The organism is Pseudomonas sp. TCU-HL1 (genome assembly GCF_001708505.1).
Lineage (GTDB): Bacteria > Pseudomonadota > Gammaproteobacteria > Pseudomonadales > Pseudomonadaceae > Metapseudomonas.
Genome location: NZ_CP015992.1, coordinates 626,333 through 684,003 on the forward strand (window position 1 = coordinate 626,333; position 57,671 = coordinate 684,003).

Consider the following 57,671-nt stretch of genomic DNA (forward strand, 5'->3'; position numbering starts at 1 on the left):
GATCTTCGCCGAGCGTGCTGAGAACGCCACCGTGTGGGACGTCGAGGGCCGTGAGTACCTGGACTTCGCCGGTGGCATCGCCGTGCTGAACACCGGCCACCTGCACCCGAAGGTGATGGCCGCCGTCCAGGAACAGCTGGCCAAACTGACCCACACCTGCTTCCACGTGTTCGGCTACGAGCCCTACGTGACCCTGGCCGAGAAGATCAACCAACTGGTGCCGGGCAGCTTCGAGAAGAAGACCCTGCTGGTCACCACCGGTGCCGAAGCTGTTGAGAACGCCATCAAGATCGCCCGCGCCGCCACCGGCCGTAACGGCGTGATTGCCTTCACCGGCGCCTACCACGGCCGCACCCAGTACACCCTGTCGTTGACCGGCAAGGTGGTTCCGTATTCCGCTGGCATGGGCCTGATGCCGGGCGGTGTGTACCGCGCCGAATACCCGAACGCGATGCACGGCGTCTCGGTGGACGATGCGATGGCCAGCATCGAACGCATCTTCAAGAACGACGCCGCACCCAGCGACATCGCCGCGATCATCCTCGAGCCGGTGCAGGGCGAGGGTGGCTTCAATGTCGCGCCGAAGGACTTCATGGCCCGCCTGCGCGCCCTGTGCGACCAGCACGGCATCCTGCTGATCGCCGACGAAGTACAGACCGGCGCCGGCCGCACCGGCACTTTCTTCGCCATGGAACAGATGGGGGTAGCTGCCGACCTGACCACCTTCGCCAAGTCCATCGCCGGTGGTTTCCCGCTGGCGGGCGTATCCGGCCGTGCCAACGTCATGGATGCCGTTGCCCCGGGTGGACTGGGTGGCACCTACGCCGGCAGCCCGATCTCCTGTGCCGCGGCACTGGCGGTGATCGAAGCTTTCGAGAGCGAGAAGCTGCTGGATCGCGCCAAGTCCGTGGGTGAAATCCTCACCGCCGGCCTGCGCCAGATCGGTGAGCGCCACAACAGCCTGGTGGACGTGCGCAACCTCGGCGCCATGGTCGCCGTGGAGCTGTTCGAGGGCGGTGACCTGAGCAAGCCGGCCGCCGAACTCACCGGCAAGGTGGTCGCCAAGGCGCGCGAGAAGGGCCTGATCCTGCTTTCCTGCGGCACCTACTACAACGTCCTGCGCATCCTGGTCCCGCTGACGGTCAGCGATGCTGATCTGGAGCGCGGACTGGCCATTATCGGCGAGTGCTTCGACGAGCTGGCCTGAGGCCTTTGAGTCACCCCTGGTCCCTTGCTCACCCGTCCCTGCCCGGAAACCGTCTCGGGCAGGACGGGCTTTTTTGGGTTCGCGCCGGGCGTTCGCGCGGTGCAAACGTGCACGACAAGAACAAAGGTAATGCCATGCAGTCGCACAAGAAGAACAACCTGAGTCATGGGTTGAAGTCACGGCATGTCACCATGCTTTCCATTGCCGGCGTGATCGGCGCCGGACTCTTCGTTGGCTCCGGTCGGGCCATCGCCGAAGCCGGTCCGGCCACCATCCTGGCCTACATTTTCGCCGGTGGGCTGGTCGTACTGGTCATGCGCATGCTGGCCGAAATGGCCGTCGCCTCGCCGGATACCGGATCCTTCTCCACCTACGCCGACCGTGCCATCGGCAAATGGGCCGGCTACACCATCGGCTGGCTCTACTGGTGGTTCTGGGTCCTGGTGATTCCCATCGAGGCCAACATCGCCGCCACCATCCTCAACACCTGGATACCGCAACTGGATATCTGGGTGTTGTCGCTTGCGATCACCCTGCTGCTGACCGTGACCAACCTGTTCAGCGTGAAGAACTATGGCGAGTTCGAGTTCTGGCTGGCCTTGGTCAAGGTGGCGGCGATCGTCGGCTTCATCATCCTCGGGGCCTGCGCCATTCTTGGCCTGTTGCCCAGCACCGGCGTCAGTGGCGTTTCGCACCTGTGGGACACCGGCGGCTTCATGCCCAACGGCTTCGGCGCGGTGCTCAGCGCGATGCTGATCACCATGTTCTCCTTCCTCGGGGCTGAAGTGGTGACCATCGCGGCGGCCGAGTCCGACGCGGCGGAAAAGCAAATCTCCAAGGCCACCAACTCGGTGATCTGGCGGATCACGCTGTTCTACATCCTGTCGATCTTCATCGTCGTCGCCCTGGTGCCCTGGACCGACCCGCGCCTGGCCAGCGAAGGCTCCTACATCACCGTGCTGGATACGCTCGGCGTGCCTCACGCCAAGGCCATCATCGACGTCGTGGTGCTGACTTCGGTAACCAGCTGCCTCAACTCCTCGCTCTACATCGCATCGCGCATGCTCTATTCCCTGAGCCGTCGCGGCGATGCACCGGCCTGCGCATGCGTCACCACCAGCAGCGGCACCCCGATCTACGCCGTGCTGTTGTCCACCGCCGCCGCCTTCCTGACCGTAATCGCCAACTACCTGGTACCCGCCAAGGTGTTTGGTTTCCTTATGGCCAGTTCCGGCGCCATCGCACTGCTGGTGTACCTGGTCATCGCCATCTCGCAACTGCGCATGCGCAAGCAACTGATCGCCGAAGGCAAGCCGATCCAGTACCGCATGTGGCTGTTCCCCTGGCTGACCTGGGGCGTGATCGCTTTCATCATCAGCGTGCTGGTGGTGATGCTGTTCCGTCCGGACCACCGCATCGAAGTCCTCGCCACCGCCGTGCTGAGCATCCTCGTGGTCTGCTCCGGCCTGCTGGTGACGCGCCGCCGCGCGAAAGAGGAACTTGCCGTGGGTAACCTGCAGGTATCCGAAAGCTGATCCTGCAAACGTAGCCCGGACTTCAGTCCGGGGAGTGCCTGTACCAAGCCCCCGGATTTCAGTCCGGGCTACGTCTCTGATACGTCTTGAAGAGAATCCCCCCTACGAAGCTGTCGGCGCTTTCTCGGGGGCATGACGTCAGATCGCCATTATGGGTAGACGCCAGACTCCTATGGCCGATAAACGCCAGGCGGCTCATTACAGTCCTGGCGAAGCAGAGTCCAGATGCAGCCCTTGTATTCTATCAAGGTGCCGGAGAGCGCCAACGATGAGCGATTCGATGGTCTAGCGCGCCTGGCCAGATGCCATTTCGGCGTCATCGCCGCGCTGGTCACGACTGGCGCCGAGGAACGCCAGCAGGTCAAAGCCAGCGACGGCCTGGCTTTTGGCAAGGCGTCCTGGATCAGTCGCTTTGGGGAACCCCTGGGTTGCACCGACACCGTCCTCGTCGTCCCCGATGCCCATTGCGATGAGCGCTTCCGTAATCACGACCTGGTTGTAGCTGCCCCTAACGTGCGTTTTTTTGCAGGCTGCCCATTGCTGGCCGCAGACGTTGGCGTGCTCGGCATGTTGTGCCTGCTGCACGATCAACCCCGTGAACTGGACGAGGCGCAGCAGCACGTGCTTCGGGAGCTTGCGCTACTGGCTGCCAACCTGCTCGCGCGGGAAGCCGCAGATGCCCGTCTGGCGCGGGAGCTGGATGCGCTGCGCGCGAGCGAAAGGCATGGTCCTGGCCATCGCGGGCAGCGGTACCGGTATCTGGGACCGCAATGCAGTCACCGGCGAGATTCATTATTCCACCGGTTGGAAAGCGATGCTGGGGTATGCCGAGCACGAAGTCGGCAATCGCATCGAGGAGAGCTACAGGCGGGTCCATCCGGCGGACCTCGATTATGTGAAAGCGACAATCCAGGCTCACTTTGACCAGCGAACCGACGCTTACGAAGTGGAACATCGCCTCCGTTGCCGGGACGGGAGCTACAAATGGGTCTGCAGCCGCGGCAAGGTGGTCGAACGCGACGAGGCTGGCAACCCGTTGCGCATGATTGGCACCACCACCGACATCACTGCCATGCGCGCCATGTCCGAGCAGGTCAAGCAGACCGCAGAGCTGATGACCGACCTGACCAACGAGATTCCCGGCATGGTACTTCCAGTACCGCCGTAGTCCGGACGGTACCTCGTTTTTTTTCCTATGTCAGCGCCGGGGTTCGGGATATCTACGGGCTCACGCCGGAGCAACTGGCGGGAAGAGCGGAGGCGCTGCAAGCGATCATCCACCCGGACGACTTGCCGCGATACCTGGCTTCCTTCGAGGCCTCCGCGAAAGACCTGACACCCTGGCACCTCGAGTACCGGGTGCAGCTGCCGGGGCAGGGGATCCTCTGGCGCCAGGGCGATGCGCGCCCCAGGGGGCTGGAGGACGGTGGCGTGCTCTGGCACGGCTTCATCACCGATGTCACCGAACGCAAGCAGATCGAGGCCGAGCTGCAGGTGTTCGCCACCACGGACTTCCTTACCCAGCTGTCCAACAATCGACACTTCATTCAGCTGCTCGAAGCCGAACTGGCGCATGTACAGCGCTCCGCCGGCCACAGCGCGGCCATCTTGATGTTCGACCTGGACCATTTCAAGGCGATCAACGACCGCTGGGGCCACTCCGTGGGTGACCAGGCCCTGCGGCATTTCGCAGCGATCCTGTGGGCGCAGCTGCGCAAGACCGATGCTGCTGGTCGGATGGGGGGTGAAGAGTTTGCGGTGGTGCTGAGCAACGCGAATATCGACGAGGCCATGACCTTCGCCCAGCGCATCCAGCACGAACTCGCCGAGTCACCCGTACTGCATGGCGAGGAGCGAACACATGGCTGACCTGTGCCTGTATAGCTCAACGTAACAGGCATCGGTCCCCAGCGTTTTGTTATGGTAGGCGGGCATCCAAGCTAGGGATCTGAAGAAGACTTCCTGAATCTGGTGAAATACGCCAATCCCGTTGCATGAGTTGCCCGATGAAGCAGATGACCTTCGCCGGCGCTGAGGACGCCGGCAAGCGCAAGCAGACTCGCAAGGAGTTGTTCCTGATCGAGATGGAGCAGGTGGTGCCGTGGCAGGGCTTGCTTGCCCTGATCGAGCCGCACTACCCGAAGGGTGAAGGCGGTCGTCCGGCCTATTCGTTGCTGGCGATGCTGCGCGTGCACCTGCTGCAGAACTGGTTCGGCTACAGCGATCCGGCGATGGAGGAGGCGCTGTACGAAACCACTATCCTGCGCCAGTTTGCCGGGCTGAGCCTGGCGCGCATTCCCGACGACACCACCCTCCTCAACTTCCGCCGCCTGCTGGAGAAGCACGAGCTGGCGGCTGGGATTCTGGCGGTGATCAATGGCTACCTGGGCGACCGCGGCCTGCCGCTACGCCAGGGCACCATCGTCGATGCCACGCTGATCCAGGCGCCGAGTTCGACCAAGCACCAGGACGGCCAGTGCGACCCGGACATGCACCAGACCAAGCAGGGCAACCAGTGGTATTTCGGCGCGAAAGCGCACATTGGCGCCGACGATGAATCGGGACTGGTGCACAGTGTGGTGGTCACGGCGGCCAATGTCGCGGACGTCACCCAGGTCGACCAGCTGCTGCATGGCGAGAAGAACGTGGTGTGTGCCGATGCGGGCTACACCGGGGTCGAGAAGCGTGAAGAGCATTCGGGGCGCCAGGTCATCTGGCAAATTACGGCCTGGCGCAGCACCTACCAGCAGCTGGGCAAGCGCAGCGCCTTGTACAAGGCGATCCGCAAGATTGAGAAGGCCAAGGCCCAGATCCGCGCCAAGGTCGAACACCCCTTCCGCGTGATCAAACGGCAGTTTGGCTACACCAAGGTACGTTTCCGTGGGCTGATGAAGAACACCGCACAACTGGTGACGCTGTTCGCGCTGTCGAACCTGTGGATGGCGCGCCGGCATGTGCTGGCCACTACAGGCGAGGTGCGTCTGTAATGCGGAAACTGGCCGTCGCGAGATGCCCGCGGCGGCGAAAAAGATAGGGAAGCGCTGATGATCTGAGTGTTTTTGATCGATTGGCCGCTTTCAAAAATCGGCGGGCGCTGAAGTCAGCCAGGAATACGTGGCTATTTCAGACCATCCCTAACAATGCCAACCCTGCGTCGCTGCGCTCCGACTGCCTGTCCGAATGACCGTGGAACAGGTGTCCGGATCTGCGTGGACTGAGTGTCCGAATGGCGTGGAATCCGCACCCATAATCCGCTTCGGCGTTAAAACCCAAGGCAGGAGCCGTATGCGGTAATTCCGCACGTACGGATCTGTGTGGGGGGGGGGCAGGTGACTGCCATTCCTACCGCGACCTGAAAACGGGCGAGATAGATCTTTTTGAAAAGCCTTCTAGTGAGCGGAAGCCTTTAGAGAAGCTTGAGCTGGCATTAAACATTGTGCGGAAATGCGCGCACAAAAGCTTGTCAAGAACGAGTGCGAAGGGTGTATCTTGTGTCTGGCGGAAAGGGAGTGGGAGGTATTTTTTAATGGTATAAGGTATGACTAGTAAGGAAGTTGCATGTCATCTAAGATTTAGAAAGAGGGCTGTTGATATCCATTGGTCCCGTGTCATGGGAAGCTGGGCGCATCAACTTTTTCAGAGCTCATAAAAAATTGGATTGCCTTTGAGGTGGGAGGGGGATTTGAGGGCGGAGGGCTTACCATATTTATAGGTGTCTATGCCTGTTGAAGTTTTCTTGATTGTGAGTGCTCTAATGTGAGTTGTTATTATTTGTGATGTTAGTGTCTCTGTGGCTTATTGAGAAGGTAAAACTGACCTTGATGGTGGTTCTTTCTGATTTTTGCAAGGGGGTGTTGATGAGTCTTGTGGAAACCTTGCGGTCCATGGCCTTCAATTGTGAGTTGGCCTCTGAGCTTCTAGTTGAGCTTTCTGTTTCGGCTAGTGACAATGATCTATCGATACTTGCAATAAGCATGTCAGATCAACTGATTGAGAACGTCAGGGAGCTCGATGGATTGATTGATGAGTTAATTGAAGTGGTGCGGTAAATTCTCCATAAATTCCATGTTCAAATGAAGTAAGTGCATAGGAAGGTTTGAAGGCATCCATCTCTACCTTAAATTTCCGAAAGTCCATTGATGGCCTGGCGGCCCTAGTGGAGTTGGGCATCAAGGTGGCAGTGTTCGCCCCGGTTTTGTTTGTATTCCTCAACAACTCGGGATGAGCTACAACGCCGTCGTCATGAACCCGTTTGGGTTCAGGGCGGTGGCTCAATCGTGTGGTCAGCGGCTATTTCAACTACAACGCCGTGCCAGGGAATCTGGCATGTCTGAACGGCTTCAGAACAGCAATATGTCGATACTGGGTACGCGACGGCCTTAACGTGATCATCGGCGGCCCCACCGGCGTCGGCAAAACCTGGCTGGCCTGCGCCCTGGCTCACAAGGCCTCGGCTGTCCAGCGTTGCAGGGTGCGCAGGGATATACCCAGCTCTTCGCAGGCCACGGCTTTACGGGCCCCGGTCGCCACGGCTTCAGTCATCCAGTCAACGAATTGCTGCCGTCCTGGCAACGAGGTCAGCTGTCCTCGCTGTCGTCGCCCCAGTAGGCATTGAGCTTTTTTCGCAGCACCAGGATCGCGGCAGCCTCAGCCAGCGCCTTGTCCTTACGGCGCAGCTCGCGCTCCAGTTCACGGATGCGTTTCTTGTCGGCACGCGCCTGCTCGCGCTCGGCCTGCCGACGCAGCGGGCAAGTGAGATCGATCAACTGCTGCCGCATCAGTGGATACCTGCCTGAATCACGCAAGGTGAGTTCGGCGTACGCTTAGTGCGCCAGTTAAAGCTGGCGGAGGATAGTCGATGAAAGTTCGATACTGGTAAGAAATGGCGAATCAACCAGACCCCGAGTCATGCATGTTGCACCGTGAGGTGCAGGGTGAAGCGTTGACAGGGGAAACCGATGGGCCAGCCATTGAGCCGCGTAATCAGGAATCCGGGATGCCGATGCTGTTAAGCGAAGCAGAAGGCAACACGGAGCATGGCGCTATACGCCAGTCATGCTCTGATCCCGCGCGGTCGGAGACCCTGCGCACGTCGGGAAGTCCTTCGTACAGAAACTGGGAGATCTCAGCGGTGCCCGGTGCGCGAGCACCGGGCGGGGCAGGCAAGGCCAAAAGCCGTAACCCTGCCGTCCACGTCGCTGAGAAGTCGGATACGTCCGTAGTACCTGAGAAACCATCGAACAAAGGGCTTGCCCCGGCGGAGATGGTGGAGGAAAGGGACGTAGCCAAGGGAAACACCGACAGGCCCCCCGCGCCCCGGACACTGAGCCGGATCAGTTGCGCGTCGATGGGACTTGAAGGTGTACGTGAAGCAGCCCGAAGGAACAAGGGTATGCAGTTCACGGCATTGCTGCACCACATCACACCGCAGTTATTGGCGCAGAGCTTCTACGCGCTGCGCCGCAATGCGGCGGTGGGGGTGGGACGGCATCTCGTGGCGGGAATACGAAGGAAATCTTCACCAACGGGTGAGCACCTTGCACGCAAGGCTCCACAGTGGAGCCTATCGGGCAACGCCGTCACGGCGGGTCTATATCCCCAAAGCTGACGGTAGGCAGCGTCCGCTGGGCATTGCCTCTTTGGAGGACAAGATCGTACAGCAGGCAGTCGTTACTGTTCTGAATGCGATCTATGAAGAGGACTTTCTAGGTTTCTCGTATGGGTTTCGGCCGGGACGTAGCCAGCACGATGCGCTGGATGCGTTGACGGTCGCGCTCAAGGGCCAGAAGGTGAACTGGATATTAGAACGGATATCACGTCGTTCTTTGATGAGATCGACCATGAATGGATGCTGATGTTTCTAGGACACCGAATTGCAGACCGGCGCATGCTCGGACTCATCTGCAAATGGCTTCAAGCGGGAGTAATGGAGGATGGCCGTAGGTTGGCTGCGACCAAAGGGACTCCCCAAGGCGCAGTGATATCGCCGTTGCTGGCGAATATCTATCTTCACTACGTGCTGGATCTGTGGGCAAGGCAGTGGCGCCAGCGGCATGCCCGTGGCGATGTGATCGTTGTGCGCTACGCGGACGACAGCGTGGTGGGTTTCAGGACGCAATGGCAGGCTCAGCAGTTTCTGGTGCAATTGCAGGAACGCTTGGCCCGGTTCGGTTTATCCCTCAATGCCTCGAAGACACGGCTGATTGAGTTTGGTCGTTTCGCGGCTGAGAATCGCAGGCGGCGAGGGCTAGGTAAACCGGAGACGTTCGATTTCCTGGGATTCACGCACTGTTGTAGTACCAACAGAAGCGGTGGGTTTCAAATCCGGCGACTGACGGTAAAGAAGCGGATGCGTGCGACGCTGCTGGCTATTCGGGAAGAACTGAAGCGCCGACGTCACGAGTCTGTTCCAGTCGTAGGTCAGTGGCTTGCCCGGGTGGTCAGTGGATATTTTAACTACCACGCGGTGCCGGGAAATCTGATACGACTTGGCGGCTTTCGGTTGGCGGTATGTCGCCTTTGGCGGCAAGCCCTCAAGCGGCGCAGCCAGCGTAACCGACTCCAATGGTCGCGCTTTGGACGCCTTGCAGACCTTTATATTCCGAGTCCCAGAAATGCACATCCTTACCCAGAGGATCGCTTCGCGTCACGTACCTGAGGCAGGAGCCGTATGCGGTAGTTCCGCACGTACGGATCTGTGCGGGGGGTGGCAGGTAACTGCCATTCCTACCGCGACCGGTGTGATGCCCGGCTGCTTACTTAGAGACGGCCTGTCAGACACGTAGTCATAGCGCGCTGCTTGCCGAAGTTCAGGGCATCTTCTGGATCTACGCGGAGGACACCGAGCGCTTTACACAGATCGCTCTCGAAATACAGGTGCTCCGATTTGAGCCTGCCGTCAGTTAAATACACCCCTACAAACACAACCTCCACAACACCATAAAACAATCCCAGTATGACGGAGCAGGAACGATCGTTGCTAGCCTCGACGATATGTTCTTTGGCGTCCGGATACTTGCTGTTGAACTGCTGGTAGACGTAGCTGCGGTCCATTCGTTCCTCCTTCCAAGCTCCATACCGACTCAATTAATAGTCCATTTCACTCCATAGTTCAACCAGTCGTTCCTAGAGAAAATCAAGTCCAGCGCGAGGCCTATCCTGTTAAAGGAGGTGTTGGTGGTGATTGTACTGGTGTGGAGTTGGTGGTCGCGTGATCGATTTTTACTCTCTCAGGTCGCTTGGCGTAAATGGTTTACTCGTCATGATTTTTTTCCCATATGACCTTCTCGAGATGCTCGTTGATCGCGGATATGACATGTTCTTCTAGTTTGTTATCGGTCCATGGCTTGGAGATAAATCTATAGATGCCAAGTTCGTTGATGGCTTTTTCTAGCGTGTTGGTTTCTGCGTGTGCGCTCAAGAGAACTCTGGCAGCTAGGGGTTGACGCTGCTTGGTGTGTTTTAGGTAGGTTATGCCGTCCATTATTGGCATCTTGTAATCTGCAATTACTACCGCGTACTCATTGGTTTTTAGTGCCTGTAATGCTGTGTGAGGGTTCGTGAATGTTTGTACTTCGTACCATTTGTTTCTAAGGCGACGCTCGATTGCTAGTAGGGTGTTTTGGGAGTCATCAACTATTTGGATTTTTATCATTGCTTTGGCTCCTGATGTTCTGTTAATTGATCTTGAGTGTTAAGGTGATGGGCGTGCTGGTGAGTTTTTGTAATTGGGTGTCTATCAATTGATGTGATCCAGATATTTTCTAGGTCGAGCGATTATCGGTTTCGCTTAAGTTGGTTTAGGTTTCAGGTGATGGGATGGATTTAACCCGAAAGTAATCATCTCCTCATTCCTGGGGAGGCTCTTTAGAGGCTACCAGTTCATTATGGAAGAACGCCTCGGAAACTGTTGATCGTAGCTGATTGTCGTCCCATGGTTTGGTAAGGAATTTATAGATGGCGCCTTGGTTGATCGCATCAGTAACTGTCTTCAGATCTGTGTAGCCCGAAAGGACCATTCGGACAGTGTCAGGATAGAGATCTTTAACACGGCTTAGGAACTCGGTGCCGCTCATTTCAGGCATGCGCTGGTCGGACAGAATGACCTGAACCTCATACTTGGCTAATAGGCCGAAAGCATCTTGCGCCCTAGTGGCAGTCAGGATCTGGTACCCATCGCGGCGCAATACGCGAGTCATAGCGCGCAGGATGTTTTCTTCATCGTCCAGCAATAATAGGGTTTGTTTGGTTTTTTCTGCGGAAAGACTTTTCAGGTAACCTGCTGGCCGAGTCTGATGCTCTCGAAGAAACGCTTCCAGTTGCTCGAAAGGCATTGGTCGTGCAAAGTAGTAACCCTGATATTCATCGCAGCGGCTCTTATTCAGGAAAGCATACTGGGACTCCGTCTCAACGCCCTCGGCAATGACCTTGATTCGAAGAAGATGGGCCATCGAGATGATTCCTTGTGTGATGGCTGCATCGTGATGGTCACTGATAATCTCCTGAACGAAGGCCCGGTCTATCTTTACTTTGTCTATCGGCAGGTGTTTTAGGTAGTTCAAGCTGGAGAATCCCGTGCCGAAGTCATCAATTGAGAGACGTACCCCAAGGATCTTTAACTCTTGTAGTCTAGCAATAGCGCGCTCGGCGTCAGCCAACAGTACGGTTTCAGTAATCTCGAGCTCCAGCAGTTCGGCCGGCAAGCGTGCTTCTTGCAGTATGTGACGAATGCTGTCGACGAAGTTGTTGCGCTGGAAGTGTACGGCCGAGATGTTTACCGCTACTGCTGTTCCACTCAGACCGAGGTCGAGCAGGCGACGGCAGGTGCGACAGGCGGTAGCCAATACCCATTCGCTCAAGGGAATGATCTGTCCCGTTTGCTCGGCGATGGGTATGAACTGTGCCGGAGAAACATTTCCGAGCTGTGGATGCTTCCAACGTAAGAGTGCTTCATACCCGGTCACTTTACCGGTGCGTCCGTCAATCTGCGGCTGGTAATTGAGGGTGAAGTCATTAGTATCGATTGCTTTTTGCAGCGCGTTACGCAGCGTGACCCGTTCGTTGACCTTTTGCTCCAGATCGCTCGTGTACCATTGATAGCAGTTGCGGCCCTCATTCTTAGCCTTGTACATCGCTAGGTCTGCCTGTTGGATCAGTTGCAAAGGCTGCTCGAGCTCTCTTTCACTGATGGCGATCCCTAGGCTCGCGGTCACGTGAAGTTCATGTCCCTCAATATTATAGGGGCGGCTAACACTTTCGATGACCCGATCAGCCACATTGAGCACATCTTCGGCGTGAGCAAGGTCGGGCAAAACGAGGATGAATTCGTCTCCGCCAAGACGGGATACGGTATCGCCCGCCCTGACTTGCTGTGACAAGCGGCTCCCTACTTCAATCAGCATTAGATCACCAACGACATGCCCCATGGAGTCGTTGATTGGCTTGAAGCCATCCAGATCGATGAAGATGACAGCCAATTGGCGATCATATCGTCGGCTGATCTGCCAGCCTTGGCGCAGGCGGTCTTCCAGCAGAGAGCGATTGGGCAATCCGGTCAAAACGTCATGACTGGCGTTGTAGGCCAATTCCGATTCGAAACGTTTCCGCTCGGAGATGTCGCTCTGTACCCCAATAAAGTGGGTGATTTCGCCCTGCTCATTGGGCACTGGGGCAATGTAGACATCGTTCCAGAAGGGTGTGCCGTCCTTACGGAAGTTGCGCAGTACCACGTGCGTCTCGCGCTTTTCCATCAGGGCTTGACGAACTTCGCTTATGCCCTCCTGGTGCCGGTCTTGGCCCTGTAAGAAGCGGCAGTTTCGCCCCAGGACTTCCTCTGCGGCATAGCCAGTCATGCGCTCGAAAGCCGGGTTGGCATAAATGATCGGCAGATCTTCGCCTATTGCATCGCAGATCAGGATGCCATTGTGACTGGCTTCGATACTGCGCTTGAGCAAGCGCATGCGCTGTTCCGACTCTCGGGCCAGGGTGATGTCTCTAAATGCGACGACCCAGCCTTCGATCGTGTTGAATCGGAGCAGCGGTGCGCAATCGTAGGCGATGTGTTTTGCGTTGGAGAGACTCAGTTCGCCATGGTATTCACCGCGCTCGGTGGAGGTATCTGCAGAGAAGCCCAGATTAATGGGAAGGTGTGCGATCAGGGGCTGTCCCAACAATGTAGGAATGCTGAGCTCCAAGATGCTGGCAGCAGCCGGGTTCACGAAGTTCAGTCTGCCATCTCTATCAACCGCTAACAGGCCTTCGACTACGCTATTCGTGATGGCTGATGTGAAGTCCAATTGCTCTTGCAGTCTGCGCTCCCCAGCGAGTATGCGACGTAATAGTCGATTGTTTTCAATGGCCGCCACGGCCATTTGAGAAAATTGTTGAGCAATGGCCAGATCGTCTTGGTCGAAATCTCCCTCGAACTTGTCTGAGAGCTGAAAAAGCCCGAGGTTATTGCCGGACGGATCAATCAGTGGCGCGGCCAGCCAACCTCGCATTGGCGGGTGGTGATTCTGTTGATCACTAAATTGTTGCCAAGTCGGATGCGCCTCCAGTTCTGCCTGTGACATGACAACAGGAAGATTATGAGTGCAAACCAGGGTGTAGATGCTTTTGCCGGAGAGGGGGGCGTTGTAGTTGTCCCATGCCGCATACTTTTCAGAAAATGACACTGCATTGATCGCCTGGTCCCAATCGTCCACTTTGGTTATGCTGACCACACATTGGTGAGCTCCAATCAGAAGTCTCAGGCGCTCGGTCATGAACTTGAGAAGTTCTTGCTGGTCGAATATGGCCCCAATTTTCACTGCGGCTTCGCTCAGACCCCGCAGTAGATCGGCTTTACGCTGCGATTGCTTGAGAGTGTGCTCCAGAGTCCGTGTCATCTGATTGCGTTCGCCAATATCCTTGGCTATTCCGAATACCCCCACAATCTGCTCGTCGACTACGATCGGGAGGTTGATAACGTCTAATTCCAGCCTGCGCTTTCCAGATGATCTGCCGCTCAGCTCGAAGTGCCGGGCATCGCCGCCTAGTACTCCAAGGAATTGCTCTCTTACATGGTCTACTTGATCGGTATCGATGAGTTCGGAAAAAGATTTGCCGTATGCTTCCCTTTTCTCGATGCCCAGCAGGTCGCAACCAGCCTGGTTCAGGCTGAGGAGTCGTCCATTGCAATCAAATGAGAAGACTGGGTCGGGGTTGAAGGTGAAAAGAGAGCGATAACGTTGCTCGCTCTCTTCTAGGCGACGGCGATCAACTTGTCGCTCAATGGCAATCGATGCTAGTTGCGCCGCAGTTTCGATCAATTGCTGCGCCTGAAAATCTGGTTCTCCCGGGTGACGAAGGTAAATGGCGAAAGTGCCTAGTATTTCACCGCCATGGGCCAGGAGCGGCATCGACCAGCAGGCTTTCAGTCCGTGCGCAATTGCTACCTCTCGGTATTCATCCCACAAGGGATCGAGGGTTATGTCAGCAGAGATTATGGTTTCCTTGCGGAATGCTGCAGTTCCGCATGCCCCCTTGTGGGGGCCGATAGAAAGACCGTCAATTGCGCTGTTGTAGCTGTCGGGCAAGCTTGGCGCTGCTCCCAGTCGAAGACAATTCCTCTCATGGTCCAACTGAAGTATCGAGCAGAGTGACCCAGGCAGCTGTGCTTCGCTCATCAGGCAGATGGAGTCGAACGTATCAGCTATGGGTTGATCAGCGGAGATCATTCCTAATATGTCTCGCTGATCGTTGACGTAGGCTTCATGAAGCATCAGGGCGGTTACATCGTGAGCCACCGCGAAAAGTGTCTGCTCGGTTTCCAGCCAGCTCATCGACCACCTCAGGTAAACAATACGCCCATCCTTGCGGCGATAGCGATTAAGTATCGGTTCTCTGGTCTGGCCGGTCATAATGGCCCTGAGTTCGACAAGGGTGCGGGCGTGGTCTTCAGCTACGACGTAGTCGAGGTGGTGTTGGCCAATGAGCTCATCCGGTGTGTACCCAAGGACCGTCAAGCTGGAGGGACTGATCTGAATGAAGCGCTGGTGCTGGTCGATGGAGCAAAGTACGTCCATGGAGTGATCCATGATGCGCTGTTTCTGTTCTTGTAGCCTTGCTTGATGCTCCAGGCTTTTTTCAAGTTTTAGGTTGCTTTGGCGGAGGCGTTCATTATGTTCAGCTGTCAGTCGCACCAGACTTTGGCTGATGATTATGAAAATACTGCAACCGATGCCGAATAACAGCACGAGGGGGGGCAGGTAGTAAATATCCGGGTCACTCCGGCTCAAATCAAACGCACTGACCAGTCGCCAATTCTCATGATTGGGCAGCGTTGCTGATTGCTTACTCCAGGCTGTCAGAAGTTTCTTTTCTGCACTGGCTGCCGAGCGATAGATAGGTTTTTCGCCCTCGAAGACTTGAAGTATGAAGCTATCCAGGTTCGCGCCAAGTCGCTCTTGTATGGTCGCGCCAATATTCAGGCTGGCGACCAGGACATGCGATGGATCATGAGCTAGGCTCAGTGGCGTCGCGATCAGGGCGATGGGTCTGCTTCTGCTGTCCATATAGACACGGCTCATTCGCGCTGATTGGCCGCGCTGAACGTCTTGCAGCCATTGACGAGACTCGGTCTGCCCGATGAGCTGCTTAAACCATGCCTCGTCGATGGCATCTCGCCCCTTTTGATGTTCAGGCTGCAACTCGGGTCCAAGCACAGCAATGAAATTTAGATTGGGGAAGTCTCGCAAGTAGCTCGATGTTTCTTGTCGTAACAATTGATCGGGTGGCAGTTCGTCAAGCGCCTGCCATCGCTCCGCCATGCGCTGCATCAGGGTCATGCTAGAGTCCACGCTGTCAGCAATGGATTCGGTGGCTTGATGAAGCATCGCGTGACCCTGACGGGAAATCAGATTGAGCCCGTGCAGTGTTAGCAGGTACCAACTGATGCAGGTGAGCAGTATGCAGCTAAAGCCCAGGGTTAGAGGTCGATAGTCCAGCTCCCTCGTCCGTTTTCTGGCGTGGGCGCGAAGCAGAAGTGACGAGATACCCAGCAGGACGCTGAGCAGGCTGGCCATCCCGGTGGTTTCTTCCCGAAATGCGATACGCATCACGGGTAGTTCGGGAACAATGAATGATACTTGCGACCAGAGACCCAGGCCGATCATCGCTATACCCGATGCGATGCCCATCCACTGCAAGCCTTGAGTACGCCTCCATAAAAGACTTGCTCCTAGCAGTAGCCCCAGCATTGCCGCTTCGCTTCGAATTCTAGGGGCTTTGCTAAGGACTGAAAGCCCTTGGTCTTGTCCCCCGGCAAGGTAGTTGTGGGCAAGGCTATAGAGAGAAAAGGCGAGCAGCATGATGCTCAGGACGATGAGACTGCTTCGCCATTGTCGGATGGCTGCGAGCAAGGAGCAACCCAGCAATGCTATAAGTAGCGCGCCGTCTGGAAGTATCACCATGTTGTTCGGTGATGCATCTTCTTGTAACCGCACGCCGATCTGCGCAATGCCTCCCAATGCAATCAGAGCAAATGCAAGCGTATGCAGGAAGGAGTCAGAAATCAGATATCTGGTTGAGTGTCTCATCATGTCCAGTGAGATGTTGGATAGCGTTGGGCTGGATCACGATCCACGAGTGCTGCCCGTGATCAGCTCGTCGAGCAATACCGCGCCCTGCTCATCGCGGGGCACATAGGTAAGTCCGGGAGACTCTGCTTCCAGGCGAAGATATTCTTGCTGCTGAGAGTCGTACTGGGATCTCTGGACGCGGGCCTGCTCTATCAGGCGATGGTGCTCCGCCTGCAGTAAATAGCGCTCAACGGCGCCTCGCAGCGTGTTTTCCACTTCCTCGGCTTGCCAGGGCTTTTCAATGAAGCGGTAGATCTCCGCCTGGTTGATTGCTTGTTTGAGTGTTTCGCGATCTCCGTAGGCGCTCAACATGACGCGCAGTGCGTCGGGTTGTTTCTGGCGAGCGAAATTGAGATAGGTAATGCCATTGCACCAAGGCATCTTCAAATCAGCGACGATGACCGCGTAATCGTGCTCGGCGAGCGCAGTCAATGCGTCTTCCACCTTTTCGAATGTATGTGTCTCCCAGTGAAGGGGCCGAAGAATTCGTTGGATGGCTGCAAGGACATGCGGCTCGTCATCTACCAGTTGGATCTTGATCATCTCAGCACTTCCTCGGTGCAGTCCGGTGTCGTTGAAGGGGGCTGGACGTAAAGGACATACCGAGCATCCTCGCTGGCTTCGAAGGCGATCAATTTGTCTATCAGGGCTGCACTCAGTTGCTTGCCCTCATTCAGCAACAGTAGCCCACTCTTTGCGTTTAGGTTGCGGGCCAGAATCATGCCGGGTTCCAGTCGGCGGGTATCAACTGCCACTATCCCAGGTTCCTGAATGCCTACATCCGGCGCCTGATCGATGCACAGTTCCCTGAATGTCTTGCACAGATTCGGGTCGTAAAGACGGCCCGTGTATCTATCCAGTAATTGCAGGGCCTCATTCCGGCTCAAGCAGCGCTCCAGGACCAGTCCGCATTGGAGTTCGATAAAATCGACAGCAAGCTTCAGCATGCGTGATCCTTCAGGAATCGCTTCGCCCTTCAGGTGTTCTGGGAAGCCTGTGCCGTTCCAGCGCTCTTGGTGATGACGGATTAGGCGTGCAGCACCCTGAAGCGGCTCCAGGGTCATGAGCAAGCTTTCACTGAGTTCAGGGTATTGGCGGTATCGCCGCAGTTCTTCTTTGTATAGAAGGTCCGCAGGACGGTTCAGCAACGTGTCACTCCAACCCAGCTTTCCAAGGTTGTAGAGGGCCGCTGCCATTGTCAGGTCGAGGGTTTGCGCTTCACTCAGGTGCAGCCTCTCGGAGAAAGCACGCACGAGGGCAATCACTCGCGTATTGCTTTGTTTGTCGGCTGGCAGCCTCTGATTCAGCAGGGCAGAGAACACCTCTGTGGCAGTGACGTAGCTGCGTCGGAGCTCGGCGTAGGCGAGGTCGAGCATATCGGCCGTCTGCTGGAGCTCTGTGGTCCGATCACGTACACGCTGTTCAAGAGTCGCATTCAGTGCTTGCAGATGGCGATTCTGCTGTTGGGTGACGTGCAGCAGTCGCTGGCGCTCTCGCTCGGCGTACTGATGGGCCAGTGCCTGGCGCAGGATGGCGCGAAGCTCATTATCGTTCCAGGGCTTGCTGATGTAGCGATAGACCTGTCCTTGATTAATTGCGCGGATGGTGGTCGCTTGGTCAGCGAATCCGGTCAGCATCAGGCGTAGGCATTCTGGCCAGCGCCTGTGTACTTCGGCCAGGAGAGCGGCACCGTCCATGCCAGGCATGCGTACATCGGATAGCACTAGATCTATCGACGCGCCCTCAAGTGTGCTGAGCGCTGAGGTGGCGTCCTGAGCCGTGAGCAGCCGATAGGGCTCGTCGCGCAGCACTCGGGAAAGGCTTCGCAGGATGTTCGGCTCGTCATCCACTAACAAAAGCGTAGCCTGACGCGGTGTTGGCGGGGCGTTGGTCATTGTGCCGTCGCGTCAGATGCGGGGGCGGTGGGCTGTTGCACAGGCAGCCAAACGCGGAATCGGCTGCCTTTACCAGGACTGCTGGTGACTTCGATACGACCGTTGTGCTTCTGCACGATGTTGTATGACAGAGCGAGTCCCAGTCCTGTGCCTTGCCCTATCGGTTTGGTGGTGAAAAAGGGCTCGAAGATTCTGTTTTGGATGGACGGGTCGATACCTCGGCCATTGTCTTCCACCTCCAGCCACACCCAGTCGCCTTCACGCCCGGTTCGCAGGGTAATTCGTCCGTATGCCTCAATAGCATGTGCAGCGTTTACTAGGAGATTGATGGCAACCTGGTTGATCTGGGATTGAATGCACTCTACTTCTGGTAGATTGCTGTATTCCTTGGTCACTTCCGCCTTGTACTTGAGTTCGTTATTGACAAGATTCAGGGTGGTGTTCAATCCCCGGTGCAGGTCAGCGGGGCGAAACTCCTCGTCTTCAATATGGGAGAAGTCCTTCAGAGCGGTAATAATTTTTTTGACTCGCTCGATACCGTCCCCGGACTCCTGGATCAGAGCCTCAATGTCGCTACGAATGAAGTCGTAGTCGAGACTGCGCTTAAGCGAGTGCACGTCATCCGGGCTTGTGGAACCATCTAGCGAATCGATGATCTTCAGCAGAACTCCCACGTAGCCTGAGAGAGTATTCAGGTTTGAAAAGACGTAGCCGATCGGGTTGTTGATCTCATGGGCGACGCCCGCTGCAAGTTGACCAATAGCCGCTAGTTTCTCTGATTGCAGGAGCTGGGCGTTGGCCTTTTCCAGCTTGCGAATTAGCTGATCCTGTTCGGACTGTTTATTGCCCAGCGCGTTTAGCACGGAGTCGAGGTGCTCATTGGAGTGTGCATGATTAGTGGCGTCGTACAGCAGCAGGCCGAAGCGTGGCTCGCCGTTTGCGTCGCTGAAGGGCAAGAACAGCGTGCTTTGCAGCATCGGCGGGGGAGTGCTATCGCCGGGATCGTAGAGGAGCTGAATCAGGTAGGGATCATCGCGCCAGAAGTTGTAGACATGTATCCCATTTTCACTGGCCTGTTCATGCATTTGATGCAGGCGTGGTGTGTCAGACTCTGGAAAAACCTGGGTCAGCGGCTTGTGGCGGGCCACGTCCAGCGACTTTCCACTGTAGCGGCTGACGAAAGGGTTCCAGTAGAGGATGCACAACTCCTTGTCGAGGATGATTACGCCGACATCAAGCTGTTCGATCAGGGCCAGAGCTGATCGCGCACTGCTCTCTATGTCCATCACCCCATTTCCAGTTGAAAAGGTCCAGGTCATCTTTGTTCGTGGCTCAGTGCCTATCAATTTGCAGGATGCGAGACAGCTTACTGGCGTCTAAAGTATGGCGCCATCCCGCTGCATCGGCCAGATGAGTTTTCTGCTGTCCCGCAGCCAATTTTTCCGATCAGGGGAGCTTCCCATGAATGAGTCAGTCATTAGCTATGAGTTTCGCTTTGCTGACGGTCGAATCTGGTGTCATGGAGTGATGCCTAGTGGTATTGGCAGCAATACAGCTGGCAATGAAGAGCATACTGCCTGGACCCGACTGGGTTTCGAGACGTGTGCTAACTGTCCGTTGCCGCAACGGGAGTCGAGTCACTGCCCTATGGCTTTGGCTCTGGTGGAGCCCATGAAGGGGCTGGTTCACACTACGTCGCATGATGAGGTTGAGGTACGCGTTAAGTGGCGAGGTCGAGACATCCGCCAGCGAACAACCTTACAGAGAGGTCTCGGGTCCCTGCTTGGTTCGATCAGCGCTTCGTGCGGCTGCCCTCACACACGGATATTACGGCCGATGGCGTGGTTTCATTGGCCTTTCTGTACGTCGGCGGAAACGCTCTATCGCAGTTTGGGGACTTATCTGCTCGGGCAATATTTGCGGCAAATGCGGGGATTGTCCGCTGATTTTTCGCTGGGCGTGTTACGCGAAACCTACCAAAACCTCCGCCAGGTGAACCTGGGAATGGCCAACAGGCTCCGCGCTGCAGTGCAAGAAGACTCCAGTGTCAACGGCTTGGTCCTGCTTGACCTACTGGCGGCCGACACTCTGTACTCCCTTGAGAATTACGAGGGTGAGCTGGATGCTTACTTCAAGGATTTCCTGGAGCAGGATTAGCGGAGGTGGGCATCCGGATCGAGATTTCCTATCGCGCTGGCGACCTGTCCGCACAGTGACTAAAAGAGGTCGCCGTGGAGCGTTTATCCATGCGTAAAATCCGCGAGGTGCTGCGCCTCAAGTTCGACTGCGGCTTGTCCGTCCGCCAGATCGACCGCAGCCTGGGCATTGGCCACAGCAGTGCCGGTGATTACCTCTGTCGCTTTGCCGCCAGCTGCCTCACCTGGCTGAACGAGCCCCTTGAAACACAGGACACCGTTTCCCCCTTACCATAAGGGATAGGCAAACGACTGTGTTTATGACTACCAGCAAAGACAAAACCATCGAAGTGCTCGGCCAGGAGCGGCGTCGCCGCTGGAGCGTCGAGGAGAAACTGGCCATGGTGCGCGAGAGTCTCGAGCCCGGGCAAAGCGTCTCGGTGGTGGCCCGGCGCAACGGCATCAACCCCAACCAACTGTTCCACTGGCGCAAGCTCTACCAGGACGGCAGCCTCTCGGCGGTCAGTGCCGGTGAAGCGGTGGTGCCCGCCTCCGAGTTGGCCGATGCCCTCAAGCAGATCCGCGAACTGCAACGGATGCTGGGCAAGAAGACCATGGAGGCCGAGATCCTCAAGGAAGCGGTGGAGATCGCCCGCTCGCGAAAATGGATTGCGCACTCACCCTTGTTGCCGGGGGACGACCAGTGAAGGCGGTCAGTGAGAGTCTCGGTGTGGCGCGCTCGCAATTGACGGCTCGACTCAAACAACCCGCTCCAGGGCCGCGGCCTCGTCGGCGCCGAGCGTTCAACGATGTGACCTTGGTCGAGCAGATCCAGCAGGCAGTCGGCGCCCTGCCCAGCTATGGCTATCGTCGGATCTGGGGTCTGTTGCGTCGGCAGCATGAGCAACAGGCCCTGCCACCGGTCAACGTGAAGCGGGTTTACCGCGTCATGCGTGATCACGATCTGTTGCTGGAACGCCGTCGCAAGCAGCCGGGTGTGGCGCGGCGTCACGAAGGTCGTGTCGCCGTGGATACAAGCAACACCCGCTGGTGTTCGGATGGCTTCGAGTTCCGCTGCGAGGATGGTGACAAACTGCGCGTGACCTTCGCTCTGGACTGCTGCGACCGCGAAGCCATCAGTTGGGTGGCCAGCCCAAACGGCTACAGTGGCGACGATGTCCGCGACGTGATGCTGGAAGCCGTCGAGCAACGCTTCGGTAGCGAGCTGCCTGCGTCGCCGGTGCAATGGCTGAGCGATAACGGCTCGGCCTATACCGCCGAACAGACCCGGGTCTTTGCCCGGCAGATCGGCCTGCTACCGCTGACAACACCGGTGTGCAGCCCACAGAGCAACGGGATGGCGGAGAGCTTCGTGAAGACCATGAAGCGCGACTATATCCGCCACATGCCCAAGCCCGATCGAGCGACGGCCCTGCGCAACCTGGCCATCGCCTTCGAGCATTACAACGAGGAACATCCGCACAGCGCCCTGAACTACCGCTCACCTCGGGAGTTCAGACGCTTGGCTGAGGCATCAACTTAACGGGGTGCCGGTGTCCGGTTTGATAGGGGCAAGTCCACTGGCCCACCGCGTTGTCCGATACCGAGCTGGAACGCCGGCTGTTTCCACCGCCCCCGGTGGTGCCCAGCGAGCAGCGGCCACTGCCCGACTGGGCCTGGGTGCATGCCGAGTTGCGCCGGCCCGGCGTGACCCTGGCGCTGCTCTGGCAGGGGTATCGGCTGAGCCAGCCGCAGGGCTTCCAGTACAGCTGGTTCTGCGAGCATTACCGAGCCTGGGCCGGCAAGGTGGACGTGGTGATGCGCCAAGAGCATCGCGTCGGCTAGAAGCTGTTCGTCGACTACGCCGGCCAGACGGTGCCGGTGATCGACCGCCACAGCGGCGAGATCCGCCAGGCACAAGTGTTCGTCGCGGTGCTCGGGGCCTCCAGCTACACCTTCGCTGAAGCCACCTGGTCGCAGCAGTTGGCGGACTGGCTGGGTTCCCATGCCCGGTGCTTTGCCTTTCTTGGCGGGGTGCTGCGGATTTCGGTGAACGTGACCGAGCGTTTCGCTAATACGTGACCGGTGCTTCCGCTCCGGTTGCGCGGGTTCTGGGTTGTAATCGCATCGGTCACCATGCGGCGTCTTCCTCTACTTTTTTCCGGCGCAGTGATTCGCCCTTCATCGTCAGTCGGTAAGCGTTGTGCACCAGGCGGTCGAGGATGGCATCGGCCAGGGTCGGGTCGTTGATCCAGCCATGCCAGTGTTCGATGGGCAGTTGGCTGGTCAGGAGGGTGGAGCGGTTGCCGGCACGGTCGTCGATTACTTCCAGCAGGTCATGCCGAGCCCCTTCCGCCAGCGGGGCCAGCGCCCAATCGTCCAGCACCAGGACATCGACTTTGGCCAGCTGTTGCAGGGTGCGGCCGAAGCTACCGTCGCCATGGGCGATGCGCAGTTGCTCCAGCAGGCGCGGGGTGCGCAGATACAGGGTGCTGTAGCCCTGGCGGCAGGCTTGGTTACCCAGAGCGCAGGCCAGCCAGGTCTTGCCGGCGCCGGTCGGGCCGGTCAGCAGCAGGTTGTGCTGCTGGCGGATCCAGTCGCCGCTGGCCAGGCTGGCGATCAGGCGCTCATCCAGGGCGCGGCCGGGGCGGCGGTCGAGATCTTCCAGGCAGGCATTGGCGTACTTGAGCTTGGCTTTCTTGCGCAGCCGTACCAGGCGCTGGTTGTCACGCCAGGCCAGTTCACGGTCGAGCAGCAGGCCGAGGCGTTCATCGAAGCTCAGGCTGTGACTGGCCGGCAGCGTCCATTGCTCCTCCAGCGCGCGAGCCATGCCGTCCAGACGTAGCTGGTGCAGTTGATTCAGGGTGTGGTGGGGCATCATCGAACAGCTCCTGTTGCGGGGGTTGGTAGTAGTCGGCACCACGGACGTTTTCGTGGTGGCCAGGGAGGGGCGTCTCGGCTGCACGCTTGGGCAGCGGCTGTTGATCCAGGCCTTGCTGGAGCAGGTTGCGCACACTGCGCCCGGTGAAGGCGCGCAGCTGGACGGCCCGCTCGGCGGCGGCTTCCAGGCGCGCATTGCCGTAGCGGCGGGCCAGCGAGAGCAGACCGAGACAGGCGCGATAGCCCATCTCCGGGTGCGGCTTGTGGGTCAGCTGGTGATCGATCAGTTGGCGCGTGTAGGGGCCGATTCGGGCGCCCCAGTCGAGCAGGCGTTGCGGCGTCCATTCGCGATGCGCCTGGTGCGCGGCGGGCATGTGCTCGCGCTGCGTGCTGTAGGCGCCACGGCGGCCCAGCAGCACATGGCTGGCCACCCGCCGGTTACCATGCAGCACTTCCAGGGTGTGCGCCGTCAGCCGCACCTCGACGCTATGCCGGGCCAGGGCGGCGGGCACGCTGTAGAAACTGCCATTCACCTCGACGTGGTAATCGATGCTTTCTGTGGCTGACCACAGAACATATCTTGTGTGGCCTTGCGATTTCTGTGGCCTTCAGTCCGCGGCACGGCCTCGGCTGCGGGGTGGCGCGATCTGTAGGCCACAGAACTGTCCGCTACAGCGAGCGCAGGAACTGCATCAGGTCTGATCCCATCGGCCGCCGCGGCGCCTTGCCCGCAGGCTCCAGTTGTGCCAGAGCACGCGACTTCATCTCGAGATCGATTTGCGCATACACATTTGTGGTGTTGAGCGAGACGTGACCAAGCCAAGCTCGAATGGTGTTTATGTCGACCCCGGCGCGCACCAGGTAGGTTGCCGTGGTGTGCCGAATCGTGTGCGGGCTTACGCGCTTGGCCTTGAGCGCCGGGAATTGATTGGTGATCTGCCTGGCATAGCGCTTCACCAGGGCGTGAACTCCGAAGCGCGTTATCGGCCGACCACAACGGTTGAGAAAGACGTGCTGCTCCGGGGGGCGTCCTGAAATCAGTGATGAGAGCTCATCGGCGGTACGCATCCATAACGGGCAAAGCCGTGCCTTTCCACCCTTGCCTTGCAGCTTGACGAACGCGTTGCGGGCGCCGCCCGCCACCTGCAGCTGCAAATCTGCGCGGCCTCAGCGGCGCGGGATCCGGTGTTGTACAAGAACAGCAACAGCGCATGGTCACGGATTCCCTGCGCCGTCTGCATATCCGTTGCAGCCAAGAGTGCTTCCATCTCTGGCTTCTCCAGGTAAGGAATCTGAGGGCGGGCAAACTTCCTGAAAGGAATCGAGAGAATGCGCCCAGACCATTCCAGGTGTTCCGGGTCGTACTCGCCGACGAAGCGCGCAAACGTGTGCAGCGCTGCCAGACGCTGGTTGATGGTCCTCGCTGTGAGGCCTTTGTTGCTCGCCGTTGACGGGAGGAACTGGGTGATCAGCTCCCGACTGAGATCGTCCACATTGAGCAGGTCAGGTCGTTTGCCCACTGCGTACGCAGCATACCGAATGACCTTGGCGAGCGTGTCGCGGTAGCTGAGCTGGGTGCTTCTTGCCATGCATCTCACGGTGACCAGATACTCCACCAGAAATCGCTTGTGGAGGTGCGGTCTGGCCGAATACGACGACCTAGACGGCATCGCCTGACGCTGGCAGAGCATCGACGGGGCCTGGTCAAAGCCCCGCTGGCACAGGAAACCGTGGGGGCCCAACCCAACGGATCGGGGAAAAAACGGCAGCAAGCGCCATCTTCTGGTGGGTGGGCGTGGAATCCCATTGTCGCTGGTGGGCACCGCCGCCAACGTCAACGATGTCAGTCGAGTTGACGCCGTGCTGGCGAGCATCGCCCTCAAGCGTCCGAATCCGCCCAAGCGCCGCTCCAAGCACCGGTGTGCGCATGCCGGCTATCGCGGCAAAGCCGCCCTGGCAATGATCCTCGCCCATGGTTAAATCCCGCATGTGGTCTACCGCCGGCAGGCGGCCGCGCAACTACGACGCGATCCGCGCAAGCAGGCGCGCGGCCGGGGGGCGAAGCCTGTCACGGCTGGTTCAATCGCTTTCGCAAACTCCTGGTGCGGTACGAGAAACTGGCCCACAGCTACCTCGCCCTCAACCAGGTGGCCGCGGCGATCATCGCGCTACGTAAGATCAGGCTGCCGATCAATATTATTTACGGATAGACACTAAGGGGTACGACATCATTCACAGCTAATGACCCCTCTTCTGGACGGAGCACCGCATTGAGCTACCTTTTATTGCTAGAGCTTCGGGCAGCAGGACGCCGCTATGGATAGATACTTCGTATTGCCATTCTGGCTAGCCGGGCAGCACGTGGCGGTGAGCCTGGACTCGGTGGTCCGCGTACTCCCCGCCTTGCTGTGGACCCCGCTCCCCGGTGCTCCCGATACGGTGTTCGGGCTGGTCAACGTTCGCGGGCAGGTCTTGCCGGTGGTGGACTTGGCCCGGCGTTTTGCTTGGCCCGCCGCCGCACCGGCTCTCTGGCAGCCCTTCCTCTGGTTGAAGACGCGGCAGCGCGAACTGCTGGTGCCGGTCGAAGCGGTGGAGGCTGCCGCCAGCTGCGCCGCCGAAGACTTTTCCCCCGCCCCCCATCCGCAGGTGCCCTCGGCGTTTCTCAAGGGTGTGGTCCGCACGGCCGAAGGGCTGTTGCTGATCCAAGATGTGGAGCAGGTGCTCTCCGATGCGGACGAGGAGCGCCTGGCCGAAGCCCTAGTGCTCGCAAGGGGCGCCCATGGAAGTGATTGAGCCCATCTGCTCGGCACGGGTATTCGAGGTGCTGCTACACAAGGTCCACCAGCATCTGGGGCTGGACTTCTCCGGGGTACGCAGCAACGAACTGCTGCACCGCTTCAAGCTGCTGGCGCTGGAACAGGGCCAGACCGACCTGCCGGGCTGGCTGGAGACGCTGGCCTTTGCCGAGTGGGACGAGGCCCAGGTGCAGGCGCTGACACCCATATTCACCGTGGGCGAGACCTATTTCCGCCGCGATGCCGAGGCCTTCGACTGGCTGGCCCGCCAGCACCTGGCGCCCTTGATCGCGCGGCGCCGCGAGCAGGGCCACAGGCACCTGCGCATCTGGAGCGCGGCTTGCTGTACGGGCGAGGAGGCCTACAGTCTGCTGTTTCTGCTCGACGACCTGCTGGGCACGGATCGCGCCAACTGGTCGTTCGAGCTTTTTGCCAGTGACCTGAACCAGGCCTTCCTAGAGTGCGCGGAGCAGGGCCGCTACGGCCAGAATGCTTTCCGCTGCAACGAGGACGATTTCCGCCGCCGCTATTTCCAGGCCGAAGGCCGGCACTGGCGGGTGAGGCCGCAATGGCGCGGGCGCATCCGCTTCTTCCAGCACAACCTGGTGCAAGGCCGCCTGCCCAACGCCGGCCGGGGCCTGAAGGAGCTGGACCTGATCCTTTGCCGCAATGTGCTGATGTACTTCTCACCGGAGCAGTCCGCCGGCGCCCTGCGCCGCCTGCTGAGTTGCCTCGACGGCGAAGGCCTGCTGCTGCTGAGCGCGGTGGAAGCGGGTCTGGCCACCCAGGCCGGTTTCGCGGGCTTCTGGGCTGGCAGCAACTACGCCTTGCGTCCCGGAGGTCCACTGCCGCCCCAGTCCGCCGTGGCGCTGTTACCGCCGCTGCGGGTGGAGCAGTCGTTCCGGTGGCAGCCGCCAGCCGCGCCGCAGGCAAAGAGGCCAGAGCCAGCGCCGACCCCGAGTGTGTCTGAGAATCCCGCCGAATGTCCCAGCCAGTTGCTTTGGCAGCAGGCCCGGCAGGCGCTGGAACAGGTCAGCCATCCACAAGGCCGCCAGGTCCCGTTGGACTACTTGGCAAGCCTCGGCCTGTCCCAGGTGGACAAGCACCAGTTCTGCCTGCTGATGGTGCGCATCTGGGCGGACCAAGAGCGAGGCGACGAGGCCGAATCTTGGCTGCAGCGCGCCCTGGCGCTGGCCCCCACCTCGGCCACTGCTCACTGGCTGGCGGCCATGCTGGCGCAACAGGCCGGTGATGAGCCGGCCACGTTGGTGGCCCTGCAGAAGGTGCTCTACCTGGACCCCCAATTCATCCTCGCCCACTTCCACCTGGCCCGGCTGCTGCGCACGCGCGGACAGCGGCCAGCCAGTGACAAGGCACTGAGCAACTGCCGGGAGCTGCTTGGCCGGCTGCCACCTGAGGCCCCGGTGCCCGAGGGCGATGGGCTGAGCTGTATGCAGTTGCTTCGGCTCTGTGAACAACTGATGGAGGCGCACTCCTGATGGGCGAGACCGGGGAAGGTGACTGGGCACAAATCCACGAACGTCTGGCGGAGTTCGAGCGGCGCATCGGCAGTGGCTTTGCCATCAGCCCCGAGGCTCGCGAGGAGCGGCTGGCGGCGCGTAGCCGCGAATGGGCGCGCAGCGCCGAGCAGGAGCAACCGGACGCCTGGCTTGAAGTGCTCTGCTTCGATCTCGGCCAGGAGGTCTACGCGGTAGAGGCGCAGTATGTCTCGGCAGTGCTGCCGCTGCCGCAGTTCACCCCGCTGCCGGGCACGCCGCCCTTCGTACTGGGGATAGTCAACGTGCGCGGGCACATTGTCTCGGTGCTGGATCTGCGGGGGTTTTTCGAGCTGCCCATGGAGGGCATTTCCGACAAAAACTTCCTGGCGGTATTGCGCGGGCCGGAGATGGAGTTCGGCTTGCTGGTCGACCGGGTGCAAGGCATCACGCGCATCCAGCGCGACAGCCTGCAGAGCAGCCTGGCGAACCTGACTGGGATCAGGGCGAACTACTTGCTGGGGGTCACCCCGGATCAATGGACGGTGTTGGACGGTGCGCGCCTGCTGGGGGACTCCAGCCTGCGCATCGATGCAGCCGATTAGGCACAAGGAGAAAGAACCATGCTGGGCAATGTCATGAACCTGCGGATCGGCAACAAGCTGATGCTGGCCTTCGCGGCCCTGATCCTAGCGTTCGGTTTCCTGCTGTTCATCACGCTGGAAAGCTTTTCCAGCTTGCAGGCGCAGGAGGCGGCGCAGTTCAAGCGGCGCTACGTGCGGATCGCCGACGTGAAGGAGCTGCTGCTCAACCTTACTCTGCAACGGGTGGAGCTGCTGCAGGCGCTGAACGAAGGCTCGGTGCAGGACCGGGACGATAGCCTGCGGCGCAATACCGAGGCCAACGACAAGCTGCTGGATCGCCTGCGTGAGGCGGTGGTGGATGATCAGCAGACCCTGGAACTGCTGGACCGGATTAAGGCCCTGCGGGCTGACTACCTGCGCGTTCGCGACGAGGAGGTGCTGCCGCTGATTGCCAGCGGCAGCCAGGAAGAGGCGCGCAACCTGATTGGTGGGCCGCAGCGCCAGCGAGTGGAGAAGATCTACGACCTCGGCCAGGAGCTGGTGACCATCACCGACAAGCGCATCACCGCCGGTATGGAGCAGTCGGTTCTCACCCTGGAGGCACTGCGTGAACGGACCTTCTACTACAGCCTGATCCTGGTGCTGGTCACCGGGCTGCTGGCCTGGCTGCTCAGCCGCCATATCGCCCAGCCCCTGGCGCGCCTGACCGGCTGGGCCGAGCAGATCGGGCGTGGCGAAATCCCCCGGGAGATTCCCAACACCACCCGCCAGGACGAGGTGGGCCGGCTGGCCCTGGCCTTCGTCAACATGAGCCGCTATCTGCGCGAATTGGTGCAGGAGCTGAACGAAAGCATCTCGGTGCTGGCCACCGCCAGCGAAGAAATTCTCGCCGTAACGACCCAGGTAGCCTCGGGTACCCAGGAAACCGCCACCGCCATCAGCGAGATCGCCACCACGGTGGAAGAGGTGAAACAGACCGCCGTACTCTCCGGCAACAAGTCCCAGGCGGTCACCGAAAGCGCCGAACGTACCCGGCAGGTGGCCCAGGCCGGGCGCCAGTCGGTGGAGGAAACCCTCAAGGGTATGAGCCAGATCCGCGCGCAGATGCAGGCGGTGGCCGAGAGCGTGATGCGTCTCGGCGAGCAGAGCCAGACCATTGGCGAAATCGTCGCCTCAGTTAACGACCTGGCCGAGCAATCCAACTTGCTTGGGGTCAACGCTTCCATCGAGGCGGTGAAGGCCGGCGAGGCCGGCAAGGGCTTCTCGGTGGTGGCGCAGGAGGTGAAGACCCTGGCCGAGCAGTCCAAGCAGGCCACGGCCCAGGTGCGAGGCATCCTCGGTGACATCCAGAAGGCCATGACCAAGGCGGTGCTGCAGGCCGAAGAGGGCAGCAAATCGGTAGAAAGCGGCTATGAGCGTGCGAAGGTCAGCGGCGAAGCGATCCGCACCCTCAGTAGCAGCATCGAGGAATCCAGCGAGATGGCCCTGCAGATTGCTGTCACCAGCCAGCAGCAGATGATCGGCATGGACCAGATCGGCACGGCCATGGAGAACATTCGCCAGGCCAGCCAAGACAATGTTGGCGGCACCCGCCAGGTCGACTTGGCTGCGCGCAACCTGCACCAGCTGGGCCTGAAGCTAAAGGGCCTGGCGGCCCAGTTTAAGTTGTGAGATCGGCATGAGCCTCGATCGGGACGCTCTCAGACAACGCCTGCTGGCCAGTTTCCGCATTGAGGCGGAAGAGCGCCTCGGCGTCCTCGCCGACGACCTGGCCAACTGGCGCGAGGCCACTGCCTCGGTAGATTCCGTCGAGTCGCTGTTCCGAGAGGTGCACAGCCTTAAGGGCGCCGCTCGGGCCGCCGGGGTAACGGCCATCGAGCAGATCTGTCATGCTTGGGAAAGCCTGCTGGCGGCGGTTCGCCACGGCCGCCTGAACCTGACGCCGGAGAGGGTCGAACTCAGTCGTAGAACCCTCAAGGCCGTGCAGCGGCTGCATGTCGGTCAGACCGTGGCATCTCATGACCAGCAGCGCTTGATCGAGTGCCTGGAGGCCGCCGCCGAAGGCGATCTGATTGAGCTGCCGGAGGAGTTACCGCCGGCAGCGGAGTCGCTGCTGGCAGACCTGGCGACGGTGCGGGTATCGGCTCAGCGCCTGGACACACTGCTGTTCCAGAGTGAGGTGCTGCTGCAGCACAAACTGGAGGCCAGGGTCCATGCGCGGAGCCTGCAGGCCCATATGGCCGCCTTCGAGCCGCAGCGCACCAAGCGCCTGCTCAGCGGCGGAGTGCTGCACCAACTGCGCGAAGACCTGGACGAGCTGCCCCCGGGGACGGCGGATGCCCTCAAAGGTGTACTCGACTACTTGGACTGGAGCTTGCTACAGCTGGACCGCCTTCACTTCAATGCCTGCCGCCTGGCAAGGGCCGGAAACCATTTGGCACAGGGCCTGGAACAGCTGTCTGGCAGCCTCAACGACGAATTGCAGCAGGTGCTGCTGCTCTCTGGCAGTGCCCTAGTGGAAGGCTTTCCCACCATGGTCCAGGACCTCGCCAGTGTAGCCGGCAAGCGCGTCGACATGGAGGTGAAGGGCGCGAGTCTGCAGGCGGACAAGCGCATCCTCGACGAGCTGCGCATCGTGCTCACCCACCTGCTGCGCAATGCCATCGATCATGGCCTAGAGAGGCCCGAGGTGCGCAGCCGCATCGGCAAGGAGCCGACGGGCCGCCTAGGGCTGGAGCTGATCCAGGAGTCGGCGGACCGCTTCGAGCTGCGGGTTAGCGACGACGGCGCTGGCCTCGACCTTGAGCGGCTCAAGTCTAGAGCGGTGTCCAGCGGCCTGCTCAGCCCGGATCAGGCCAAGACCCTGACGGATAGGGAGGCCGGCAAGCTGATCTTCACCTCGGGGCTGTCCACCAGCCAGATCGTCACCGACCTCTCCGGGCGCGGCCTGGGCATGGCCATCGTGCAGGAGACGGTGGAACGCCTGGGTGGACGCATCGAGGTGGAATCCCGTGCCAGCAAAGGCACCTGCTTCCACGTGCACCTGCCGCTCAGCCTGTCCACCTTCCGCGCCGTGATAGTGCGCAATGCCGAGCGTGTCTTCGCGGTTCCAGCTCTGGCGGTGGAGCGTTGTCTGCGGCTGCCGCCGGGCGCCATCAAGAACCTGGAGAACCGGCCCACGGTGACGGTGAGCGGCGAAGTGCTGCCGCTCTGGACCCTGGCCGAAGTGCTTGGTCTAGACCACCTGGAGCCTGGCGAGGACGACCTTACCTTGTTGCTGCTGAAGGTGCGTGGCGAACGCTTCGTACTGTTGGTGGAGGAGCTCCTGGGCGACCAGGAGATCATCGTCAAGGGCCTCGGCCGGCAGCTGGTGCGGGTGCGCAACCTGCTGGGCGCCACTGTGCTGGGGGACGGCCAACTAGTGCCCATCCTGCACCCCGCGGACCTCTATCGCAGCGCCCTGGAAACCCAGGGATCGAGCTTCGCCCAAGAGGTCCAGACGCGCCCCGGCATTGCGCCCCAGCGCCTGCTGATAGCCGAGGACTCTTTCACCTCGCGGGGGCTGCTCAAGGCCATTCTCGAGGGCGCCGGCTACCAGGTGACCACCGCCAACAACGGCCTGGAAGCCTGGAATGCGCTGAAGCAGGGGCAGTTCGACCTTCTGGTTTCGGATGTGGAAATGCCCCGGCTCGACGGTTTCACGCTGACCAGCCGGATTCGTGCCGACCGAGCACTGGCCGGCCTGCCGGTGGTGCTGGTGACGGCACTGCATTCGGCCGAGGACCGCGCCCGTGGCCTGGAGTCCGGCGCCAATGCGTACCTGGTGAAGAGTGGCTTCGAGCAGGACAGCTTGCTGGACGCCATCCGCCGGTTGATCTGAAGGGAGCGTCGATCAGGGGATCGGCGCCATTGAGGGTAGGGCCATGCGCGTACTGATAGTTGATGATTCGCCGGTTGCCCGCCTGCTGCTGCGTGCGATTTTCGAGGGCGAGGGATTCTTGGTAAAAGAGGCTGGCACCGGGCAGGAAGCGCTCAAGCTACTGCGGCTGTTCACTCCCGACATCATCACCATGGACGTGCACATGCCTGGCATGGACGGCTATGAGACCACTGAACACATCCTCGAACGCTACCCGGTGCCGGTGGTGTTGCTCACCGCTAGCGCCAACGCTTATGCCTCGGCCACAGCCATGCGCGCATTGGAGGCAGGCGCACTGGTGGTGCTGGATAAGCCTGTTAACCCGGATGCCGAGGATTTCAACGAGCGGGTCAGCGAGATGCTGCGCATTCTGCGCAGCATGGCCCAAGTAAAGATCGTGCGGCGCCCGCGTAAGGCCAATGGTGAGCTGTTTCGCTTGCAGACGCTGACAGAGCTGGTGGCGCAGAACGTGCAGACGCCACCGCAGCTGGTGGCCATCGCCGCTTCGGCGGGCGGCCCCGCGGCGCTCAGGAGCCTGCTGGAACGCCTGCAGCCGCCGCAGCCATGGTCGCTAGTACTAGTGCAGCATATCGCCACCGGCTTTCTGCCAAGCTTTCGAGACTGGCTGTCGACCCTCACGCACCTGCCGGTACTGATCGCCGAGGACGGCCAGACGCTGGCGCCGGGTCGGCTCTACCTCGCACCGGACGGTTATCACCTGGGCTTTACCGCTAACCGTCGGGTGGCCCTGGACAGCGGGCCGCCGGAGGAGCTGGTGCGTCCCTCCGCCAATTACATGTTTCGCTCTGCGGCCCGGTACTTCCGCGACCAGACCGTCGGCATCCAGCTCTCAGGCATGGGCCGCGATGGCGCCGAAGGCCTGGCAGCTTTGCGCCGTAGCGGCGCGCTGACGCTGGTGCAGGAGCCTTCCAGCGCCATGATTGATTCCATGCCCCAGGCAGCCATCGCCCTGGATGCCGCCTGCCAAGTGCTAACGCCTGACGGGATGGCCGCATTGCTCAACCTGATCGCCGAACGCCTAGCTGGCCAAGATGCATAAGGGGAGGGACTCCATGTATGCGGATGCAGACATCCTAGTGGTGGAAGACAGCCCGACGCAGGCTACCGAACTGCAATACATGCTCGAAGCGGTCGGTTGTAAGGTGCGTGTTGCCCGCAATGGTATCGAGGCGCTGGGTATGATCGCCGAACGCCGGCCGACCATCATCATCAGCGATATCGTGATGCCGGAGATGAACGGCTACGAGCTGTGCCAGCAGGTCAAGGGCTCGGCCCAAACCCAGAATATCCCGGTGATCCTGGTAACCTCCCTGGCCGATTCCCGTGACGTGGTGCATGGGCTCGCCTCGGGCGCCGATAACTTCATCGTCAAGCCGTTCGACGAGAAGTATCTAATGTCGCGCATCCGCTACTTCCTGGTTAACCTGGAACTTCGCAGTCACGAACGGGTGCAGATGGGCGTGGAGGTGGTGCTGGAGGGTGAGCGGCATTTCATCACCGCCGGCCGCCAGCAGATCCTCGACCTGCTGATATCCACCTATGAACAGGGTGTGCGCCTGAACCATGAACTGCAGGTTAAGCATGACGAATTGGCCCGCAGCAACTCGCTGCTCAACTGCCTGTTCCATTTCACTAGCGGCCTGACCGATGCCCGCAACGAGCAGCATGTGATAGACGCCGCGCTGCGGCGTGTCCTCGAGTTCCCCGACGCTGGTGGGGCCTGGTTGCTGATGGCCGACTCGTGGGAGCCTGAGAATACGGTGCGCCTGGCCGGTTTTCGTGCGCGCAGCCGGGGCTACGACTTGGAGCTACACGCCAAGTGCGCCCGCGACTGTCCGTGCCGGCATGCCTGGGACAGCGACGGATTTAGCCAGCCCCGTAATATCGAGGGCTGCCCGGCGCTTGCCGTGCTGCCCGGTAAACCGGTGCACGCCAGCATCCCGTTGCTTTTGGGCGGCGAGATCGTCGGCATGCTCAACGTCGTGCAGCGCGACGCCCTAGTCTGGTCCGAGGAAGCCCTCAACGCACTGGCGTCAATCGGCCGACAGTTGGCCATGGCCCTGGGCCGGGTGCGCCTGTTCGAGAGCATGGAACAACTGGTTGAGCAGCGCACCGAGGCGCTGACTCAGAGCGAAGCGCTGTTGCGTAACGTGCTGGACAGTCTGCCGGTGGGGGTGCTGGTGACTGATCAGCAGGGCCGCCTGATCATGAGCAACCCAGAGAGCAGTCTGATTTGGGGAGGAGCGCATACGTGTGGCGAGGAGGGCTATGGCCCGTACCGAGGCTGGTGGGCCGATAGCGGTGAGCCAGTGACCGCCGAGAACTGGTCGGTAATGCGCGCGGTGAAGCAGGGGGAGGTTTCGCGCAACGAGGTCATCGACATCCGGACGTTCAAGGGCGGGCACAAGACCATCCTCAATTCGGCTGTACCCTTCCTCGACAAAAACGAGATGATCCAAGGCGCCATAGTAGTGTTCCAGGACATCACCGAGCAGCGCCGTCGCGACTTGGAGGTGCGAACCCGCACACGGGCGGTGGAGGCCAGCGTCAACGCGATAGTGATTACCGACAACGAGCAGCCTGACCAGCCCATCGTCTACGTCAACCCGGCCTTTGAGCGCATCACCGGATACTCGGCCGAGGAGGTGCTGGGGCGCAATTGCCGCTTCCTCCAGGGCGAGGACCGGGGCCAGCCGAACCTAGACAACATTCGCCGGTTGCTGTCGGCTCAGGAGGAGGGCGGCGCTCTGCTGCGTAATTTCCGCAAGGACGGCTCAGAGTTCTGGAATGACCTCAAGGTGTCCCCGGTGGTGAACGATCGCGGCAAGGTCAGTCACTTCGTCGGCATTCTCCACGACGTCACCGAAGGCAAGCGCTATCAAGAGGAGCTTGAGCACCAGGCCAACCACGACAGCCTCACCGGCCTGCCCAACCGTAACCTGCTCAACGACCGCATTAACCAAGCCATCGCCCTGGCTGCGCGCAACCACAGTAGCTTCACACTGGCCTTTATGGACATCGACCGCTTCAAGGTGGTCAACGACAGCCTTGGCCACAACGCCGGCGACCAGTTGCTGATCCAGGTTGCCAACCGCCTTCAGGAGCGAGTTCGAGAGATCGATACCGTAGCACGCTTGGGGGGGGATGAGTTCATTGTCCTGCTAATGGAGACCGACCAGTTGGGCGAGCAGTTGGCCTGGCTGGAGCGCCTCAAGCGGAGCATCGCGGCGCCGCTAATGCTGGACGAACAGGAGGTGGTAGTTAGCTTGAGCATCGGCTTCTGTTGCTACCCGAGCGACGGGCGTGACGCCGTCACCCTGCTGCGCAACGCCGATACGGCGATGTACCAGGCCAAGCACCAGGGGCGAAACCGAATCTGCGCCTTCATGTCGGAGATGAACGACCAAGTGCAGAAGCGCCTGTCGATGGAGCAGGAAACCCGCCAGGGGTTGCAGAATCAGGAGTTCATGGTGGTCTACCAACCGCAGCTGGACCTACAGAGCGGGCGTCTGTGCGGTTTCGAGGCTCTTGTGCGCTGGAACCGCAGCGGCAAGATGGTCAGCCCAGATGAGTTCATTCCCCTGGCCGAGGAAACTGGTTGGATAGTATCCATCGACTTCTATGTGTTCGAGAGGGTCTGCAAGCAGCTAAACATCTGGCGCAACCTGTTCAATCAGGGACTGAGCGTGGCGGTGAACTTCTCCGCCATCAGCTTTGCCGAGACCGACTTCATCGAGCGCGTGCTGGGCCTGCTGAAAATCAATAGCATCCCGCCACACTGGGTCAAGATTGAGCTGACCGAAAACATTCTGATGACCAATGCCGATGATGCCCTCCGTAAGATGCATAACCTAAGCGCCAAGGGCATCCGCTTTTCTATCGACGATTTCGGCACCGGTTACTCTTCGCTTGGCTATCTGAAGCGCTTCCCCTTCAGCCAGCTGAAGATCGACCGAAGCTTCATCACCGACGTGCTGACTGAACCGGACAGCGCCTCCTTAACGCGCTCGATGATCTCCATCGGGCACAACCTAGGCATCAATGTGATAGCTGAGGGCGTCGAGAATCTTGAACAGCTGGGCTTTCTTCGCGCAGTCGGCTGCGACGAATTACAGGGCTACTATTACTCGCCGCCGCTGCCGCCCCAAGCCTGTCTGCAGTTCCTTCAGGAAGGCTCGATCCTTACGCTGCCGAAGAGCATCGTTGACGATAACGAACACTACCTGCTGATCATTGATGACGAGGTTGGCATTCTCAACGCGCTAAAACGCGCTCTGCGGCTGGAGGGCTACAAGATCCTCACCGCAAGCTCTACCACCGATGCCATTAACCTAATGGCAACTCACCCAGTGGACGTGGTGCTGACCGAACTGCGCCTCGCGGACCTGAACGGTGTGGAGTTCCTGCGGCGGATCAAGGCCATCTTTCCCGATGCGATCCGCATGGTGCTGAGCGGCTACACCGAGGTCAGCAGCATCCTAAAGGCATTGAACGAGGGGGTGATCTACCGCTTCATCACCAAGCCATGGGACGAGGATGACCTGCGACTCCAGCTCCGCGAAGCTTTCCAGCAGCGTGAGCTACACCGGGAGATCAAGCGCATGCGTCAGGCGGTGAGGCAGGCGCAGGGCTGATTGCAGGGTGAAGCTGCAACCCCCAGGGGCTGCTAGGCAGTCTTACTAAAACCGTCTCATGTCTGTAGCCAAGAGGTTTGCTACGAGAACTTCCACGTGTAGGTTGCGGATTCCACGCCATTCGGACACTCAGTCCACGCTGATCCGGACAGGCAGTTGGAGCGCAGCGATGCAGGATTGGCATTGTTAGCTCGAGGTGCCGGGAGGCGTCAATTTCTGCATCTGCTTGCGCAGCGATTCGCCCTTGAGCTGGATCCGATACGCGCTTGGCCTTGAGCGCCGGGAATTAATTGGTGATCTGCCTGGCATAGCGCTTCACCAGGGCGTGAACTCCGAAGCGAGTGATCGGCCGACCACAACGGTTGAGAAAGACGTGCTGCTCCGGGGGGGGGGGGGGGCGTCCTGAAGTCAGTGATGAGAGCTCATCGGCGGTACGCATCCATAACGGGCAAAGCCGTGCATTTCCACCCTTGCCTTGCAGCTTGACGAATGCGTTGCGGGCGCCGCCCGCCACCTGCAGTTGCAAATCCGCCACCTTGAGCTGCGCGGCCCCAGCGGCGCGGGATCCGGTGTTGTACAAGAACAGCAACAGCGCATGGTCACGGATTCCCAGCGCCGTCTGCATATCCGTTGCAGCTAAGAGTGCGTCCATCTCTGGCTTCTCCAGGTAAGGAATCTGAGGGCGGGCAAACTTCCTGATCGGAATCGAGAGAATGCGCCCAGACCATTCCAGGTGTTCCGGGCCGTACTCGCCGACGAAGCGCGCAAACGTGTGCAGCGCTGCCAGACGCTGGTTGATGGTCCTCGCTGTGAGGCCTTTGTTGCTCGCCGCTGACGGGAGGAACTGGGCGATCAGCTCCCGACTGAGATCGTCCACATTGAGCAGGTCAGGTCGTTTTCCCGCTGCGTGCGCAGCATACCGAATGACCTTGGCGAGCGTGTCGCGGTAGCTGAGCTGGGTGCTTCTTGCCATGCATCTCACGGTGACCAGATACTCCACCAGAAATCGCCTGACCCGCGGGGCCAACAAGTTCGATTCACTCATGGTGATCCTCCTGTCCTGTTGAGCAGACGAACAGGACAGGCTGTGAGTGCCCGGTGCGCGGCCTGTTACGGCTGGACCTGTAACGGTTTGGCGGATGGCAACAGCAAGGGGCAGGTGGCGTGGCACTGCGGTCGGGGACCTGTACGACGCCCTTGCCTCGGTGGCTCCTGCGGGGCGGGAGGGTTGAACTGTGCTGTAACAGCCTGCACCATGAGTGGGTGTACATTAAAGGCCACTTGCCATTATTTTGGCTTCATGGCAGGTTCTGTAAGAACCGAGGAGCAGACATTTTCATTTGCGCCAATCATAAGCCGTGGGCGGCTGTCGCTAGGACGGCCTGCGACGGTTTATGTGGGGCCCGCCAGGTCGACGCAAGTTCTGCCTGCCGGGGAAGTCTCCAACAGGGAACGTGCGGGGCTAGAGTGAAATTGAATTCGATACAGGTTATTGCAGTAACCAGCGGAAAGGGCGGCGTCGGCAAGACGCAAGTGTCGATCAACCTGGCGATCGCGCTGGCTAGAAGGGGGCGGAGAGTCGCACTGCTGGACGCTGACTTGAGATTGGCCAACGTTGACATTGCCTTGGGCCTGGACGTCAAGTCCTGCTCCGCTGACGTGCTTGCCGGGAGGTGTAGCCTTGCCGAGATAGTCCGGAGGGGGCCGGCAGCCATTCATGTTGCGCCGTCAGCGTCTGGCCTGGCGCCTGCCACGACCGCCGAAATTGCAGGTCTTATTCACGCCTTCAGTGAAATTGCCGATGACCTGGACATGCTGGTCATCGACACGGCTAGCGGCATTGACGAGTCAGTAGTCAGCTTTGCCTGTGCTGCCCAGGAAGTCCTGGTCGTCGTTTGCGATGAGCCCACGTCGGTCGCCAACGCATTCGCGCTCATCAAGCTTCTCCACTTCAAGCACGGTTTATGTCGTTTTCACATACTTGCGAACATGACCCGTACGCCGGAAGAAGGGCCCTACCTGTACAAGAAAATGCTCAAGATGACCGAGCGATCCCTGGATGTCGCCCTGCATTACCTGGGCGCCGTACCTTTTGACGACCAGTTGCAGGCGGCGATTCGCCGGCAGCGCGCCGTTATCGAAGAGTTCCCCCGATCCAGATGTGCGCTCGCATTCAAGACCATCGCCAACAGGGTCAATGGCTGGCCCCTGCCAGCGACTCCGAAGGGCAGCCTAGAGTTCTTTCTCGAGCGTTTGCTTTGAGTTGAGTAGCCCTGAGGTTCATTTGAACGTGGAAAACGGACTCTGCTAAATTCGGCGTGTAGTGAACAGGGGGCAGGTCAGGCGGAATGCTCAATCGCGGGGCGCTCTATTTCCGTGGGCCGTGCAGGTGGCGGGCTATACTCTGCCGGCTACTGCAGGCCAGTGGCCATGCGTTGTTGTGCTCCAGGTGGTGGCCAAGGGTAGTCAGCCGAAAGCGATCATGGATCGCGAATGCAAGCAAGGAAGTCCATGCAGATGAGCGATACCAGGGAGGCAGCAGACAAGGCGTGGTATCTGGTTCAGTGCAAGGTACGCCAGGAAAGCCGCGCTGAGGAAAACCTTCTGCTCCAGAGTTATGTCTGCTATCACCCAAAGCTCACGCGAGAGCGAGTGCTGCGCGGGCAAAGAAAAATCGTCGAAGAATCCCTTTTCCCAGGTTATCTGTTCATCCAGCTCAGCCAGCAGGACAGCTGGGCGCCGATCCGCTCCACGCGTGGGGTGAGTCGTATCGTCAGCTTTGGCGGCAAGCCAATCGCACTAGGCGATGACCTGATAGAACGGCTGCGGCTGCATGAGCACGCATCGGGACCCCGGGAGCATATTGTCGTGGGTGAAAAGGTGCTCATCAGCGACGGCCCTTTCGTCGACCTGGAAGCGATTTTCCTGGAAATGAACGGAAACGACCGCGTAGTGCTGTTGCTGAACTTTCTACAGCGGGAACACAAGATCCTCATGCCCCTGACGGGGGTGCGCAAACTTTAGCCTGTGGTTGAAAAAAGCGCGCCGCGTTTCCGCACCATAGCGCGTCCAAATCATTCATCTGGGGGGTCGACCAATAAGAATGAATCTGTATACTCGCCCACGATTTGATCTAGGGCGTTGGTCGGCCCTGCAGGCATATGCCAAGCCAAGCCTCGAGCTGGCGCATGAAGCGTGCACGACGAGTGAACAGAAAGCCCGGCATGTGTCTGTAGTGTCGTTGTATCCGAAGGGTTGAATACAAGTCCGGGGTATTGCCGTTACCTAATTCAGTCCTCTTGCCGATTTCGCAGCACGCTTTCCGTGCTAAGGGATTGCGCTTGCAGAAAACCAGTCAGGAACCACCGGTCTCAGGAAGCGACGTAAAATCCTGGGGCGGTAGCGTTCCAGAACCTGGATTGCGGCGACTCGGCAGCAGGACGCTTGCGCTGACACTCATCTGGCGAATGCCGGTGTCAGTGGCAAGGCAGGAAGCCGGCTTGCAGAAAAAGAACGTTGAATCGTCATCTGTCAAAACCTTCCCCTCGATACTCAGGCGGAGCCGATGCCTCCACGCCGGTCCCAGGGATTTCGTGCGCTGGAATTCAGCTCCGATCACGCGCCCCGAGTCCACACGAGAGGCGCAATGACTTGCCCGTCGTAGTAGAGCAGTGTTGTCATACCCCCTAGAGCCGCCCGCTACTCACCGCAGAAGAGGGACAGGATTCCATGCAACAGCTAACGAGGACGTTCGAAATGCGCAAAACCCTTTCCAGCCTCACCCTGGCGCTGGCCCTGGCTTCCGGCCAGGCGTTCGCTGACCAGGCTACCCTGGCCTCCCTGCAGGCCGCAGGTGTCGCCCTGACCGAAGCCCAGGCCCAGGCTGTGGCTGCCGCAGAAGGCGAAGCCCTCGCTGAAGCCATCGCCAGTGTCGTTGCCGCCAACCCCGAAGCCGCAGCCAGCATCGTAGCCGCAGCGGTCGCTGCCGCTCCGGCCCAGGCTGCCGCCATTACCGCAGCTGCCGTTGCTGCCGCACCGGCTCAGGCCGCTGCCATCACCACCGCGGCGGTCAAGGCTGCCCCGGCCCAGGCTGCCGCCATCACCGCCGCAGCTGTCAAGGCAGCTCCGGCCCAGGCAACTTCCATTGCTTCCGCAGCTGAAAGCGCCGCACCCGAACAGGCTGCTGCGATCCAGTCTGCCGCCAGCAACGCCGCGAGCGACAACTCGTCCGCGGTTGCCAGCAACAGCGGCAGCAACAGCGGCGCAACCTCCTCCAGCGTGCCGAGCGGCAGCGGTGGCGGTGGCGGCAGCAGCACTGCCAGCCCGAACTGATCGCCCAACACTCAACCGATACACCATCGATGCCTGCGCAACCATGCGCGGGCATCGCTTTGCCCTTTACCCCGGCAAGACCACAGGTAAGGAACACTGGGTTTTCTATGATCACTAAATTCAACACCAGCGCGCTGGCCGCCGCTGTTTCGGCCGCACTGTGCGCCAATGCATGGGCGGTCGACCCGCAAAGCGTTAAGCTGGCCGATGGCCTGAACTTCACGCCCACCCTCGAAGTGAGCGAACGGTACGACGACAACTTCCGCGCGGTGGAAGAGAACGAGGAGTCCTCCTGGATCACTCGCATCAGTCCGACCTTCATCCTTGGCGCCGAAGGCCGCAAGAGCGCCTATGCGCTGACCTACAGGGCTGACAGTGACATCTTTCATTCCAGCCACTCGGACGACAACACGGACCACCATCTGACTGCGGATGCCGGGTTCGAGTTCGATGCGCGCAACCGGGCGAAGCTGAATGCCGGCTACCACAAGGTCGAAGAGACCGCGTCCGTTGACCAGAACGTCGAGAACGACAAGTACACCACCAGCAATGTCGGTGGCGTGTACACCTACGGCGCCAAGACCGCCCGGACCCAGATCGACTTCGGTGCCAATTACGAGGAGCTGCGCTACCAGAACGGCCAGCACCTCAACGCGGACAAGGAGCGTGACACCACCGCGCTCAGCAGCACCTTGTACTACGCGGTGGCGCCCAAGACCCGTGCCCTGGTCGAAGCCCGTCACACCGAATACGACTACGTTTCCAACGATCGCCTGAACAGCAACAACATTGCCCTGCTCGGTGGTTTGACCTGGGACGCGACCGCCAAGACCAGCGGTACCGTCAAGATCGGTGGCGAGAAGAAGCGCTTCGACGACTCCAGCATCGACGACCAGAGCGGTTCGATGTGGGAAGTGGGCACCACCTGGAAGCCGCGCACCTACTCCACCTTCGACCTGAAAACCCGCCGCGCGCTGGACGAAGGTGATAATGGCGCCTCCGCCATCCAGTCCCAGAGCACCACCCTGAGCTGGAAGCACGAGTGGCTCGAGCGCCTGAGCTCCGAAGTCAGCTACACCCACTCCGACCAGGAGTACCAGGACATCGATCGTGACGACAAGATCGACACCTTCGGCCTTGGCCTGACCTACGAAATGCGCCGCTGGCTGGATGTGGGCCTCGGCTACAAGTACTCCGAGAACGACTCCAGCGCCGTTGGCGAAAGCTACGAACGCAACATCTACTCGGTCAGCTTCACCGCCAGCCTGTAAGCCTGCGTTCGTCGAAATACCGGGGGGTATTCGCCCCCCTTTGTTCCCCTGAGATCTTCAAGAGCTACCGAGCCATATGGTCATTCGCCTTTTCTTCAGCCTGATCCTTGGCATGCTGCTGATCACCAGCAGCGTCGTACACGCCGAAGGCAACTCCCAGTACAAACTGGCGTCGGGTGATGTCATCCGCATCAACGTCTTCGGCGAAGAGGATCTCAGCTTCAAAAAGATCCGCCTGACCGATGCCGGGACCTTCTCCTATCCTTTTGTTGGCGAAGTTCAGGCCAAGGGCAAGACCGCCGCTGAGATCGAGCAGATCATTGTCGACAAGCTGAAGGGCGATTACCTGGTGGACCCTCGCGTTTCGGTGAGCGTGCTGCAGTACCGCGAGTTCTTCATCAGCGGCGAGGTGAAAACGCCGGGCGGCTATCCCTTCCAGCCGGGCCTGACCCTGCGTCGCGCCGTGGCACTGGCCGGTGGTTTGACCGAACGGGCATCGGACAAGCGGATCACCATCATCCGCGACCACGACACCAGCCGCACGCCAGAACCGGCCAACCTCGACACACTGGTCATGCCCGGCGACACCATCACCATCGACCAAGGCTTCTTCTGATCCAGCAGCAAGCCGTCCTCCCGGCGCACCAGGATCCGGGCCGCGCGATGCGGCCGGCGCCCGGCGGTGCTCCAGCGCCCCAACTTGTTCAGAGTTCTCCAAAGCATGGAAAGTAATACCCCTATCATCGAGCGCAACCTGATCGCCCAGCGCCAGGATGAGGACGACGACGAAATCGACCTGCTCAAGCTGTGGCAGACCCTCTGGCTGCGCAAATGGAGCATCCTCACCCTGGTCGCCGTGGTCACCATGGCCGCCATCCTCGCAGTGCTGGCCATCACGCCGATCTACCGTGCCGCCGCCACCCTGATGATCGAGGAGAAGACCGCCAAGGTCGTTTCCATCGAACAGGTCTATGGCCTGGAAGGCGCCGGCAGCGAATACCTGCAGACCCAGTTCGAACTGCTCAAGTCGCGCGCCCTCGCCGAACGCGTGGTACGCCAACTGAACCTGACCACGCACCCCGAGTTCGACCCACGGCAACAGCCCGAGCCGCTGATCGACATCGGCGGCCTGCTGGCACACCTGGACTTCAACAAGGTCGTCCCCGTGACTCTGCCCGGCGACCTGGAAGACGAACAGGACCCGACCGAAGCGCAGATCTTTGATTCCGTGACCAAGGCCTTCATGGAACGCATCAGCGTCGAGCCCCAGGGCAAGAGCCAGCTGGTCAAGGTGCAGGTGGACATGGCCGATGCGCGCATGGCCGCCCTGGCCGCCAACGCCCTGGCCAATGGTTTCATCGAGGGCCAGTTGGAGGCCACCATGGAAATGTCCATGACTGCCACCAACTGGATGAACAGCCGCCTGGGCGACCTGCGCACCAAGCTGAAGGAGGCGGAAGACCGCCTGCAAGCCTTCCGTGAAGCGGAAAACCTGGTGGACGTGGACGGTGTGGCCACCATCAGCGCCGCCGAACTCAATCTGACCGGCGACCGCATGATCGATGCGCGCCGCCAGCGCGCCGAAGCGGAAAGCCAGTATCGCCAGGTCCAGGCCATGCGCAGTGGCGGCTGGGAACGCCTGGCCAGCATCCCGGCCGTGCTGGGGCACCCGCTGATCCAGCAGTTCAAGGCCGAGGAAGCCAAGGCCAAGGCCAAGGTCGAAGAGCTGTCGCGCCGCTACGGTGCGCGCCATCCGGCCATGGAGGCCGCCCGCTCCGAGCTGAGCGCCGCCTCCGCCAGCCTGCGCGGCCAGGTCGAGCAGGTGGTCGCCGGTATCGAGCGCAACTACCAGTTGGCCGCCGCCAACGAAAATTCCCTGCAGGCCTCGTTCAACGCCAACAAGTCGCAGATCCAGGACATTTCGCGCAAGGAATTCAAGCTGCGTGAGCTGCAACGGGAAGTGGATGCCAACCGCGCCCTCTACGACACCTTCATGACCCGCCTGAAGGAAACCGCCGCCACTTCCGACCTGGAAAGCGCCAATGCCCGCGTGGTGGACAAGGCCGCGGTACCGACTGAGCCGATCAAGCCGAAGAAGGCGCTGATCGTCGCGATTGCCGCCCTGCTCGCCCTGTTCGTCGGCGTCGGCCTGACCCTGCTGCTGGATGCCCTGAACAACACCTTCAAGAGCACCGAGCAGGTGGAAGCGCGCCTGAACATCCCGGTACTCGGCATCCTGCCGCTGCTGAAGAACCAGGAGCGCAGCCAACTGGCCCATATGTTCAGCGCCGACAAGGACAAGAGCTTCTCCGAGTCGATCCGCACCATCCGGACTGGCGTGGTGCTGTCCGGCATCGACGACCCGCACAAGGTCATGGTCATCACCTCCTCCATTCCCGGGGAAGGCAAGAGCACCGTCTCCGCCAACCTGGCGTTCGCTCTGGGGCAGATGGAGCGCGTGCTGCTGATCGATGCCGACCTGCGCCGCCCAACCCTGGCCAAGAACTTCGACTTCCCGGTGGGGACCCCTGGCCTGGCCAACCTGATCGCCAGCACCGCCAAGCTGGATGAATGCATCAAGCATGTGGACGGCATCGACATGATGAGTGCCGGCAGCGTGCCGCCGAACCCGCTGGAGCTGCTGTCGTCGCCGCGCTTCGCCAAGGCCATCGAACTGCTCAAGAGCAAGTACGACCGCATCGTCATCGACTCGCCGCCGACCCAGGCGGTCAGCGACGCCATCGTTCTGTCCACCTTCGCCAACTCGCTGATCTACGTGGTCAAGTCGGCCTCCACCGCCATTCCGCTGGTGGAGAAAGGCGTTGGCCAACTGCTGCAGAGCAACGCGCCGGTCAACGGCATCGTCCTCAACCAGGTGGATATCAAAAAGGCCAAGAAGTACGGCTACAGCTACGGCGGTTACTATGACTACTACGGCTACAGCGACGCCAAGCAAGCCTGACCCCGTTGCTTTTCTCCCCCTCTCCCTTTGAGAGAGGGGCCGGGGGAGAGGGCAGCTACCAGCCGGCTCGGTGCCGGGCCGATTCGCGAATGAATTCGCTCCCACAAGAAGCAGGTCTGCAACCTGAAATCCACGTTCGTAGAACGTGGACTTGCTTTCGGCCCCCTATAAGGGGGCAGCTCGGAGCAGGCGGCCAAATCGTAGCCCGGATGAAATCCGGGAGCGGACGGTAGGAACTTCCCCGGATTTCATCCGGGCTACGGACTCCCAACACCGAAACACGCATTCCGTAGGAGCGAGCTCTGCTCGCGAACAGCCCGAGCACGATCTTTCGCGAGCAGAGCTCGCTCCTACAGAAAGTCTGACTTCATCCTTCTAGTCGGAGCATTTCCATCGTCACAGGCAGAGCAGATGACTCATGACCACGTCCTCAGGACGTGGTTTCCCAAGTTCAAATGAATTCGCCCCTACAAAAAAAGGGGTGAGGGAAGCCGGCCCGTACACGGACCTCAACCCGCAATAAGACACGTATACGGATGCAACCCGGAAGGTCACCAGCCAATCCCCGGATTTCATCCGGGCTACCGAACGGCCCCCCCTGCTCAAGCAGGACGCCATCCACAAAACCAGACAACAGATTCTCCACGCCGCCATGATCGACCTGCACAATCACCTGCTACCCGGCATCGACGACGGGGCCCCCGACCTCGAAACGTCGCTGGCCCTGGCACGCATGGCCGTGCAGGACGGCATCACCCACCTGGTGTGCACGCCGCATATCCACCCCGGCCGGTACGACAACACCCCGACCAGCATCCAGGCGGCGCGGGAGCACCTGGTCAATGCCCTCCAGGCGCAGTCCATCCCGTTGCGGGTGGCAGCGGCAGCGGAAGTGCGCTTCGGCATGGAGCTGATGGTCGGTATCAGCCAGGGCAGTATTCCCTTCCTGGGGGAATGGCAGGGCAAGAAGGTCCTGCTGCTTGAGTTGCCCCATGGTGAAATACCGTTCGGCGCCGAGCGCCTGGTCAGTTGGCTGCTGCAGCGGAACATCATCCCGATGATCGCCCACCCCGAGCGCAATAAGGGCTTCATGCGCGCCCCCGCCAGGCTCAAGCCCTTCATCGAGCAGGGCTGCCTGCTGCAAGTCACCGCCGCCTCCGTATCCGGCCGCTTCGGCCTCGCGGCCGAAGAACTGGCCCATGCCCTGCTGCTGCAAGGCGTGGTCACCATCCTCGCCAGCGACGCCCACAACCTGCAACACCGCCCACCCCTGCTCAGCGAAGGCATGCAGCATGCTGCCCGTCTGGTCGGTGAGGCCAAAGCCGAAGCCCTGGTCAAACAGACCCCCTGGGAAATCGCCCAGTCTCATTTCGCATGAACGCCAGCCTATCCCTCGACCGGCCAAACCGCCGGAAACGCCGCAGTTCGCACAGCGATCTGCAAAACGTGAGCGCCGTCACACAAAAAGTGTCAGCTCTGCTGGTGTTACTGCTGGCCCTTGCGCTGCTGTTTGCTGGCGCCCGCATGGCCCTGGCCGGAATCGCCAGCTACCAGGCCGAAGCCTTTCTAGCAGTGTGGGAAAAGGCCGCTAACCAGCCCGATGCCCGCGCTTGGCAAATCGCCCACAACGCGGCGCAACGGGCCATCAGCCTGTACCCGGTGGCCAATGGCGATTACCTCGACCGCCTCGGGCGCATCCACAGTTGGCAGCAGTTCCGCCAGCCCTATGCCGACCCGTCTGCGGAAAGCTCGCGGCGTGCCGCCCTAGACGCGTACCGGGCTGCGGTAGATGCCCGCCCGACCTGGCCCTATACCTGGGCGCGCCAGGCTCACACCAAGCTCTACCTGCAAGAGTTCGACGGCGAGTTTGACTTGGCCCTGGCCCGGGCCTTCCAGCTTGGCCCCTGGCGAAACGGGATCAACCGTGAGCTGGCGGAAATCGGCTTAAGCGCCTGGCCGCACTTGGACCAGAGCCAGCGCCTGGCCACCCTCGAGTCCGTACGGCGCAGCGTTGCCAATGGTCCGGCCGAGGCCCAGCACCTGTACAAGATCGCCCAGCACACCGGCCTGACCCAGGTGCTCTGCGACAGCCTGGAGCCGGCCTTGAGATCGGCCCGAAAGCTCTGCCTGATCCCGCAGTGAGTCATGTGCCTAACGATCGTCCTGTAGGAGCGAGCTTGCTCGCGCATCACCCGCTCGCATGCTTAACACCGTTCCATCGCACCAAGCACAGTTTCACGGATTCGCAGGGTGGGCCGGGCGGCGCTCCGCTTCAGCCCTACGCCAAGCTTGTAGACCAAAGCGGGGCTTCGCCCAGCCCAGCGCCAGCCACCGTTTTACGAGACACACCAGGTACTCGCTCGTGCCAAAGACCAACACTGCAGCCCCCGACGCTCGCAACGCCGCACATCGATCGACTAGCCTGCTCGGCAAAAGCAAGTCGACCGTGTGCAGTCAGGGCTCACGCAGCAATCATCCACGGACGGAGATCAATTTGATAAGCAAACGCGAGGCGAGCATTCCCGGCGGCCGGGGCCTGACCTTCTGGGGGCAATGGCTGGCAGCCATGGCCCTGCTCCTTCTCCTGCTCTGCGCCCTGACCCTGCTGAAGACCGGCGAGATCGCGAGCCAATACCGTGTGCTGGGAGGCTTTGCGCTGTTCGCGTCGGTACCGGTCTATTCATTGATGCGGGTTTACCACAAGCAACACGGCTACCTCGTCGGTCTCGGCCGTTTGCTCGGCGGCTGGCTCGTGTTGCTGTCCCTGCTCACCGTTGCGACTTTCGTCACCAAGACCAGCCATCTCTTCTCCCGCGAAGTCATCCTGACCTGGGGTGTGCTCGGCTTCGCCCTGCAGTCCGGTCTTTATGTGCCGCTGCACCATGTCTCCCGGCGCTACCACCGGCAGCTGCAATCCGCTCGCACCTCGCTGATCGTCGGTACCGGGGAACTGGCCCTGGATCTGGCGGACAAGCTGGTCCGGCACAGGAATGAGCCGCTGGTGGGCCTGGTGGCGGGGAACGACCAAGTGCACCCGGACAACCTCCTGTACCCGGTCATCGGCAACCTTGCGCACCTGCGCGACCTGATCGCCCACCACCACATCCGCCGCCTCTATATCGCCTTGCCGCTGACCGAGGCCGAACAGATCGAGGGCCTGTACATCGACCTACTCGACGCCAGCGTCGACGTGGTGTGGATCCCCGACCTGCAGAGCCTGATGCTGCTCAACCACTCGGTTTCGGACATCGATGGGCTGCCGGCCATCCACCTCAATGAAAGCCCCCTTACCAGTTACCCCACTGCCGCACTGACCAAGGCCGCACTGGACCGCACTATTGCCCTGCTGGCCATCCTGGCCCTGAGCCCCATGCTGCTGGCCACCGCCATCGCCGTGAAGCTGTCCTCCCCCGGCCCGGTCCTGTTCAAACAGAAGCGCCATGGCTGGAACGGCAGGGTCATCAAGGTGTGGAAATTCCGCTCCATGCGTGTGCACGCCGACGCCCAGGTCAAGCAGGCCAGCCGCGAAGACCCGCGCATCACCCGCGTCGGCCGCTTTATCCGCCGTACCTCCATCGACGAACTGCCGCAACTGTTCAACGTGCTGCAGGGGCGCATGTCCCTGGTAGGCCCACGCCCCCATGCCGTTGCCCACAACGACTACTACACCGGTAAAATCGACGCCTACATGGCCCGCCATCGCATCAAGCCCGGCATCACCGGCCTTGCGCAAATCAACGGTTGCCGGGGCGAAACGGAGACCCTGGACAAGATGGAAAAACGCGTGGAACTGGACCTGGCCTACATCAACAACTGGTCCATCTGGCTGGACCTGAAGATCCTGATTAAGACACCCTTTACGCTACTTTCTAAAGACATCTACTGAGCATTCAAGCAACCATCAGGCGTGTGAACTGAGAACAAAACACAATGAGCATTATCAAGAATAGCTTTTGGAATATCTTAGGATTCAGTATTCCAATCATAGTGGCTATTCCAGCAATGGGGTATTTGGCAAGAGCTCTTGGGGTTGAGAAGTTTGGAATATTTACCATCTTCTTTGCAATCGTAGGTTATGCCAGTATTTTTGACCTAGGCATTTCCCGCGCCGTTATCAGAGCAGTAGCAATAAACCTACACTCCAAGACACGAATCACGGGGATAATTGGAACAGCCACAACATTCATTTCTTTACTAAGTCTTCTCGCAACAGCTACCATTTACTTTTCTGCAGAATGGTTAGCAACAATATTATCCATATCAACAAACATAAAAAAAGAAACCACAGAGTCATTGAAGTGGCTAAGCTTCGCCATCCCTCCTCTACTTTTGAGTACAGTATGGTTCTCATACCTCGAAGGTAGACAAGACTTTTACAAGCTAAACAAATTAAAAGTCATAAGCGGGCTGTCAATTTCACTATGCCCCTTACTGGCCGTTCTGCATAGTGAAACCTTAGTATCTGCAGCGATTGGAATGCTTGCTGGACGAATAATTTCAATGGTAATTTCCTACCAATACAGCCTACCTGAACTCAACAAATCAGATCTAATCTCCATAAACACCAAGGAACTACACGAATTAATCACTTTTGGTGGCTGGGTAACAATTAGCAATATCATAAGCCCAATAATGGTTTACTTTGACAGACTGTTTATTGCCAACCTGACAGGAGCTAAAAGCGTTGCGTTTTATGCTGCCCCTGCAGAAGCAATTGCAAAACTATCACTAATACCAAGCTCTATAGCTAGGGTTCTTTTTCCAAAACTTAGCGCGCAAGACAAAAATGCAGAACATGACGCCAGCTTAGGGCTTTTGCTGTTGATTTCAGCATCCATAGCAATGGCATGTTTGGTTGGTTTTTTTTCTGAACAATTCATGCTTCTGTGGTTGGGCGAGGATTATCTAGGTGAACCCGTAACGATATTGAAAATATTACTAGTTGGTTTCGTGTTCAACTCTATTGCTCAAATGCCTTTTGCGAAAATCCAAGCGTATGGTCGATCCAAAACCACAGCTCTCATTCATGCCTTCGAAGTTGCCCCTTACCTAGCGCTCCTATATTATATGACAACAAATTTCTCACTAATTGGAGCAGCAAGCGCATGGACTATCAGAGCAATAATAGACTGCATAGTCCTAGAGTGGTTCTCGCGCGAAACCACTAGAAGTCTCGCCAAAAACACATGCACGCAACAAACCAAATAAAAGCCTAACCTGGAATTTTTACACATCCTACAATCCTTTGAAAACCGAAGTGTCATGAACAGCGACCATCAACCAAAAATATCCATAATAACAGTTTGTCACAAATCAAGCATAAAAATTCGCGAATACGTTAGCTCCTTTATAAAAAACCACAATCACGTAGGCGATAAATCATTTTGCGAGTTCATCTTCATTGAAAACTCCCAAGATAAAAATATAGAAAAGGCTGTATCTCCACTTGCAGACTACGGGTTTAAAGCATCGATAATACACTGTGAAAATAACGGCTTCGGTGCGGGCTGCAATATTGGTGCATCGAAAGCAAACGGCGAAATACTGGCCTTTGTTAATCCCGACATGAGGTTTCTATCCGATATTTTACCATTGCTAGAGGCAGAAAACTGGAATGGATGGGGTACAGTTAAACAGCTAGCAAACAACAAGCGCATCAGCTCAATAGACTGGCTTCCTGAAAAAAAAGGATTAATCTTTGAAGTTCTAAAGGGCTATATCTGGATAAATCTTCTGGATAGGTTTTTCTTAAGAAACAGCTATGCCTCAGGATCATTCCTCATCGTAGATAAGAATTTATTCTTTCAAGCGGGGCGCTTTAATGAGGAGTTCTTCATGTATTATGAAGAAGCGGAATTATGCAGGAGGCTTTACATTGGCTCCGGTAAATTATACATAGAAAAGCGAGTCATAGTTTCTCATGAAGGGTTTGGCTCACAAACATCTCGCGCTGAAGTTTTGCGCAACGAAGCCAAAGGCCTAATCACCTACTGCAAAGTTACAAATCAAGAAAACCTTTTACAGAAAAAATTGCGACTTTACAAAACGCTTGGGATTTGGTCTAAATTCAATAGAACAAAATTCCATGCATTGCGAGACAGCATATCAGTCATCAAGTGAACCAGAAAAGCTTTTCAATTCCCTCTTATAAACGCACCTCTAGATAATTAGCACTCTCCACATCTATAAAAAAGGTTGAATGCCTCCACGGCAATCGCTTCACCACCAATGGCCAGATAAGCTAGTGTGCCGTCCCGTAGATAAGTGACATAAACTATTCCTATCATTACGGTGCCTTGCGAGCGGCCAGCGGCATACGGTTGAGCGCGGTGCTGAAGCCTACCACCACCGACGTCACCGTCGCATCGTGCATCTTCCCCAGTATCAGGTAACCGCTGGTACGCTCGACTAGGTTCTGTACGAAAAGTCGGTGCGGGTAGAATCGCCGCCATGATTGGCTGGAGGCCCGCATGGCAAGGCGCTACGAACTCCCCGATGCGGCATGGGAGTTGATCAAGGATCTGGTTTCCCCCGAACAGAAGATGGGGCGACCGCGCAGTGATGATCGACTGGTGCTCAATGGCATCTTCTGGATCCTGTGCTCCGGGGCGGCCTGGCGCGACTTGCCGGAACGATTCGGCCCGTGGTCAACGGTGTATCAGCGTTTTCGCGACTGGCGAGACCACGGCACGTTCGAGCAAGTGCTTGAGCGTCTGCATGTTCGGCTGAATCAGGAAGGGCTGATAGATCTGGACACCTGGATGATCGACTCCACCGTGGTACGTGCAACCCGAGCCTCTTCAGGCGCCGGGAAAAAGGGGGGCCGGAAGAACCGCTAGACCATGCCTTGGGACGCAGCCGAGGCGGCCTGACCACCAAGATTCACCTGGTCTGTGATGCCAACGGTGTGCCTCTACGCTTCATGCTTTCGCCAGGGCAAGCCAGCGACATTGGACAGGCCCAGCCGCTCTTGGAGCAGGTACGCATTCCCGGAAAGCCGGGACGGCCGCGCAAACGCTGCCGCTGGTTACTGGCTGACAAGGGGTACGACGCCGAGCACCTGCGTCAGTACTGCGACCGCTACCGCATGCAGCCGGTGATCCCACAGCGCACCATGAAGCGCAAACCCAAGCCTGGGCTGCCCCGGCTGTTTGACCGTCCGAAGTACCGACAGCGGAACATCATCGAGCGGATGTTTGCCTGGCTGAAAGAGAGCCGGCGAATCGGCACCCGCTACGACAAGTTGGCCAAAAGCTTTGCCGCGATGGTCACACTGGCCTGCACGCTTCGATGCCTACGGCATTACTTTTCGTACAAAACCTAGGGTACCTACCGCCGACGGATTGGCCTTGACTTTGATCAGGTCGCCTTCCAAGTGTCCCGGCATTACGCGATCTTCCACCTCCGGCGGAGGGGCGTGGCTACTGGCCATGTTGGGGATCTGGCCGCGGCGATCCACTCCGCCGGAGCGGGGACTGCGCGTAGTCTTGCCTTGCCGCAGGCAGATGATCAGGTCCTTGAGCAGTTTGCCGACCGGCAGGGCGTAGATCGCGTTTTAGATCGTATCGCGGCAGGCGTAGGCGTCTTCGAAGTTTGGGAATTCCATGGCGAGCAGCTTGCCGGCAATCTGTTCGGGAGAAAAGCTTTATCGCAGCAGGTTGACCCACCAGTTCGAATAGCTCATTGCGCGGCACCAGCTTTTTCCGGGGCCGGCAGGCTTTGCGGCGTCCACGCTTCGCGCGCTGTCCATGGTGGAGTAACGTACTCGCCTTGGGCGTTACGCTTGCGCCGGCTCTCGCGACTGATGGGCGAGGGACTGCGGTTGAGCATCCGGGCAATCGCGCGCTGGCTCATCCCGCGCATCAGAACGACCTGGATGTCGAAGCGTTCTTCAACGCTGAGTTCGTGGTCGGACATGGCAACACCGTACCGGTAAAGTCAGGTGTCGCACTCAGTTTTTGCGGCCGCCCTTAAAAACAGATACAGACCAGAAGTTATGAATAATGTTAAGCGCAAAAAGATATTGGTTTTAGCTTACTGCATTTCACCAATACGAGGCTCTGAATACTCAGTAGCTTGGAACTATGTCACCGAAATGTCGGCCAACAACGACTTAATAGTTTTATACGGCGCAGCAGGTGATCACATGGGCGACATAGATGAAATTCAAAGCCTCACTGAACAAGGAAAAATTAAGAATGTTGAATTCATCGCAGTCAACCCGAACTCACTATCTCGCCTACTTAACAGCACCAACCGATCCGGATTAATACCTTACTCATTCTACTTGGCGTATAAGAATTGGCACAAACAGGCTTATACAGTTGCAAAAAATATTATCAGGCAGACCGAAATAGATTTAGTTCACTTCCTGTGTCCAATTGGATATCGCGAACCAGGATATCTTTGGGGGCTAAACAAGCCCTACATTTGGGGGCCGATTGGCGGAGTTCAAAACCCCCCTCTTAAACTGGCATTCAAGGCGAGCATAGCCACTGGGCTAAAAGTATTAATAAAAAGTTCGATAAACACACTGCAATTCAACCATAGCCCACGCATCAAAAATGCATTTCATAAGGCCGACTTAATTTTATCTGCTACATCTGCCACCAAAGAACTTATACGCCAAAAACACGGAATTGAAACAATATGCTTTCCTGAAAATGCTATAACAAATCAAATGCTAATATCCCAAAAAACAATAAACGTAAATAGCGGAGATACAATCAATCTGATATGGGTAGGTCGAATCGACTCCAACAAATCACTCTCCTTATTAATAGAGTCACTGTCCCTAATCAAAGAAAAGAATTGGCATCTTTATGTAATTGGGGATGGCCCCTTAAAAAAGCCATTATCTTTCCTGGCAGAGCAGCTTGGGATAGAAAAAAACATAACATGGACAGGCAACATACAGCGTAACAAGGTGAACTATTACTATAGCATCGCGCACATTCACTCAATTACCAGCCTAGCCGAAGGTAACCCTACAGTAATATGGGAAGCGATGTCGCATGGCATACCGACCATAACACTTGACCATTGCGGAATGCATGATACCGTATGCGACCAATGCGGCGTAAAAATAGAAATCTCCACATACGACAAAATCATTAAAGAGTATGGAATGCATTTAGAGGAACTAATAGAAAGCCCAGAAAAAATAAACAGACTATCAGAAGGAGTAAATAAGTGCGTTGAAAAATTCACCTGGGAAAAAAGGGTGCAACTATGGACAAATCTTTATGATCTAGCCATTCAGAAGCGGCAGAAAAAAAATCTTATGCAAGAATGATATTAGAATGATAACTTCAAAGTCACTACAGCTCCGCAGGGAGCAAAAGCGTAACAAAATAAATTCACTAATATTTGCCACCCTGATTGCATTAAACTTAGTCGTCCCGGAGTCACTTTATAGCGCCATTTTACTTGTGACGTGCATCATATATTTAACTTTCTACAAAACAAAAATCCATAAAGGGCTTAAAGCGCAAACCTTACTTCTTTGTGCAATGGTGGCGCCTGGCCTGCTGCTTATTGGTCAAAATGAAGTAAACAACGCCCTCAAGGATGTATGGTATGTAGCAAAGGCGGTGCTTTGCCTCCTGTGCGGCTACTTAATCGCATCAAGAATAAAGAATACGCAGGAGCTGATTAAAACTTTTATTTGGACCTGTTTTATTGTTTGCTCATTTTACCTTATTAATTACTTTGTGGCTTTCAATGACTCTGCAATGCAGGCAGCTTATGACTCAGGATCAATCCCGATGTTTTGCTGCATCGGTTTTGGTTTAGCGATCTGCGGGCAGGGCAACTATAGGTTCGACACCTCTAAACCTTTAAAGTATATAGCTCTAGCGGTTATGGGAGCAGCTTTTTTATTAAGCTTCTCGCGAAGCTTACAAGGTACATTTCTGATTTTTTTGTTATCCCTAGCTGGACTTTTCGATAGCACCAAGAAAACAGCAGTCTCTTTAATGCTGCTAACCATGGCCTCAATAACAATTTACTCAATTCTGCCAGAATACAACCAAAATGATGTTAGCTTTTTGGGAAAGATAAAGAACTCAATCTCAGAAGTATCGTTTACCAAAAGTTATGATGAGCAAGAGATCACTACTAACTGGAGAGGATTTGAAGCCTCTCAGGCTCAAAAACAATTTGAATCAGCAAGCACATTTGAGAAACTTTTCGGCCGGGGGCTAGGCGCCACTGTAGACTTAGGGTTTTATGTGCACATGGGGGAGGGACTAACTTACAGACATTTGCCAATATTGCACAATGCATATTATCAAGTGCTAACTAAATTTGGTCTTCTAGGCTTGTTTTTTTATGCGCTCTTTATTCTTGGTCCAATTTTATTTGGATCGACCACTAAAAATAAGAAGCCCGAAAGCGCGGAAGCTATTAATATTCGCAGAGCAAGCATTGGACTGGCGATATCATTGGCATACACAAGCGTAACGATTACTGGAGCGTTCAATAAGTCACTAGTAGATGGCCTGCTTTTTATCAGCGGCGCACTATATGCACTCATCTTAAATTCCAACAAAAAAAACTAGCACCTCGACTCAATGTGGCGCCATGAAAAAAATTGTATTCATACATTTATTTAATGATCGAAGTGGAAGCCCTAAGGTATTGTCGCAAGTCATAAAAGTCGCACAAAACCTTGGGTTTGACATAGAGACATTGACGAGTTCTCACAAAAATGGGTTCCTTGACAACCCTCCCGGAGTTCTCAGAAAAATATTCTATCGGAGATCTGAAAAGAAACTCCTTACACTTTGTTACTACTTAATTTCCCAGGCAATCCTATTCGCCAAGTGCCTCCAGTATAGAAAGAAAGATGCAATTTTTTATATAAACACCATGATGCCCTTCGGCGCCGCACTAGCTGCGCGACTTATAAACAAACCTGTGCTTTATCATGTGCATGAAACATCGATAACCCCAAGGCCGCTAAAGTCATTTCTGCGCTGGATTATAAGAATAACAGCCTCCAAAATAATATTTGTTTCCAATTATCTCCTTCAGGCCGAAGGGTTCGACAAAAAACAGCAACATGTCATTCACAACGCAATAGATATTTGCGCAGAACAAGCCCCCAAAAAACCTTCAGTGGACTCATTTAATGTCATTATGATCTGCTCCTTGAAAGGTTATAAGGGAGTATACGAGTTCCTCCAGGTTGCCGAAAGTCTTATAAAAAACCCTTTATTCCGCTTTACTTTGGTTTTAAATGCTAATCCAGAAGAAATAAATTCATGGTTTTCTGGAACTGCCATTCCGGCCAACGTTACGTTACTCCCAAGGCAGACCGATGTTAAAATTTTTTACGAGAGCGCCGATCTTCTTGTTAATTTTACCCGTCCAAACGAGTGCATCGAGACATTTGGGTTAACCATCCTAGAAGGCATGTCTTATGGCGTGCCAGTTATAGTTCCTCCAGTTGGTGGTCCAGCAGAAATTGTAAGCAACGACTGCGAAGGATTTCTGATACCTTCGTATGAGGTCAAGAAAATCTCTGATGTTATTGAACGACTCGCTGGCAATATAGAGCAGTATTCGCGCCTATCTCGAAATGCTCATGCGCGGGCTAAAGACTTCAGCCTGGCGATGTTTGAGGAAAAGATCGCAGGCGTCATAGACTCATAAGGTCATCCATGACAGGAAAACATCTTCACATTCTCGGCATTCGTGGAATTCCCGCAAAACATGGTGGCTTCGAAACTTTTGCCGAAAAACTCTCGCAGTTTCTGGTAGCCCAAGGGTGGCAGGTCACAGTGTATTGCCAAGAGGACACAATCGGGGGGGATTGGGAAAGTACCTGGCAGGGTGTGCGCCGCATTCATATTCCGGTAAGTCGCGCCGGTGCAGCAGGAACGGTCATCTTCGATTGGAAAGCAACTAGGCGTTCTCTTTCGCAGCAGGGGCTTTTCCTCACGCTAGGTTACAACACGGCGATCTTCAACCTGATGCAGAGGCTCAAGGGGCAAACTAACGTAATCAACATGGACGGCATAGAATGGCGCCGCGATAAATGGGGGGCTATCGCTAAGGTCTGGTTCTGGCTTAACGAACGTGCAGGTTGCTGGATTGGCAATCACTTGGTAGCCGACCATCCTAAGATCAAGGATCACCTTGCTACTCGCATCAGTGCACAAAAAATCACCATGATTCCTTATGGTGGCGACGAGGTAACCGCTGCTGATGCATCTCTGCTTGCTCCTTACAACATAGAGCCCAGCAGGTTCTCCGTTATTATTGCTCGTCCCGAACCAGAAAACTCTTTTTTGGAAATGGTGCGGTCCTTCAGCAGGGTTCCACGCAATCACAAGCTTCTTGTGCTCGGCAACTTCAAGCCGGATAGCAATTCCTTCCAT

At 58.1% G+C, this 57,671-nt stretch carries 39 protein-coding genes and 10 pseudogenes (2 of these 49 running past the window's edge); 35 read left to right on the plus strand and 14 right to left on the minus strand.

The features are described from left to right. From gabT to THL1_RS29455, 6 genes and pseudogenes are all read left to right on the plus strand, one after another. On the plus strand, positions 1-1,207 hold the 3' portion of the coding sequence (gene gabT, locus THL1_RS02825) for a 4-aminobutyrate--2-oxoglutarate transaminase (RefSeq protein ID WP_069081863.1). It extends 71 nt beyond the left edge of the window; 1,207 of the gene's 1,278 nt are visible here — the last part of the coding sequence; the start codon falls outside the window, past its left edge; the stop codon is at positions 1,205-1,207. A 134-nt stretch (positions 1,208-1,341) separates the two neighbouring features. Then, complete coding sequence (gene gabP / locus THL1_RS02830) at positions 1,342-2,742, plus strand: GABA permease (RefSeq protein WP_069081864.1); 1,401 nt, start codon at positions 1,342-1,344, stop codon at positions 2,740-2,742. Between the two features lie 225 nt (positions 2,743-2,967). Next, positions 2,968-4,599: pseudogene (locus THL1_RS31230) on the plus strand (sensor domain-containing diguanylate cyclase); the annotation flags it as partial. A 149-nt stretch (positions 4,600-4,748) separates the two neighbouring features. Next, positions 4,749-5,729, plus strand: a complete 981-nt coding sequence (locus THL1_RS02850; protein WP_069081868.1) for an IS5 family transposase — start codon at positions 4,749-4,751, stop codon at positions 5,727-5,729. A gap of 795 nt (positions 5,730-6,524) precedes the next feature. Further along, positions 6,525-6,791: a hypothetical protein gene (locus THL1_RS02855; protein WP_145928249.1), complete on the plus strand. Its 267-nt coding sequence runs from the start codon at positions 6,525-6,527 to the stop codon at positions 6,789-6,791. A 314-nt stretch (positions 6,792-7,105) separates the two neighbouring features. Continuing rightward, positions 7,106-7,192 (plus strand): annotated as a pseudogene (locus THL1_RS29455) (ATP-binding protein); the annotation flags it as partial. A 2-nt stretch (positions 7,193-7,194) separates the two neighbouring features. On the opposite strand, the pseudogene THL1_RS29460 reads toward THL1_RS29455, so the two are convergent. Continuing rightward, positions 7,195-7,472 (minus strand): annotated as a pseudogene (locus THL1_RS29460) (IS3 family transposase); the annotation flags it as partial. 662 nt (positions 7,473-8,134) lie between these two features. Here THL1_RS29460 and ltrA point away from each other — a divergent pair. Beyond that, positions 8,135-9,459 (plus strand): annotated as a pseudogene (gene ltrA / locus THL1_RS02865) (group II intron reverse transcriptase/maturase). Positions 9,460-9,501: 42 nt separating this feature from the next. Here ltrA and THL1_RS02870 read toward each other — a convergent pair. The 6 genes from THL1_RS02870 to THL1_RS02895 all read right to left on the minus strand — a co-directional run bounded on the left by THL1_RS02870 (position 9,502) and on the right by THL1_RS02895 (position 19,575). Then, positions 9,502-9,795, minus strand: a complete 294-nt coding sequence (locus THL1_RS02870) for a hypothetical protein (protein WP_069081870.1) — start codon at positions 9,793-9,795, stop codon at positions 9,502-9,504. A gap of 199 nt (positions 9,796-9,994) precedes the next feature. Next, positions 9,995-10,396, minus strand: a complete 402-nt coding sequence (locus THL1_RS02875; RefSeq protein WP_069081871.1) for a response regulator — start codon at positions 10,394-10,396, stop codon at positions 9,995-9,997. A gap of 193 nt (positions 10,397-10,589) precedes the next feature. Beyond that, on the minus strand, positions 10,590-16,319 hold the full coding sequence (locus THL1_RS31090) for an EAL domain-containing protein (RefSeq protein ID WP_069086390.1): 5,730 nt from the start codon (positions 16,317-16,319) through the stop codon (positions 10,590-10,592). Positions 16,320-16,355: 36 nt separating this feature from the next. Continuing rightward, positions 16,356-16,904 carry a response regulator gene (locus THL1_RS02885; protein ID WP_069081872.1) on the minus strand — a complete coding sequence of 183 codons (549 nt, stop codon included), beginning with the start codon at positions 16,902-16,904 and terminating at the stop codon, positions 16,356-16,358. Continuing rightward, positions 16,901-18,256 (minus strand): HD domain-containing phosphohydrolase, encoded by a 1,356-nt coding sequence (locus THL1_RS02890; RefSeq protein ID WP_069081873.1) that lies wholly within the window; start codon positions 18,254-18,256, stop codon positions 16,901-16,903. The genes THL1_RS02885 and THL1_RS02890 overlap by 4 nt, the downstream gene beginning before the upstream one ends. Further along, on the minus strand, positions 18,253-19,575 hold the full coding sequence (locus THL1_RS02895) for an ATP-binding protein (RefSeq protein ID WP_237234762.1): 1,323 nt from the start codon (positions 19,573-19,575) through the stop codon (positions 18,253-18,255). Before THL1_RS02895 ends, THL1_RS02890 begins: the two co-directional genes overlap by 4 nt. 142 nt (positions 19,576-19,717) lie before the next feature. Between THL1_RS02895 and THL1_RS31235 the strand changes: the two genes are divergently transcribed. The 4 genes and pseudogenes from THL1_RS31235 to THL1_RS29465 all read left to right on the plus strand — a co-directional run. Continuing rightward, entirely contained in the window at positions 19,718-20,413 is a 696-nt protein-coding gene (locus tag THL1_RS31235) for a DUF6901 family protein (protein WP_069086391.1), read from the plus strand. 74 nt (positions 20,414-20,487) lie between these two features. Next, positions 20,488-20,640 (plus strand): annotated as a pseudogene (locus THL1_RS02905) (IS21 family transposase); the annotation flags it as partial. Positions 20,641-20,711: 71 nt separating this feature from the next. Further along, a protein-coding gene (locus tag THL1_RS02915) for an IS3 family transposase (protein ID WP_202969621.1) occupies positions 20,712-21,934 on the plus strand; the annotation gives its coding sequence in 2 pieces (ribosomal slippage) (positions 20,712-21,057 and positions 21,057-21,934; 1,224 coding nt in all). A 38-nt stretch (positions 21,935-21,972) separates the two neighbouring features. Continuing rightward, a pseudogene (locus THL1_RS29465) lies at positions 21,973-22,443 on the plus strand (IS21 family transposase); the annotation flags it as partial. Between the two features lie 79 nt (positions 22,444-22,522). Here the strand turns inward: THL1_RS29465 and istB are convergent. The 4 genes and pseudogenes from istB to THL1_RS30375 all read right to left on the minus strand — a co-directional run bounded on the left by istB (position 22,523) and on the right by THL1_RS30375 (position 24,860). Next, positions 22,523-23,272 carry an IS21-like element IS1474 family helper ATPase IstB gene (istB, locus tag THL1_RS02930; RefSeq protein ID WP_069081878.1) on the minus strand — a complete coding sequence of 250 codons (750 nt, stop codon included), beginning with the start codon at positions 23,270-23,272 and terminating at the stop codon, positions 22,523-22,525. Beyond that, a pseudogene (locus tag THL1_RS28690) lies at positions 23,160-23,825 on the minus strand (Mu transposase domain-containing protein); the annotation flags it as partial. The gene istB and the pseudogene THL1_RS28690, both read right to left, overlap by 113 nt. Positions 23,826-23,940: 115 nt before the next feature. Then, positions 23,941-24,339 (minus strand): tyrosine-type recombinase/integrase, encoded by a 399-nt coding sequence (locus tag THL1_RS30370; RefSeq protein WP_237234764.1) that lies wholly within the window; start codon positions 24,337-24,339, stop codon positions 23,941-23,943. After that, entirely contained in the window at positions 24,309-24,860 is a 552-nt protein-coding gene (locus THL1_RS30375; protein ID WP_202969623.1) for a tyrosine-type recombinase/integrase, read from the minus strand. The genes THL1_RS30370 and THL1_RS30375 overlap by 31 nt, the downstream gene beginning before the upstream one ends. 37 nt (positions 24,861-24,897) lie before the next feature. Between THL1_RS30375 and THL1_RS30490 the strand changes: the two are divergent. From THL1_RS30490 to THL1_RS02980, 8 genes and pseudogenes are all read left to right on the plus strand, one after another. Continuing rightward, positions 24,898-25,481 (plus strand): annotated as a pseudogene (locus THL1_RS30490) (transposase); the annotation flags it as partial. 106 nt (positions 25,482-25,587) lie between these two features. Continuing rightward, complete coding sequence (locus tag THL1_RS02950; RefSeq protein ID WP_069081880.1) at positions 25,588-26,064, plus strand: chemotaxis protein CheW; 477 nt, start codon at positions 25,588-25,590, stop codon at positions 26,062-26,064. Next, on the plus strand, positions 26,051-27,565 hold the full coding sequence (locus tag THL1_RS02955) for a CheR family methyltransferase (RefSeq protein ID WP_083245802.1): 1,515 nt from the start codon (positions 26,051-26,053) through the stop codon (positions 27,563-27,565). Before THL1_RS02950 ends, THL1_RS02955 begins: the two co-directional genes overlap by 14 nt. After that, the gene (locus THL1_RS02960; protein ID WP_083245803.1) at positions 27,565-28,167 is read left to right on the plus strand and encodes a chemotaxis protein CheW; all 603 of its coding nucleotides are present in this window, start codon (positions 27,565-27,567) and stop codon (positions 28,165-28,167) included. Before THL1_RS02955 ends, THL1_RS02960 begins: the two co-directional genes overlap by 1 nt. 18 nt (positions 28,168-28,185) lie before the next feature. After that, a complete protein-coding gene (locus THL1_RS02965) occupies positions 28,186-29,817 on the plus strand; it encodes a methyl-accepting chemotaxis protein (protein ID WP_069081882.1) in 1,632 nt (543 codons plus the stop codon). A 7-nt stretch (positions 29,818-29,824) separates the two neighbouring features. After that, positions 29,825-32,026 carry a hybrid sensor histidine kinase/response regulator gene (locus THL1_RS02970; RefSeq protein ID WP_069081883.1) on the plus strand — a complete coding sequence of 734 codons (2,202 nt, stop codon included), beginning with the start codon at positions 29,825-29,827 and terminating at the stop codon, positions 32,024-32,026. Between the two features lie 43 nt (positions 32,027-32,069). After that, positions 32,070-33,125, plus strand: coding sequence for a chemotaxis protein CheB (locus tag THL1_RS02975; protein WP_069081884.1), 1,056 nt, complete (start codon positions 32,070-32,072; stop codon positions 33,123-33,125). Positions 33,126-33,138: 13 nt separating this feature from the next. Beyond that, complete coding sequence (locus THL1_RS02980; RefSeq protein ID WP_069081885.1) at positions 33,139-36,720, plus strand: EAL domain-containing protein; 3,582 nt, start codon at positions 33,139-33,141, stop codon at positions 36,718-36,720. Positions 36,721-37,006: 286 nt separating this feature from the next. Here the strand turns inward: THL1_RS02980 and THL1_RS02985 are convergent, their stop codons facing one another. Next, positions 37,007-37,765, minus strand: coding sequence for a tyrosine-type recombinase/integrase (locus THL1_RS02985; protein ID WP_069081886.1), 759 nt, complete (start codon positions 37,763-37,765; stop codon positions 37,007-37,009). Positions 37,766-38,187: 422 nt separating this feature from the next. Here THL1_RS02985 and THL1_RS02990 point away from each other — a divergent pair, with 422 nt between their 5' ends. The 11 genes from THL1_RS02990 (at position 38,188) to THL1_RS28710 (ending at position 51,405) form a co-directional block, all read left to right on the plus strand. After that, positions 38,188-38,982 carry a MinD/ParA family protein gene (locus THL1_RS02990; RefSeq protein ID WP_069081887.1) on the plus strand — a complete coding sequence of 265 codons (795 nt, stop codon included), beginning with the start codon at positions 38,188-38,190 and terminating at the stop codon, positions 38,980-38,982. Positions 38,983-39,237: 255 nt separating this feature from the next. Further along, complete coding sequence (rfaH, locus tag THL1_RS02995) at positions 39,238-39,744, plus strand: transcription/translation regulatory transformer protein RfaH (protein WP_069086394.1); 507 nt, start codon at positions 39,238-39,240, stop codon at positions 39,742-39,744. A gap of 732 nt (positions 39,745-40,476) precedes the next feature. Next, positions 40,477-41,052 (plus strand): hypothetical protein, encoded by a 576-nt coding sequence (locus tag THL1_RS03000; RefSeq protein WP_069081888.1) that lies wholly within the window; start codon positions 40,477-40,479, stop codon positions 41,050-41,052. Positions 41,053-41,159: 107 nt separating this feature from the next. After that, positions 41,160-42,323, plus strand: coding sequence for an outer membrane beta-barrel protein (locus THL1_RS03005; RefSeq protein ID WP_069081889.1), 1,164 nt, complete (start codon positions 41,160-41,162; stop codon positions 42,321-42,323). Between the two features lie 76 nt (positions 42,324-42,399). After that, positions 42,400-42,939, plus strand: coding sequence for a polysaccharide biosynthesis/export family protein (locus THL1_RS03010; RefSeq protein WP_083245804.1), 540 nt, complete (start codon positions 42,400-42,402; stop codon positions 42,937-42,939). Between the two features lie 105 nt (positions 42,940-43,044). Then, positions 43,045-45,285 carry a GumC family protein gene (locus THL1_RS03015; protein ID WP_069081890.1) on the plus strand — a complete coding sequence of 747 codons (2,241 nt, stop codon included), beginning with the start codon at positions 43,045-43,047 and terminating at the stop codon, positions 45,283-45,285. Positions 45,286-45,937: 652 nt separating this feature from the next. Then, positions 45,938-46,663, plus strand: coding sequence for a tyrosine-protein phosphatase (locus THL1_RS03020; RefSeq protein WP_069081891.1), 726 nt, complete (start codon positions 45,938-45,940; stop codon positions 46,661-46,663). A gap of 68 nt (positions 46,664-46,731) precedes the next feature. Then, entirely contained in the window at positions 46,732-47,427 is a 696-nt protein-coding gene (locus tag THL1_RS03025) for a hypothetical protein (protein WP_145928250.1), read from the plus strand. 352 nt (positions 47,428-47,779) lie between these two features. Next, positions 47,780-49,171 carry an undecaprenyl-phosphate glucose phosphotransferase gene (locus tag THL1_RS03030; RefSeq protein WP_069081893.1) on the plus strand — a complete coding sequence of 464 codons (1,392 nt, stop codon included), beginning with the start codon at positions 47,780-47,782 and terminating at the stop codon, positions 49,169-49,171. 44 nt (positions 49,172-49,215) lie between these two features. Continuing rightward, positions 49,216-50,493, plus strand: coding sequence for a flippase (locus THL1_RS28705; protein WP_083245806.1), 1,278 nt, complete (start codon positions 49,216-49,218; stop codon positions 50,491-50,493). Positions 50,494-50,547: 54 nt separating this feature from the next. Then, positions 50,548-51,405, plus strand: coding sequence for a glycosyltransferase (locus THL1_RS28710; RefSeq protein ID WP_083245807.1), 858 nt, complete (start codon positions 50,548-50,550; stop codon positions 51,403-51,405). Between the two features lie 172 nt (positions 51,406-51,577). Here THL1_RS28710 and THL1_RS29470 read toward each other — a convergent pair. After that, positions 51,578-51,706 (minus strand): annotated as a pseudogene (locus THL1_RS29470) (IS30 family transposase); the annotation flags it as partial. A gap of 49 nt (positions 51,707-51,755) precedes the next feature. Between THL1_RS29470 and THL1_RS28715 the strand changes: the two are divergent. Continuing rightward, positions 51,756-52,609 (plus strand): IS5 family transposase gene (locus THL1_RS28715; protein WP_145928251.1). Its coding sequence is split into 2 segments (ribosomal slippage): positions 51,756-52,098 and positions 52,098-52,609, totalling 855 coding nucleotides; the frame shifts between segments, so codons are not numbered across the junction. On the opposite strand, the pseudogene THL1_RS03050 reads toward THL1_RS28715, so the two are convergent. Then, a pseudogene (locus tag THL1_RS03050) lies at positions 52,607-53,202 on the minus strand (IS30 family transposase); the annotation flags it as partial. The gene THL1_RS28715 and the pseudogene THL1_RS03050 sit on opposite strands and share 3 nt — an antisense overlap. Before the next feature lie 79 nt (positions 53,203-53,281). Here THL1_RS03050 and THL1_RS28720 point away from each other — a divergent pair. The 4 genes in view from THL1_RS28720 to THL1_RS03055 are tightly spaced (at most 22 nt apart) and all read left to right on the plus strand, a layout consistent with a single transcriptional unit that may run on beyond the window. Continuing rightward, positions 53,282-54,580 carry a glycosyltransferase family 4 protein gene (locus THL1_RS28720; protein ID WP_083245808.1) on the plus strand — a complete coding sequence of 433 codons (1,299 nt, stop codon included), beginning with the start codon at positions 53,282-53,284 and terminating at the stop codon, positions 54,578-54,580. A gap of 7 nt (positions 54,581-54,587) precedes the next feature. Then, entirely contained in the window at positions 54,588-55,847 is a 1,260-nt protein-coding gene (locus tag THL1_RS29475) for an O-antigen ligase family protein (RefSeq protein ID WP_145928252.1), read from the plus strand. Positions 55,848-55,869: 22 nt separating this feature from the next. Then, positions 55,870-56,943 (plus strand): glycosyltransferase family 4 protein, encoded by a 1,074-nt coding sequence (locus THL1_RS28725; RefSeq protein WP_083245809.1) that lies wholly within the window; start codon positions 55,870-55,872, stop codon positions 56,941-56,943. An 8-nt stretch (positions 56,944-56,951) separates the two neighbouring features. Continuing rightward, positions 56,952-57,671 carry the 5' portion of a DUF1972 domain-containing protein gene (locus THL1_RS03055; protein ID WP_069081896.1) on the plus strand. The gene runs 420 nt beyond the window's last position, so the window shows 720 of its 1,140 coding nt (coding positions 1-720); the start codon lies at positions 56,952-56,954; its stop codon lies off the right edge, out of view.

Excerpts from the sequence above, each read along its gene's own strand:
- THL1_RS03020 (WP_069081891.1), top strand. The coding sequence starts at position 45,938 with ATGATCGACCTGCACAATCACCTGCTACCCGGCATCGACGACGGGGCC.
- istB (WP_069081878.1), bottom strand. The coding sequence starts at position 23,272 with ATGATGCCCCACCACACCCTGAATCAACTGCACCAGCTACGTCTGGAC.
- THL1_RS02870 (WP_069081870.1), bottom strand. The coding sequence starts at position 9,795 with ATGGACCGCAGCTACGTCTACCAGCAGTTCAACAGCAAGTATCCGGAC.
- gabP (WP_069081864.1), top strand. The coding sequence starts at position 1,342 with ATGCAGTCGCACAAGAAGAACAACCTGAGTCATGGGTTGAAGTCACGG.
- THL1_RS02895 (WP_237234762.1), bottom strand. The coding sequence starts at position 19,575 with ATGACCTGGACCTTTTCAACTGGAAATGGGGTGATGGACATAGAGAGC.
- THL1_RS02890 (WP_069081873.1), bottom strand. The coding sequence starts at position 18,256 with ATGACCAACGCCCCGCCAACACCGCGTCAGGCTACGCTTTTGTTAGTG.
- THL1_RS03005 (WP_069081889.1), top strand. The coding sequence starts at position 41,160 with ATGATCACTAAATTCAACACCAGCGCGCTGGCCGCCGCTGTTTCGGCC.
- THL1_RS28725 (WP_083245809.1), top strand. The coding sequence starts at position 55,870 with ATGAAAAAAATTGTATTCATACATTTATTTAATGATCGAAGTGGAAGC.
- THL1_RS29475 (WP_145928252.1), top strand. The coding sequence starts at position 54,588 with ATGATAACTTCAAAGTCACTACAGCTCCGCAGGGAGCAAAAGCGTAAC.
- THL1_RS02970 (WP_069081883.1), top strand. The coding sequence starts at position 29,825 with ATGAGCCTCGATCGGGACGCTCTCAGACAACGCCTGCTGGCCAGTTTC.
- THL1_RS03000 (WP_069081888.1), top strand. The coding sequence starts at position 40,477 with ATGCGCAAAACCCTTTCCAGCCTCACCCTGGCGCTGGCCCTGGCTTCC.
- rfaH (WP_069086394.1), top strand. The coding sequence starts at position 39,238 with ATGAGCGATACCAGGGAGGCAGCAGACAAGGCGTGGTATCTGGTTCAG.
- THL1_RS30370 (WP_237234764.1), bottom strand. The coding sequence starts at position 24,339 with ATGCGTACCGCCGATGAGCTCTCATCACTGATTTCAGGACGCCCCCCG.
- THL1_RS02960 (WP_083245803.1), top strand. The coding sequence starts at position 27,565 with ATGGGCGAGACCGGGGAAGGTGACTGGGCACAAATCCACGAACGTCTG.
- THL1_RS30375 (WP_202969623.1), bottom strand. The coding sequence starts at position 24,860 with ATGGCAAGAAGCACCCAGCTCAGCTACCGCGACACGCTCGCCAAGGTC.
- THL1_RS02980 (WP_069081885.1), top strand. The coding sequence starts at position 33,139 with ATGTATGCGGATGCAGACATCCTAGTGGTGGAAGACAGCCCGACGCAG.
- THL1_RS03015 (WP_069081890.1), top strand. The coding sequence starts at position 43,045 with ATGGAAAGTAATACCCCTATCATCGAGCGCAACCTGATCGCCCAGCGC.
- THL1_RS02975 (WP_069081884.1), top strand. The coding sequence starts at position 32,070 with ATGCGCGTACTGATAGTTGATGATTCGCCGGTTGCCCGCCTGCTGCTG.
- THL1_RS31090 (WP_069086390.1), bottom strand. The coding sequence starts at position 16,319 with ATGAGACACTCAACCAGATATCTGATTTCTGACTCCTTCCTGCATACG.
- THL1_RS28720 (WP_083245808.1), top strand. The coding sequence starts at position 53,282 with ATGAATAATGTTAAGCGCAAAAAGATATTGGTTTTAGCTTACTGCATT.
- THL1_RS02950 (WP_069081880.1), top strand. The coding sequence starts at position 25,588 with ATGGATAGATACTTCGTATTGCCATTCTGGCTAGCCGGGCAGCACGTG.
- THL1_RS03010 (WP_083245804.1), top strand. The coding sequence starts at position 42,400 with ATGGTCATTCGCCTTTTCTTCAGCCTGATCCTTGGCATGCTGCTGATC.
- THL1_RS02875 (WP_069081871.1), bottom strand. The coding sequence starts at position 10,396 with ATGATAAAAATCCAAATAGTTGATGACTCCCAAAACACCCTACTAGCA.
- THL1_RS31235 (WP_069086391.1), top strand. The coding sequence starts at position 19,718 with ATGAATGAGTCAGTCATTAGCTATGAGTTTCGCTTTGCTGACGGTCGA.
- THL1_RS02985 (WP_069081886.1), bottom strand. The coding sequence starts at position 37,765 with ATGAGTGAATCGAACTTGTTGGCCCCGCGGGTCAGGCGATTTCTGGTG.
- THL1_RS02850 (WP_069081868.1), top strand. The coding sequence starts at position 4,749 with ATGAAGCAGATGACCTTCGCCGGCGCTGAGGACGCCGGCAAGCGCAAG.
- THL1_RS02955 (WP_083245802.1), top strand. The coding sequence starts at position 26,051 with ATGGAAGTGATTGAGCCCATCTGCTCGGCACGGGTATTCGAGGTGCTG.
- THL1_RS28705 (WP_083245806.1), top strand. The coding sequence starts at position 49,216 with ATGAGCATTATCAAGAATAGCTTTTGGAATATCTTAGGATTCAGTATT.
- THL1_RS28710 (WP_083245807.1), top strand. The coding sequence starts at position 50,548 with ATGAACAGCGACCATCAACCAAAAATATCCATAATAACAGTTTGTCAC.
- THL1_RS02885 (WP_069081872.1), bottom strand. The coding sequence starts at position 16,904 with ATGATCAAGATCCAACTGGTAGATGACGAGCCGCATGTCCTTGCAGCC.
- THL1_RS02965 (WP_069081882.1), top strand. The coding sequence starts at position 28,186 with ATGCTGGGCAATGTCATGAACCTGCGGATCGGCAACAAGCTGATGCTG.